At 73.9% G+C, this 41,013-nt stretch carries 31 protein-coding genes (1 of these 31 running past the window's edge); 12 read left to right on the top strand and 19 right to left on the bottom strand.

Annotated elements, in window-relative coordinates; translation table 11 throughout:
- Positions 1–652 precede the first annotated feature (652 nt).
- Together DFQ13_RS28075 and DFQ13_RS28070 are read left to right on the top strand one after the other, a co-directional pair.
- Complete coding sequence (locus DFQ13_RS28075; RefSeq protein ID WP_035280422.1) at positions 653–1,219, top strand: snapalysin family zinc-dependent metalloprotease; 567 nt, start codon at positions 653–655, stop codon at positions 1,217–1,219.
- 213 nt (positions 1,220–1,432) lie between these two features.
- The gene (locus DFQ13_RS28070; protein WP_035280424.1) at positions 1,433–2,146 is read left to right on the top strand and encodes a S1 family peptidase; all 714 of its coding nucleotides are present in this window, start codon (positions 1,433–1,435) and stop codon (positions 2,144–2,146) included.
- Positions 2,147–2,220: 74 nt separating this feature from the next.
- Here the strand turns inward: DFQ13_RS28070 and DFQ13_RS28065 are convergent, their stop codons facing one another.
- The 7 genes from DFQ13_RS28065 to DFQ13_RS28035 form a co-directional block, all read right to left on the bottom strand.
- Positions 2,221–2,898, bottom strand: coding sequence for an HNH endonuclease family protein (locus DFQ13_RS28065; protein WP_052020916.1), 678 nt, complete (start codon positions 2,896–2,898; stop codon positions 2,221–2,223).
- 92 nt (positions 2,899–2,990) lie between these two features.
- Positions 2,991–4,595, bottom strand: a complete 1,605-nt coding sequence (locus DFQ13_RS28060; RefSeq protein WP_110081944.1) for a solute symporter family protein — start codon at positions 4,593–4,595, stop codon at positions 2,991–2,993.
- On the bottom strand, positions 4,592–4,942 hold the full coding sequence (locus DFQ13_RS28055) for a DUF485 domain-containing protein (RefSeq protein WP_035280426.1): 351 nt from the start codon (positions 4,940–4,942) through the stop codon (positions 4,592–4,594). The genes DFQ13_RS28060 and DFQ13_RS28055 overlap by 4 nt, the downstream gene beginning before the upstream one ends.
- A gap of 62 nt (positions 4,943–5,004) precedes the next feature.
- Positions 5,005–6,789 carry a sodium/solute symporter gene (locus DFQ13_RS28050; RefSeq protein ID WP_110081943.1) on the bottom strand — a complete coding sequence of 595 codons (1,785 nt, stop codon included), beginning with the start codon at positions 6,787–6,789 and terminating at the stop codon, positions 5,005–5,007.
- A gap of 34 nt (positions 6,790–6,823) precedes the next feature.
- Positions 6,824–7,174, bottom strand: coding sequence for a hypothetical protein (locus DFQ13_RS28045; protein WP_110081942.1), 351 nt, complete (start codon positions 7,172–7,174; stop codon positions 6,824–6,826).
- Between the two features lie 4 nt (positions 7,175–7,178).
- Positions 7,179–7,958: a LytR/AlgR family response regulator transcription factor gene (locus DFQ13_RS28040; RefSeq protein WP_035280432.1), complete on the bottom strand. Its 780-nt coding sequence runs from the start codon at positions 7,956–7,958 to the stop codon at positions 7,179–7,181.
- Positions 7,958–9,025: a sensor histidine kinase gene (locus DFQ13_RS28035; RefSeq protein ID WP_407643217.1), complete on the bottom strand. Its 1,068-nt coding sequence runs from the start codon at positions 9,023–9,025 to the stop codon at positions 7,958–7,960. Before DFQ13_RS28035 ends, DFQ13_RS28040 begins: the two co-directional genes overlap by 1 nt.
- 220 nt (positions 9,026–9,245) lie before the next feature.
- On the opposite strand from DFQ13_RS28035, the gene DFQ13_RS28030 reads away from it, so the two are divergent.
- Complete coding sequence (locus tag DFQ13_RS28030) at positions 9,246–9,986, top strand: DUF72 domain-containing protein (protein ID WP_110081941.1); 741 nt, start codon at positions 9,246–9,248, stop codon at positions 9,984–9,986.
- Positions 9,987–10,654: 668 nt separating this feature from the next.
- On the opposite strand, the gene DFQ13_RS28025 is transcribed toward DFQ13_RS28030, so the two are convergent.
- Both DFQ13_RS28025 and DFQ13_RS28020 read right to left on the bottom strand, forming a co-directional pair.
- Positions 10,655–10,933 (bottom strand): hypothetical protein, encoded by a 279-nt coding sequence (locus DFQ13_RS28025; protein WP_110081940.1) that lies wholly within the window; start codon positions 10,931–10,933, stop codon positions 10,655–10,657.
- 73 nt (positions 10,934–11,006) lie between these two features.
- On the bottom strand, positions 11,007–12,014 hold the full coding sequence (locus DFQ13_RS28020; RefSeq protein WP_110081939.1) for an AraC family transcriptional regulator: 1,008 nt from the start codon (positions 12,012–12,014) through the stop codon (positions 11,007–11,009).
- Between the two features lie 217 nt (positions 12,015–12,231).
- Between DFQ13_RS28020 and DFQ13_RS28015 the strand changes: the two genes are divergently transcribed.
- The gene (locus tag DFQ13_RS28015; RefSeq protein ID WP_035280369.1) at positions 12,232–12,837 is read left to right on the top strand and encodes a TetR/AcrR family transcriptional regulator; all 606 of its coding nucleotides are present in this window, start codon (positions 12,232–12,234) and stop codon (positions 12,835–12,837) included.
- Here the strand turns inward: DFQ13_RS28015 and DFQ13_RS28010 are convergent.
- Positions 12,815–13,921 (bottom strand): alpha/beta hydrolase, encoded by a 1,107-nt coding sequence (locus DFQ13_RS28010; protein WP_110081938.1) that lies wholly within the window; start codon positions 13,919–13,921, stop codon positions 12,815–12,817. The genes DFQ13_RS28015 and DFQ13_RS28010 overlap by 23 nt on opposite strands.
- Before the next feature lie 265 nt (positions 13,922–14,186).
- On the opposite strand from DFQ13_RS28010, the gene DFQ13_RS28005 reads away from it, so the two are divergent.
- From DFQ13_RS28005 to DFQ13_RS27995, 3 genes are read left to right on the top strand one after another with little or no spacing between them, the layout of a single operon-like run.
- Positions 14,187–15,668, top strand: coding sequence for a flavin-containing monooxygenase (locus DFQ13_RS28005; protein ID WP_110081957.1), 1,482 nt, complete (start codon positions 14,187–14,189; stop codon positions 15,666–15,668).
- Positions 15,656–17,341 (top strand): FAD-dependent oxidoreductase, encoded by a 1,686-nt coding sequence (locus tag DFQ13_RS28000; protein WP_325050958.1) that lies wholly within the window; start codon positions 15,656–15,658, stop codon positions 17,339–17,341. Before DFQ13_RS28005 ends, DFQ13_RS28000 begins: the two co-directional genes overlap by 13 nt.
- Complete coding sequence (locus DFQ13_RS27995; protein WP_110081937.1) at positions 17,338–17,928, top strand: acetoacetate decarboxylase family protein; 591 nt, start codon at positions 17,338–17,340, stop codon at positions 17,926–17,928. The genes DFQ13_RS28000 and DFQ13_RS27995 overlap by 4 nt, the downstream gene beginning before the upstream one ends.
- 479 nt (positions 17,929–18,407) lie before the next feature.
- Here DFQ13_RS27995 and DFQ13_RS27990 read toward each other — a convergent pair whose 3' ends face one another.
- Positions 18,408–20,288 carry an ABC transporter ATP-binding protein gene (locus DFQ13_RS27990; RefSeq protein WP_110081955.1) on the bottom strand — a complete coding sequence of 627 codons (1,881 nt, stop codon included), beginning with the start codon at positions 20,286–20,288 and terminating at the stop codon, positions 18,408–18,410.
- 169 nt (positions 20,289–20,457) lie between these two features.
- Between DFQ13_RS27990 and DFQ13_RS27985 the strand changes: the two genes are divergently transcribed.
- Positions 20,458–21,219, top strand: a complete 762-nt coding sequence (locus DFQ13_RS27985; protein WP_110081936.1) for an EI24 domain-containing protein — start codon at positions 20,458–20,460, stop codon at positions 21,217–21,219.
- Here the strand turns inward: DFQ13_RS27985 and DFQ13_RS27980 are convergent.
- From DFQ13_RS27980 to DFQ13_RS27970, 3 genes are all read right to left on the bottom strand, one after another.
- Positions 21,207–22,031 carry an SAM-dependent methyltransferase gene (locus DFQ13_RS27980; protein WP_035283052.1) on the bottom strand — a complete coding sequence of 275 codons (825 nt, stop codon included), beginning with the start codon at positions 22,029–22,031 and terminating at the stop codon, positions 21,207–21,209. The two genes, DFQ13_RS27985 and DFQ13_RS27980, sit on opposite strands and share 13 nt — an antisense overlap.
- A 181-nt stretch (positions 22,032–22,212) precedes the next feature.
- A complete protein-coding gene (locus DFQ13_RS27975) occupies positions 22,213–23,127 on the bottom strand; it encodes a carbohydrate kinase family protein (RefSeq protein WP_110081935.1) in 915 nt (304 codons plus the stop codon).
- A gap of 413 nt (positions 23,128–23,540) precedes the next feature.
- Positions 23,541–24,791 carry a PucR family transcriptional regulator gene (locus DFQ13_RS27970; RefSeq protein ID WP_146241377.1) on the bottom strand — a complete coding sequence of 417 codons (1,251 nt, stop codon included), beginning with the start codon at positions 24,789–24,791 and terminating at the stop codon, positions 23,541–23,543.
- A gap of 255 nt (positions 24,792–25,046) precedes the next feature.
- On the opposite strand from DFQ13_RS27970, the gene DFQ13_RS27965 reads away from it, so the two are divergent.
- Entirely contained in the window at positions 25,047–25,937 is an 891-nt protein-coding gene (locus DFQ13_RS27965; protein ID WP_110081934.1) for an alpha/beta fold hydrolase, read from the top strand.
- 39 nt (positions 25,938–25,976) lie between these two features.
- Here the strand turns inward: DFQ13_RS27965 and DFQ13_RS27960 are convergent, their stop codons facing one another.
- From DFQ13_RS27960 to DFQ13_RS27945, 4 genes are all read right to left on the bottom strand, one after another.
- Positions 25,977–26,960, bottom strand: a complete 984-nt coding sequence (locus DFQ13_RS27960) for an alpha/beta hydrolase (protein ID WP_181400174.1) — start codon at positions 26,958–26,960, stop codon at positions 25,977–25,979.
- A gap of 32 nt (positions 26,961–26,992) precedes the next feature.
- Complete coding sequence (locus tag DFQ13_RS27955; RefSeq protein WP_110081933.1) at positions 26,993–33,949, bottom strand: type I polyketide synthase; 6,957 nt, start codon at positions 33,947–33,949, stop codon at positions 26,993–26,995.
- Entirely contained in the window at positions 33,946–35,700 is a 1,755-nt protein-coding gene (locus DFQ13_RS27950) for a fatty acyl-AMP ligase (RefSeq protein ID WP_110081932.1), read from the bottom strand. Before DFQ13_RS27950 ends, DFQ13_RS27955 begins: the two co-directional genes overlap by 4 nt.
- Positions 35,701–35,839: 139 nt before the next feature.
- Positions 35,840–37,270, bottom strand: a complete 1,431-nt coding sequence (locus tag DFQ13_RS27945; protein WP_110081931.1) for an MFS transporter — start codon at positions 37,268–37,270, stop codon at positions 35,840–35,842.
- 302 nt (positions 37,271–37,572) lie between these two features.
- On the opposite strand from DFQ13_RS27945, the gene DFQ13_RS27940 reads away from it, so the two are divergent.
- Positions 37,573–38,538: an ABC transporter ATP-binding protein gene (locus DFQ13_RS27940; protein ID WP_110081953.1), complete on the top strand. Its 966-nt coding sequence runs from the start codon at positions 37,573–37,575 to the stop codon at positions 38,536–38,538.
- Positions 38,539–38,585: 47 nt separating this feature from the next.
- Positions 38,586–39,416: an ABC transporter permease gene (locus DFQ13_RS27935; protein ID WP_110081952.1), complete on the top strand. Its 831-nt coding sequence runs from the start codon at positions 38,586–38,588 to the stop codon at positions 39,414–39,416.
- Between the two features lie 36 nt (positions 39,417–39,452).
- On the opposite strand, the gene DFQ13_RS27930 is transcribed toward DFQ13_RS27935, so the two are convergent.
- A complete protein-coding gene (locus tag DFQ13_RS27930) occupies positions 39,453–40,118 on the bottom strand; it encodes a TetR/AcrR family transcriptional regulator (protein WP_110081930.1) in 666 nt (221 codons plus the stop codon).
- A gap of 100 nt (positions 40,119–40,218) precedes the next feature.
- Here DFQ13_RS27930 and DFQ13_RS27925 point away from each other — a divergent pair, with 100 nt between their 5' ends.
- A protein-coding gene (locus DFQ13_RS27925) for an SDR family NAD(P)-dependent oxidoreductase (protein ID WP_110081929.1) crosses the window boundary here: on the top strand, positions 40,219–41,013 show its 5' portion. It continues 120 nt past the right edge of the window; only the first 795 of its 915 coding nucleotides appear in the window; it begins with the start codon at positions 40,219–40,221; its stop codon lies beyond the right edge, outside the window.

Below are 41,013 nucleotides of genomic sequence, written 5' to 3'. Positions count from 1 at the left end.
CATCTCAAAGGAAACCCCTGACAGGGTTTCATGATATTAAGCTCTACTGGCTTAAATCGGCACACTGTTGAGTTCTCAAACAACACACGCACATCCGATTCAACCGACCCTGTTCAGGCGCGGCCTCATCCGAGGCTGGTATTGCAAGCCATGTTTTGTCTCGCGCTTCAAGGTCACCCACTCTACCACCGCTAGGTGGGAGCTTGGTTCGTGACCCCCGGTCAGTGCCCGTTCCGGTTGTTTTCCCGGCCCGTGTCGCTCTGACTTGGATAAAGTTACACGGCGCCAAACCGGGGATCAAATCGGGGGTCCCCCAAAGCCTCCGGTCGGCCCGTTTGGGCGCGGAAACCGTTGTGGCCCAATGGTTCTCCACGCGGCCCATCCGCCCGCGAGCCTGTGCGCACCGCTCCGGCCGCCGAACCCCTCCGACGGCCCCGGACGGCCTGTTTCCGCTGATCAACCGGCATGTACCGACACCTGCCGTTCACTTATGACCCCTGGACACCCTGGGAAAGTCAATGTTTGTGATCGCGGTCACTTCTGCCCCGGAATCGGACTACTCCCCGAGTAGAGGTAGTCACGGTGCGCACTCGCGCCAGGTCGCAGCCGGTCGGCCCGCCCACGAGGTGGGCCGCACACGAGGAGGACCCCCATGTTCAGACGCACGTTCGCCCTGGTGACCACCGCCCTGGCCGTGGGAGCCGGGGTGATCGCCGGAGCCGCCCCCGCCTCGGCGGCCCCCGCGCCCGCCCCCGCCGCGGTCGTCACCCTCACCTACGACGACAGCCTGGCGGCCGAGTTCAAGTCCGCCGTGGCCCAGGGCGCCGCCAACTGGAACGCGTCGGTCACCAACGTCCGCCTCGTCAAGGCGGCCTCCGGCCAGCGGGTCAACATCCGGGTGATCGCCGACAACGGCTGGCCCCGCGCCACCCTCGGTCCGGTCCGCCCCACCGGCTCGGGCACGGTCTGGTTCGGCCGGGAGGCGGTGAACGACGGCTACAACGTCGTCCGGATCATCACCCACGAGTTCGGCCACAGCCTCGGGCTCCCCGACCGCCGCACCGGTCTGTGCTCGGACCTGATGTCCGGCAGCTCGGCCCCGGTCAGTTGCGCCAACGCCCTGCCCAACGCCACCGAGCGCGCCCAGGTCCAGCGCAACTACGCCTCGGCCCTCGTCGCACAGCCCGCGCGGACGACGATCCTGGTCGACGCCGCCTGACTCGGCACCACCCCGACGGCCGCGCCCCGCCCGGGGCGCGGCCGTCGTCGTTCGCGGGTGGTGGGCGCTGTGGATGACTGGGAACGAGTGGTCCTTGCGGGCTCCCGGATTGCGGTGAAATGGTGGAGGGGCGTTCGGCCGGTCGTCCCACCGGTCGGCGCATTCCCGATTCCACCCTGCGCGGTTCCGACCGCAGAATCGAGAACTCCCCTCATGAAGCGTTTGTTGGTCGCTGCCCTCTCGCTGGCCGCGCTGGTCGTCGGCGCCCCCGCCGCGCTGGCCGCCCCCGCTCCGCCGTCCGACCCGGTGCTGACCCCGACGATCATCGGCGGCGGCACCGCCTCCAACGCCCCGTGGGCGGCCCGGCTGTTCTCCAACGGGCAGCAGTCGTGCTCGGCGACGATCATCGCCCCGCGCTACGTGCTCACCGCGAAGCACTGCGTGGCCAGCGGGACGATCAGCTTCCGGATCGGCAGCCTGGACCAGACCAGCGGCGGCACCCTGGCCAACGCGGCCACGATCTACCGCCACTCGGCCTCGGACCTGGCGATCGCCTACCTCGACCGCAGCGTCTCGGCGACCTACGCGCCGCTGGGCACCTCGACCGACGTGCGGGTGGGGCAGAACGTGCAGGTCTACGGCTGGGGTGCCACCTGCACCAACCAGCCGGAGATCAACTGCCAGTCGCGCTACCTGAAGGTGGCCACGGTCAGCGTGCGCAGCACCAACGCCCGGGACGCCTACAACGGCGTCGCGGTGCAGGCGACCCGGGTCAACGGCATCACCGCGGGCGGTGACTCCGGTGGTCCGATGTTCGGCAACGGCCGCCAGGTCGGCGTGGCCTCCACCAGTGACCGCGCCACGGTCACGAACTACACCAACGTGACCACCTACCGCTCGTGGATTCGGTCGATCGCGGGCGTCTGATCCCACAGCTCGCACTGATCCGGTCGCGGGAGCGGGGGTCCGGTTCGCCGGGCCCCCGCTCTTCGTCTTCCCGGTCAGCGCGGGCAGGTGTTGAGCATGGCGTTGAGGGCCGCGATTTCGCGGTCGTCCGCCGTGAGGTGGTACTTGACCTTGACGGTGGTGTAGGCGGTCGCGTACTCGCAGGAGTAGGCGTCGGTGGGGCGCCATTGCGCCGGGTCGCTGTCGCTCTTCTGGCCGTTCGACCTGGCGGAGACGGCGACCAGGTTGGTCATGTCGTTGTAGTAGGCGTTGCGCTGCTCGGCGCTCCAGCCGCGGGCGCCGGAGCGGTTGGCCTCGGCGATGGGGACGATGTGGTCGATCTGGAGGTCGGCGGCGTCCTTGGCCTGGACCCCGTCGTAGCGGCTGGTCCAGCAGGCGGTGGTCGGGCAGGTGGGTCGGCACTGGGAGTCCACGGCCACGCCCTGGCCGTCGCGGGCGAGGACCTGTTCGCGGGTGTTGCACTTGGTCTTGGGGTCGTAGGCCCAGTCGCCCCAGTCGTCGCGGTTGTAGTGGGCGCCGGTGTCCTCGGGCTTGGCCGCGCCGAGTTGCGCCATCAGGGCCGCGCGGTCGCCGGAGGCGGCGGGGGCGGCCGGGGGTGCGGAGGTGGGAGATGCAGGGGCCGCGTCCTCGGTGCCGATGGGCACCTTGCACCCGGCCAGGGTGAGCAGCGCCAGCAGGACCACCGGAATGCATCTATGCACGTTCACCTGCATAGCGTCCCGTGGTCGGGGCGGCCCCGCCGGACAAGCGAACGGGCTTCCGCCGACCGGCGGAAGCCCGTTGCCGCTGCTCGACCAGCGGCGGCCTAGTGCGCCACCGCCTTCTCGGCGCCGACCCCGGTCAGGGCCCGCACCTCCATCTCGGCCTGCTTGCCCGGGTCGCGCTCCTTGGACAGGACCGTGCCCAGCCAGCCGAGCAGGAAGCCCGCCGGGATCGAGATGATGCCCGGGTTCTGCAGCGGGAACCAGTGGAAGTCCACGCTGGTGATCATCGACTTGGCGGTGCCGGAGACCGCCGGGGAGAACACGATGAGCACGATCGAGGAGATCAGCCCGCCGTAGATGCTCCACAGCGCGCCGCGGGTGTTGAACCGCTTCCAGAACAGCGAGTACAGGATCGTCGGCAGGTTCGCCGAGGCCGCCACGGCGAAGGCGAGCGCCACCAGGAAGGCGACGTTCTGCCCGTTGGCGAGGATGCCGCCCGCGATGGCGACCGCGCCGATGACGACCGCGGTGATCCGGGCGACCCGCACCTCCGCGGCCGGGGTGGTCTTGCCGCGGCGGATGACGTTGGCGTAGACGTCGTGGGCGAAGGAGGCCGACGCGGTGATCGTCAGCCCGGCGACCACGGCCAGGATGGTGGCGAAGGCGATGGCGGCGATCAGCCCGAGCAGCACCGGCCCGCCGAGGGCCTGGGCCAGCAGCGGCGCCGCCGAGTTGACCCCGCCGGGTGCCTTGCTGATCGTGTCCGGGCCCACCAGGGCGCCCGCGCCGTAGCCGAGGACCAGGGTGAACAGGTAGAACACGCCGATCAGGCCGATCGCCCAGACCACCGAGCGGCGGGCCTCGCGGGCGGTGGGCACGGTGTAGAAGCGCATCAGCACGTGCGGCAGGCCCGCGGTGCCCAGGACCAGCGCGATGCCCAGGGACAGGAAGTCGAGCTTGCTGGTGCCGGTGGCGCCGTACTGCTTGCCGGGGCTGAGCAGCTTCTCGCCGACCGCGCCCGCCTTGTCGACCGCGCCCTGCAGCAGCGAGGAGAGGTTGAAGCCGTACTTGGCGAGCACCCACAGGGTCATCACCAGGGCGCCCGCGATGAGCAGCGCGGCCTTGATGATCTGCACCCACGTGGTGCCCTTCATGCCGCCGACCAGCACGTACACGATCATGATCACCCCGACGACGGCGATGACCAGTGCCTGGGCGCCGGTGCCGGTGACGCCGAGCAGCAGCGCGACCAGGCCGCCCGCCCCCGCCATCTGCGCCAGCAGGTAGAAGAAGGACACGATGAGCGTGGACGTGGCCGCCGCGGCCCGGACCGGGCGCTGCTTCATCCGGAACGCGAGGACGTCGCCCATGGTGAACTTGCCGGTGTTGCGCAGCAGTTCGGCGACCAGCAGCAGCGCCACCAGCCAGGCGACGAGGAAGCCGATCGAGTAGAGGAAGCCGTCGTAGCCGTTGACCGCGATGGCGCCCGCGATGCCGAGGAACGACGCGGCGGAGAGGTAGTCGCCCGCGATGGCGATGCCGTTCTGCGGGCCGGTGAACGCCCGGCCCGCGGCGTAGTAGTCCGAGGCGGACCTGGTGTTGCGGCTGGCCCGGAACACGACGACCAGGGTGATGACCACGAACGCGGCGAAGATGCCGATGTTGAGCGCGGGGTTGTTGCCCTCCACGCTTTGGGCGAGGGTCATCCGGCACCTCCGGCGGGGGTCGCGCCCTCGATGTCCTCGCGCAGCTTGGTGGCCAGCGGGTCGAGCTTGCGGTTGGCGTAGCGGACGTAGACGCCGGTGATGACGAAGGTGGAGGCGAACTGGAGCAGGCCGAGGATGAGCCCGACGTTGACGTTGCCGAAGACCTTGGTCGCCATGAAGCCGTGGGCGTAGTCGGCGAGCAGCACGTAGACCAGGTACCAGAGCAGGAAGAACCCGGTCATCGGGAACACGAAGACGCGCAGTCGCCTGCGCAGCTCCACGAACTCCGCGCTGGACTGGACCTCCGACCAGTCCCGCTCGTCCGGTGGCCGTTCGGTCGAACTCATGGTGCCTCCTCGCACAGGGTTTCGCGGGAGAGGCTAGGGAGGGACGCACGGACGGTGAACGGTCAGCGGCTCAACCGTCGTGTCACACGACGAACGGCTGACGAGCGGCGGGTGGCCCACGACGAGTGGCCCAGGTCACGTCCGTCAAGCTCTCGTTCGGGTGATGGTGTGCTGGTGGTCCGGCTGCCGCGCTCGACCAGGTGCAGGCGCAGCATGGCCGCGGCGGCCCAGGGCGGCGGCCTGCCCAGCAGCGACACCCCGATCATGGTGGCGAAGGCCAGCGGCACCGCCCACGGCGCGGGCTGGGCGATCAGGATGGCCAGCCACCCGTGCGCGGGCGGTCCGAACAGGGACGCCACGATGCCCCCGGAGGTGGCCAGCAGCCCGGCGGTGACCCCGGCGATGGCGCCCGCGGCGGTGAGCCGCGACCACCACACCCCGAGCACGAGCAGCGGGCAGAAGGTGGCCGCGGCGACGGTGAACCCCCAGGTGACCAGGACGCCGACGTCGATCCGGGCGGACGGCAGGGCGAGCAGCACCACGACCGCGGCGGCGGCCACCACGGTGAACCGCAGCCTGCCCACGCCCCCGGGCACCAGGTCGTGCGAGATGGCCCCGGCGACGACGAGGAGCAGCCCGAGCGAGGTGGCCAGGAACGCGGCGAAGGCGCCCGCGGTGAGCAGCGTGGTGAACACCGCCCCGGTGGTGCCCGCGTCGACCTGCGCGGGCAGCGCGACGACGGCGGTGTCGGTGGCGCCGCTGAGGTGCAGTTGCGGGACGAGCACCGCGCCGAGCAGCCCGTAGACCCCGGGGAAGAGGTAGAAGACGCTGAGCAGCCCGACGGTGATGGCCGCGGTGCGGCGGGCGGCGCGGCCGTCGGGGCTGGTGTGGAAGCGCATGAGCACGTGCGGCAGGCCCATCGTGCCGAGCACCGTGGCGAGCAGGATGGCCCAGGTGGTTAGCAGCGGGTACCCCTCCTCGCCCAGGTGCAGCAGCGGTCGCCGCCAGTCCGCGCCCCCGGGCGCCGCGCCGCCGCGCACCCCCGGCACCGCCGCCCCCTCCGGGAACACCAGGGTCTGCCCGGCGGTGACCCGCAGGTCCCCCGGCGGGAAGGTGCGCGACCCGTCCGGCGTGCCGACGGTGAGGGGTTCGCGGACCTCCAGGGTGACTTCGAGTCCGAAGGAGACAGTGGTGTCGCGGGTGAAGTGGGTGAACTCCACGGGGTGCACCGCGTCGTGGCGCACCTGCGGTCCGACGGAGAGCAGCAGCCAGATCGCCGGGACGATGAACAGCACCAGCTTGAAGCAGAACTGGAACGCCTGCACGTAGGTGGCCGCGCGCATGCCGCCCACGGCGAGGGTCACGCTGACGACGGCGGCGGCGATCACCACCCCCACCCAGTACGGGGTGCCGCTGACGACGCTGAGCACCAACCCCGCGGTGCGGAACTGGGGCACCAGGTAGAGCCCGGCGATGACCAGCACCACCACGGCGCTGAGCACCCGCAGCGGCCGCGACGCCAGCCGCGCCTCGGCGAAGTCCGGCACGGTCACCGCCCCCGACCGGCGCATCGGCGCGGCCACCAGCACCAGCATCGCCACGTACCCGGCGGTGAACCCGACCGGGTACCACAGCGACCCGACGCCGTCCTTGACCACCAGCCCGGCCACCCCGAGGAACGACGCCGCCGACAGGTACTCCCCCGACACCGCGGCCGAGTTCACCAGCGGCGAGACCCGGCGCGAGGCGACCAGGAAGTCCGACGTGGTCCGCATCGCCGCCACCCCGCGCAACCCCACCAGCAGCGTGACGAGCACGACCGGTGCCACGGCGAAGACCGCGATCACCGCACCGCCCGGCGCTGGTCCCGGCGCCCCGGCGTCACGGCCGGTCCTCGACCCGTTCGGCGTGGCGCAGGTGCCAGCGGGCCAGCCCCACCATCGCCGGGAACGGCACCAGGACCAGCGCGGGCCACGCCACCGGGATGCCCAGCAGGCGGACCTCCGCGAGCACCGGCAGCGCGCCCAGCAGCACCGGCAGGCCGAACACCAGCGCGCCCAGCGCCGCCACGGCCACCGCGGCCCGGCGCCGCTGGGCGGCGAACACGCGCAGCGCCCGCTCGGCGTCGGCCGGGTCGAGCGCGGACGGCCGCCACGCGGTGTGCGCGCGGCGGCGGGCGTGGGCGAGGCGGGTCTGCGGGCTGGTCACCGCCACGCGGCGCTGCTGGGTCACCCGCTCAGGCCCGCCTGCCGAGTTCACCCCGGCGGGCGGCGAGCAGCAGGCGCTCGCGCAGCGGGCGGACGCAGCGGCGGCTGACCGGGACGTCGCCGACGTCGGTGTGGGCGAGCATCCCGCCCACGGAGTCGCTGCGCAGCTCGCGGACGGCGTCGAGGGCCAGCAGGTAGCCGCGGTGGACCCGGGAGAAGCCGAAGTCCTCCCAGTACTCCTGCAGGCGGGAGATGGGGATGCGGACCGGGTGGGCGCCGGTGGGGGTGTGCAGGCGGACGTAGTCGCCGTGGGCCTCGGCGAAGCGGACCTCGCCGCGGCGGACGTAGCGGGTGCGGCCCTCGGCCTCGACCGGGAGGGCGGGCATGGTGTCGGGGGTGCTCGGCTCGGTGCGCGGGGCCGGGACGGCGGTGCGGGTGGCGACCATGCGCCCGACCCTGGCCAGGGCGTCGGCCAGGCGCTCGGCGCGGACGGGCTTGAGCAGGTAGTCGACGGCGCCGATGCCGAAGGCGGACACGGCGTGGCCCTCGTGGGCGGTGACGAAGACGATCACCGGGGGTTCGCTGAGCCTGGCCAGCAGCGACGCCAGCTCCAGGCCGCTGAGGCCGGGCATGGAGATGTCGAGGAACACCGCGTCCGGCGGGTCGGCCTGGATGCTGCGCAGCGCGCCCAGCGCGTCGCCCGCCGCGCGGACCTCGGCCACCTCCGGCGCGGCCCGCAGCAGCCTGCACAGCTCGTCGAGCGCGGCCCGCACGTCGTCGACGGCGAGCACCCGCAGCCCGGCACCCATCACGGCATCACCCCCGGGGAGAACATCGGCATCCGCACCAGGACGCGGGTGCCCGCGCCCTCGGCGGTCTCGACCACCAGCCCGTACCACGGGCCGTAGACCTCGCGCAGCCGCCGGTCCACGTTGGCCAGCCCGACGCTGCCCGACGGGCCGCGCCCGGCGAGGACGGCCTCGGCGTGCGCGGGCGCCATCCCCGCGCCGTCGTCCTCGATCGAGATCAGGCAGTCGGCGCCCTCGGCCTCACCGCGCACCTGCACCAACCCGCCGACCCCGCGCGGTTCGACGCCGTGGCGCACGGCGTTCTCCACCAGCGGTTGCAGCACCAGGTACGGGATCGCCACGGCCAGCACCTCGGGGGCGACGCGCACCTGCACCCGCAGCCGGTCACCGAGCACGGCGCGCTGCAGGGCCAGGTAGGTCTCGATGGCGTGGAACTCGTCGGCGACGGTGGTGTACTCGCCGTGCCCGGAGAGGCTGTAGCGGTTGAAGTCGGCGAAGTCGAGGATCAGCTCGTGCGCCCGGTCGGGGTCGGAGTGCACCAGCGAGGAGATGACGGTGAGCGCGTTGTAGACGAAGTGCGGGGAGATCTCCGCGCGCAGCGCCCGCAGCTCCGCCTGCGCGGCCTGCTCGGCGGAGGCCTCCAGCCGCGCCCGCTCCACGGCGGCGGCGACCCAGTCGGCCACCTCGCGGACCGCCCCCACCCGGACCGCACCGGCCACCACCAGCGCCCCGGCGACCTCGTCGTGCACGTGCAGCGGCACCGCGACCAGCGGCGGGCGCCCGGCCCTCGCCTCCCCCTGCCGGGCCGCCTCGACCAGCTCCGACCAGCGGGAACCGTCCGGGGCGCGGCCGGACCAGACCGGTTCGCCGGACAGGTCGGCCAGCCCGACGGCGTCGGCGTCGAGGAGCCTGCGCACGGCCCTGGCCGCCGCCCGCACCCCGGCCCCGGACAGGCCGTCGGCCAGGTCGTCGGCGATGCGGCGGGCCGTGCCGAGCACCGAGGCGGGGTCGGTCCGCACCCACGGCAGCCGCGACCGCGCGGCGGCGCGCTGCTCGGGCACGGTCACGATGGGCTCCCCCGGGGTCGGTTCCGTAGATGTTAAGACCCGAGTGGGGGTGCGAACAGGTGACAATCCGGCACGCTCGGTGCTGCGGCGGCGCGGGTGCCCTTTGTGGATGGTGGTGTTGTGCCAGGTCGCGGGCAATGGCGAGGCAGGTCGGTACCCGATCGGGGCGTGTCGGCCGCTCACCGTTTCGAGTGATCATCAGCGGGGTACGCAGCCGGGGATGGCAGAGATCAGGATCGGCACCTCCGGCTGGACCTACCCCGAGTGGCGCGGCGGCTTCTACCCGTCGACGCTGCGCCGGGGCAAGGAACTCGAACACCTCGCGGCCCGCCTCAACTCGGTTGAGGTGAACGGCACCTTCTACGGCCTGCGCGGCCCGCACGTGTTCCGCTCCTGGCGCGACCGCACCCCGGCGGACTTCGTCCTCGCCGTCAAGGGCCCCAAGGTCGTCACGCACACCCTGCGGCTGCGCGACCCCGGCGAAGCCCTCACCGCCTTCCTGGACTCCGGCGTCGCGGAACTGGGCGACAAGCTCGGGCCGCTGCTGTGGCAACTCCCGCCCACCCTGGCCTTCGACCGCGACACCGTCGCCGCCTTCCTGGACCTGCTGCCCCCGGTGCGGCACGCGATCGAGGCCCGCCACCCCAGCTTCCAGGACGACCGCTACTTCGACCTGCTCCGCGACCACGGGGTGGCCTCGGTGGTGGCCGACTCGGCGGGCCGGTTCCCGCTGCTCACGGAGCTGACGGCCGACTTCGCCTACGCCCGCCTGCATGGCCCGAAGACCCTCTACACCGGCGACTACCCCCCGGAGACCCTGCGCAAGTGGGCGGCGGCCATCCACACCTGGTCGGCCGACCTCGACGTGTACGTCTACCTCGACAACACGATGAGCGGGCACGCCCCGAACAATGCCGTGGAACTGAGCCGCCTGGTCAAGGGCGAACCGGACCCGGTGTGACCGGGGTTGTGTCCCGGTCGCGCTGGGACTTGTCTCAGAGCCTGGGGGTTTGGTGGGGGTGCCGGGTGGGTGGGGGTGCTCGGCCGTGCCTGTGTCCCGCAAAGCCCGGTCGTTTGTCGTGGGTGCCCGGCTGGGTGGATGTGTTTGGCCGGGGCCCCTATGGCGATCATGTGCTCCAGTGTGACCGGGTGGGGCTGAAAAGATGCCCCACCGCCCAGGCAGGCTGTCACATGATCGCCACCCCCGGCCAAACACATCCACCCACCCGGGCATTTTGTGGCCGGGCTGGCGGTTTTCGGGGCGGTCGGCCGGGCAAGCACCTCCACCCACCCGAGCATTCGCTCGCCGGGCCGGCGGTTTGTGGGGTGATCGGCCTGCGTTCAGGACCTCCACCCACCCGGGCAGTTCGCTCGCCGGGCCGGCGGTTCTCGGGGCGGTCGGCTGGCCAAGCACCTCCACCCACCCGGGCCGGGGCGTAGCCGGGCCGCCGGTTGCGGGGGTGGCTGGCTGACCAAGCGCATCCACCCACCCGGGCAGTCGCTCGTCGGGCTGGCGGTTTCGGGGGGCTGGGTGGCAAGCGCATCCACCCATCCGGCGTTTGCTCGCCGGGCGGCGGTTCGGGGTCAGCCTGCTTTCCCGCTTCCCTGCTTCCGGCTTTGCGGCAGGTCCTAGTCGGCGGCGAGTGCCCGGGGGCCGCGGATGGGGGTCAGGCTTCCCACCATGGCGAGCAGGCGGGCGTGTGCGCGGCGGTGCAGCAGCCGTCGGAAGGACTCGGGCAGGTGGGCGTGCGCGGCCAGTTCCCAGGCCGCCTGGAACACCACGGCCTGCACGGTCGGGGGGGCCACCTCCGGGTGGCGCTCGGTCAGCGCGGAGACGGCGGCCTCGGTGATGTCGCGGGCCGCGGAGAACTCGGCCCGTGGGGCGGGGATGTGGTCGGGGCTGGACATCGGTCAATGATCCCTTTTCACGTGTCGCCTTCGGTTTCCGGGACGTGAACAAGGGTACGTCCGATGTGGACTCTCAGCCCGGCCTGCGGTGGGCGCTCGGCGTGTGTCCCGTCCATCGGGTGAACGCGTGGATGAAGCTGGCCGATTCCGCGTAGCCCAACCGGGTGGCGATGTCGGCCACCGGCAGCACCCCGTCGGCGAGCAGTTCCTCGGCGAGGGCGAACCGCACCTCGTCGCGCAGTTCGCGGAACGACGTGCCCGCCTCCGCCAGCCGCCGCCGCAGGGTCCGCTCCCCCACCAGCAGCCGGGCGGCGACCTCGCCCGCGCCGAGCCGGATGCCGCCGACCGCCGCGAGCTGGGCCCGCACCGCCCCGGTCGTCCCGTGCCGCTGCCTGCGCGCCTGCACCAGGACCCGGCAGCGCTCCTCGCAGTCGGCCACGGTCACCGGGTCGGCCTGCGGCAGCGGCCGGTCCAGCTCGGCGGCCGGGAACGCGGCGGAGGTCACCGCGGCCCCGAAGACCGGTTCGACGCCGAACGCGACGCGGTGCGCGGACGGGTCGGCGGGCGCGGGGAACCCGAAGGCCACCTCGGTGAGCGGGAGGCCGCCGGGCAGCAGCTCGCCGGTGACGGTGTGGATGGCGGAGAGGTCGCGCTCCAGGAGGAACCTGGTCGCGTCCTGCGGCAGCGCGGAAGCGTCCAGCTCGAACCGCAGCAGCGCGCCGTCGAGGCGCAGGCGCGGGACGCAGAAGATGAAGCTCAGGTCCAGGTACCGCAGGGTCACGTCGACGGCGGCGCCGAGGGTGGGGCTGCTGAGCACGGCGTAGCCGAGCATCCCGAACGTCGTCACGTGGTAGCGGCGGCCCAACTCCAACCCGGCGTCGGGCAGTCGTGCGGCGAGGGCGCGCACGGCTGCCAGCTCGACCGCCGCGTCCACCCGGGCCGCGGGGTCGGTGAGGACGTCCTCGGGGACCTCGGGCAGGGGGACGTCCCGTTCCCGCGCGAAGGCGGAGACCAGTCGGAGGCCCGCCGTGCCGCGCGGGTAGTCCCAGTGCCGGACGGCGGCCTCGGCGAACACCCGCATACCGGGAGTCTGCCCGGTGGGGGCGGGGGTTGGCCGCGAGGGCCGGGATTCGGTGGGCTTCACCGTGGCTGCGCCTCCGGGGCCGGGGAGTTCGTTGTGGGAGCCCGGGTGGTGGTGTGCTCGGCCGGGGCCCCGGCGAGGTGGTGGGCCGGGAGCGCCCGCGGGGGCGGTTCCCCTACGCTGGGGTTCCAGCGTGACCGATGTGGCCAGGTGGGGGATGCCGCGGAACCGACGCCCGCAGGACCGGGAAGAGAAGCGCGGTGAGATCGTCGCCGCGGCCACGCGGTTGTTCGTGGAGGAGGGCTACGACTCCACGACGGTGGTGCGGATCGGGCGCGAGGCGGGGGTGGCCTCCAACACCGTCTACTGGTACTTCAAGCACAAGGACGAGGTGCTGGTCGCCGTCCTGGACGCGTTGTTCGCGGAATTCCTGGCCGGTGCGGCGCAGCGGTTGGCCGAATCTCCGGTCGAGCAGTTGCTGTGGGCGGTCGGGCAGTTGCGGCGGGTCGACCGGTTGATCACGACGGTGCACGCCAGGGTCGGGGCCTCGGAGGCGTTGCGGGTGTGGCACGACGGGTTCCACGCGCAGGTGGAGGGGATGCTGCGGTGGCACCTGGCCGGGTTGGGCGTGCCGGAGGCCGAGCAGGGCGCGATGACGCGGATCGGGGTGTTCGCGGTCGAGGGGATGCTCACGCACGTGGGCGACGCCGCGGGTGATCGCGCCATCGTCGAGACGTTGGTGCGCAGCGCCCGCGGCATCGCCGCTGTGCCGGGTCCCCACCAGGACCCGGGCGGGTCGACTACCGGTTCGCCGGGGCGGTGAGCCGCGCCGCGAGGAACCGGACCTGGTCCCGCACGGCGCGCTCGAAGAGGTCGTCGACGTAGATGTCGAAGTGGTCGCCGTCGTAGTGGTTGACCTGGATGTGGTCGTGCCGGGCCGCGAGGCGGGCCGTGGTGCGGGCGGGGGCCGCGCGGTCGTCGTCGCACACGCACAACAGGGTCGGCGCGGTGATCTTGCCCATGTCCTTGCCCGGGCGGTACAGCGGCAGCCACAGCGCGAGCCGGGCCGCGATCGCGTTGGCGCTGTCGCTCGCGCCGTCCGGGCCCTTCATGACACCCCAGATCGTGTCGCGGCCGACAGCGGTCTCGGAGGGGCGGAACGGGCGCCCGCCGGTCTCGACCGTCGGGGACAGACCCCTGCCCACCGCGGAGATCCGGGCGGCGACCCCGGCGGTGCGCGGTGAGAGCCGGGACCCCGCGGGCATGAGCTTCGACGCCTCGGCGATCGCGGTCGGGGACACCAGGAAGGCGGGCATCCACCACACCCCGACCACCGGGGCCAGCACCGGCTTCGCGCCGAACAGCGACCCCACCACGTCGAGCACGGCGGCGGCGATGAGCCACAGCACGCTCAACGGGCTGGAGCGGAACCGGGAGAGCAGTGACGCCGGGCCGTCGGTGAACGGGCACTGGGCCACCACCGCCGCCACGGCGCGGTCCTCGCTCGCGATCCGCAGCGCGTGCCCGCCGCCGAACGAGGTCCCCCACACCGCGACCCGCTCCGGGTCGACCCCGGGCAGCGACCGCCCGTAGGACAGCGCCGCCCGCCAGTCGTCGAGCTGGTCGCCGATGTCGAGCAACTGCCGCGGCGCGCCCTCGCTGGCCCCCAGGTACCGGTAGTCGAACACCAGCACCACCCACCCCTGCGCGGCGAACCGCTCGGCGAACGCGTCCAGCCGCCACTCCCGCACCGCCCCCAACCCGTGCGCCATGACCACCAGCGGCCGGGGCCCCTCGCCCGCGGTCGGGGTGTACAGCCACGCCGCGCACCGCACACCGCCGGACTCGAACCACACATCGCGCCGCACCGCCCCGGCGGGGCCGTCCTCCGTCGCCGACGTTCCCATCGCCCACCCTTCCTCACCACACCGCTCTTGACTCACGATCAAGAGATGGACGGCGCGAACGCTAGATCGCTCTTGACTTGCAGTCAAGAGCGGCGCCGCCCCGGTACCCGCCGTCCGGGGCGACGCCGGTCCGCGCGTTGATCGCGTGCCGACGGGGTGGCGGTTCGGGGGCAGGCGTCCTTGACCGGGGGTTTGGCCGGAAATGTCAATCGGGAGGCCGCCGGAGGGCTGGTTCCCGGGGTGGGGCGGTTCTAGCGTCGTGGGCATGACAGAGCTGTCGGTGGTTGTGATCGGGGCGGGCTTCGGGGGCCTGGGGGCCGCCGCCGCGCTCCGGCGGGCGGGGTTCGCGGTGACCGTGCTGGAGCGGGAGTCCCGGCTGGGTGGGGTGTGGCGGGACAACGTGTACCCGGGGGCGGCCTGTGACGTGCCCTCGTCGCTGTACTCGTGGTCGTGGGCGCCGAACCCGGGGTGGCCCCGGCGGTACTCGGGGCAGGCGGACATCCTGCGGTACCTGGAGCGGACCGCCGCCGAGCAGGGGCTGACCGACGTGGTGCGGTTCGGGTGCGACGTGGTGGGGGCGGCGTACCGGGACGGGAAGTGGCGGGTGGAGATCGCCGGTGGGGAGGTCGTCACGGCCGACGTGCTGGTGCCCGCGGTGGGGCAGTTGTCGCGGCCTGCGGTGCCCGACATCCCCGGGGCCGACACCTTCGGGGGGCGGATCTTCCACTCGGCGCGGTGGGACCACTCCGTGGACCTCGCGGGCAAGCGGGTGGCGGTGATCGGAACGGGGGCCAGCGCGGTGCAGTTCGTGCCGCGCATCCAACCGCTGGTGGGGCACCTCGACCTGTTCCAGCGGACACCGCCGTGGGTGGTGCCGAAGCCGGACCGGCGGTACACCGCCGCGCACCACGCCCTGTTCCGGCGGGTGCCCGGGGCGCGGTTGGCCGGGCGGGCGTCGGTGTGGTTGAGCGGGGAGCTGCTGACCACGGCCTTCACCTCGGCCAAGCCGCTGGGCAGGGCCATCGAGGCCGTGGCCCGGCTGCACCTCAGGGCGCGGGTGGCGGACCCGGTGCTGCGGGCCAAGCTCACGCCCGACTACGCGATCGGCTGCAAGCGCCTGCTGTTCTCCAACGACTACCTGCCCGCCCTCACCCGGCCCAACGTCGACGTGGTCACCGACCCGATCACGGGCATCACCCGCGACGGCGTGGTGACCGCCGACGGGCGGGAGCACCCGGCCGACGTGATCGTCTACGGCACCGGTTTCCGGTCCACCGACTTCCTCGCGCCGCTGACCATCACCGGGACCGGCGGGGTGGACCTGCGGGCGACGGCCTGGGCGGGTGGGGCCCGGGCGCACCTGGGGATGACCGTGCCGGGGTTCCCGAACATGTTCCTGGTCTACGGGCCGAACACGAACCTGGGCGGGAACTCGATCATCTTCATGCTGGAGCGCCAGGCCGCCTACCTGGTGCGCACCCTGCGGGCCATGCGCGCGCACGGCGTGGCCGCCGTGGACGTGCGGGCCGAGGTGGCCGAGCGGTCCGACCGGGAGGTGCAGTCGCGGCTGCGGTCGAGCGTGTGGACCGGCTGCGAGAGCTGGTACCGGGAGGACGGCGGGCGGATCACCACGAACTGGCCGGGCCTGGTCGCGGAGTACCGGCGGCGCACCAGGCGGCCCGACCCCGGCGACTTCCACCTGATCGCAGGCGACCACCCGGAGGAGCGGTCCACGTGGACCGCGTAGCGGCGAACCCGGACGTGCCGCACTATGACGTCCTGGTCATCGGATCGGGGTTCGGCGGCAGCGTGTCCGCGCTGCGGCTGACCGAGAAGGGCTACCGGGTCGGCGTGCTGGAGGCGGGGAGGCGGTTCGCGGATGACGAGTTCGCCGAGAACTCCTGGCACGTGCGCGACTACCTGTTCGCCCCGCGCCTGGGCTGCACCGGGATCTTCCGGATGACCCCGCTGCGCGACGTGCTGGTGCTGTCCGGCAGCGGGGTCGGCGGCGGGTCCCTCGGCTACGCGAACACCCTCTACGAGCCGCCCGAGGCGTTCTTCCGCGACCGGCAGTGGGCGCACATCACCGACTGGCGGGCCGAGCTGGCCCCGCACTACGCCCAGGCGAAGCGGATGCTCGGGGTGACCACGAACCCGGCGACCACCGCCGCCGACCGGGTGCTGCGCGAGGTCGCCGACGACCTCGGCGTCGGCCACACCCACACCAGCACCCCGGTGGGCGTGCTGTTCGGCGGCAAACCCGGCGAGGAGGTCCCCGACCCGTTCTTCGGCGGCGCGGGGCCGACCCGGCGCACCTGCACCCACTGCGGGGAGTGCATGACCGGGTGTCGGCACAACGCGAAGAACACGCTGGTCAAGAACTACCTGTACCTGGCGGAGAAGGCGGGCGCGGAGGTCCACCCGCTGACCACGGCGGTCGGCGTGCGCGAGGTCGACGGCGGGTACGCCGTCGACACCCGCCGCACCGGCGGACTGCGGAAGCGGACCTTCACCGCCGACCAGGTGATCTTCTCCGCCGCCGCGCTGGGCACGCAGAAGCTGCTGCACAGGCTGCGCGCGACCACCCTGCCCCGGATCTCCCCGAGGGTCGGCTACCTCAGCCGCACCAACTCCGAGGCGATCCTCGCCGCCAGGGCGCGGGACTCGACCGTGGACTACTCGCGCGGGGTGGCGATCACCTCCTCGATCCACCCGGACCCGGTGACCCACGTCGAACCGGTGCGCTACGGCAAGGGCAGCAACGCGCTGGCGCTGCTGGGCACCGTGCTGGTCGACGGCGGCCGGTCGCGGTGGGCGCGCGGGCTGCGCGAGCTGTGGCGCAGGCGGCGGGACCTGGCCCGCCAGCACGACCCCCGGCACTGGTCGGAGCAGACGATCGTGCTGCTGGTGATGCAGTCGCTGGACAACTCGGTGACGACCTTCCGCCGGTTCGGCAGGCTGAGCAGCCGCCAGGGCGAGGGCGAACCGAACCCGTCGTGGATACCGGCGGGCCACGACGTGGCCCGCCGGGTCGCCGAGAAGATCGACGGCATCGCGGGCGGCACCTGGGCGGACTGGGTCGACATGCCGGTGACCGGCCACTTCATCGGCGGCTGCGCCATCGGCGAGACCCCGCAGACCGGCGTGGTGGACCCGTACCAGCGGCTGCACGGCTACCCCGGGCTGCACGTGGTGGACGGGTCGGCGGTCTCGGCGAACCTGGGGGTGAACCCGTCGCTGACGATCACCGCCCAGGCCGAGCGGGCGATGGCCCTGTGGCCGAACAGGGGCGAGGCCGACCCCCGGCCCGAACCCGGCGCCCCCTACCGGCGGCTGGACCCGGTGGCACCGCGCTCACCGGTCGTCCCCGCCTCGGCACCCGGCGCCCTGATCCCGATCACCCCGAAGGAGCGCAGGTGACCCACCCCCCGGAACCGTGGAAGCTGCGCGGCGACCTGCACCTGTCGGTGTGGTTCCTGCGCGAGCGCGACTGGGAGGTCCCGGAGGGGACCTCGGTGGTCCGCCTCGGGCCGTGGTGCGTGGTCGGCACCGCGTGGGTGGACTACCGCCCCGGCAGCGTGCTCACCTACCGGGAGCTGATGTCGACCCTCCTGGTGCGCAAGGGTTTGCGCCTGTACCCGACCATCACCCACATCTGGGTCGACAGCCCCCGGTCCCGCGACGGCGGGCGGGCGCTGTGGGGAATCCCGAAGGAGCTGGCCGAGTTCACCGTGGACGGTCCGGAGTGGACAGCAACCTCGATCGCCCGGGCCAGGGTGCGCCCGGGGGCGCGCCTGCCCGGCCGGTGGCCGGTGGCCTTCCGGGTCGCGCAGACGCTCGCGGGCAAGCTCAAGCTGAGCCGGGTGCGGTCGACCTCGGGCCTCCGCTTCGCCCGGGTCGACTGGGACGCGGGCGCACCACTGCCCTTCCTCACGGCCCACTCCCCCGCCCTGAGCCTGACCCTCACCGACTTCGACATGACCTTCGGCGAGGCCCGGACCCACTGACACGAACAAGCCCCACCGGCGCAGCAACGAGCCACCCCGCCACCGCCGCCCCGGCTACGGAAATGCCCGGGCGGGCGGAGGTGCTGCTTGCCCAGCCAACCACCCCCGAAACCGCCGGCCCGGCGAGCAACCGCCCGGGCGGGTAGGTGTCCTCAACGCAGGCCGACCACCCCACAAACCGGCGGCCCGACCAAGCAACTGCCCGGGTGGGTGGATGCGCTTGGCCAGCCGACCACCCACCAAACCGCCGGCCCGGCGAGCGAACTGCCCGGGTGGGTGGATGTGTTTGGCCGGGGGTGGCGATCATGTGACAGCCTGCCTGGGCGGTGGGGCATCTTTTCAGCCCCACCTGACGCACTGGAGCACATGATCGCCATAGGGGCCCCGGCCAAACACATCCACCCAGCCGGGCACCACAACGACAAACGACCGGCCTCTAAAACAGAGCACACCCAGGCACACCCACGACAAGCCCGCCGTCAGCGAACCTCGACCGACCCCTCCTCGTCGGCGAACTGCGTCCGGTACAGCTCCTCGTACCGCCCACCCCGGCGCAGCAGCTCCTCGTGCGTACCCCGCTCAACCACCCGACCCGCCTCCACGACCAGGATCTGGTCAGCGGCGCGGATCGTCGACAGCCGGTGCGCGATGACCAGCGCCGTGCGCCCGTCGAGCGCCTCGGCCAACGCCTCCTGCACGGCCGCCTCCGACGTGGAGTCCAGGTGCGCGGTGGCCTCGTCCAGGATGACGACCCGCTGCCGGGCCAGCAGCAGCCTGGCGATGGTCAACCGCTGCCGCTCACCGCCGGAAAGCCGGTAGCCGCGCTCGCCGACGACCGTGTCCAGGGAGTCGGGCAGGCTGGCGACCAGGTCGGCCAGGCGGGAGCGGCGCAGGGCGTCCCACAGCTCGTCCTCGCCCGCCTCCGGGCGGGCCAGCAGCAGGTTGGCCCGGATGGTGTCGTGGAACAGGTGGCCGTCCTGGGTGACCATGCCGAGGGTGGCGCGCACCGAGTCGGCGGTCAGGTCGCGCACGTCGACCCCGGAGAGCCGGACCGCGCCGGAGTCGACGTCGTAGAGCCGGGGAGCGAGCTGGGCGATGGTCGACTTGCCCGCCCCGGACGTCCCGACCAGGGCGACGGTCTGGCCCGCCTCGGCGCGGAAGGACACCCCGTGCAGGACCTCCACCCCGGCCCGGGTGTCGATCGCGGCGACCTCCTCCAGCGACGCCAGCGACACCTTGTCCGCCGACGGGTAGGCGAAGCGCACGTCCTCGAACTCCACCGACACCGGGCCGTCGGGCACCGGGCGGGCGCCGGGCCTGTCGGAGATCAGCGGCGGCAGGTCCAGGACCTCGAAGACCCGCTCGAAGCTGACCAGCGCGCTCATCACCTCGACGCGGGCCCCGGCGAGCGCGGTCAGCGGCGAGTACAGCCGGGTCAGCAGCAGCGCCAGCGACACGATCGACCCGGCGTCGAGCGAGCCCGTCACCGCCAGGTGGCCGCCGAGCCCGTAGACCAGGGCCAGGGCGAGCGCGGAGACCAGGGTCAGCGCGGTGACGAACACCGACTGCACCATCGCCGAGCGCACCCCGATGTCGCGCACCCGCCGGGCCCGCCCGGCGAACTCCCGCGACTCGTCCGCGGGCCTGCCGAACAGCTTGACCAGGGTCGCGCCGGGCGCGGAGAACCGCTCGGTCATCTGGGTCAGCATCGCCGCGTCCAGCGCCGCGGCCTCCCGGCGCAGGTCGGCGACCCGGCGGCCGATGCGGCGGGCGGGGATGACGAACACCGGCAGCAGCACCAGCGCCAGCAGCGTGATCTGCCAGGAGATGCCCAGCATCACGACCAGGGTCAGGGCCAGCGTGACCACGTTGGTGACCACCCCGGACAGGGTGTCGCTGAACGCCCGCTGCGCGCCGAGGACGTCGTTGTTGAGCCTGCTGACCAGGGCACCGGTGCGGGTCCGGGTGAAGAACGCGATCGGCATCCGCTGCACGTGGTCGAACACCCGCGACCGCAGGTCGAGGATCAGCCCCTCCCCGATGCCCGCCGACAACCACCGCGACACCAGGCCCAGCCCGGCCTCGGCGAGCGCGGCCCCGGCGATGAGCAGCGCCAGGACGACGACGACGCCGTCCGGGTCGCCCGCGACGATCGCGTTGACCACCCGGCCCGCCAGCACCGGGGACAGCACCGCCAGACCGGCGAGGACCACCCCCAGGACCAGGAAGGCGAGCAGGCGTTTGCGGCGGGGTTTGGCTATCTCCAGGATGCGTTTGGCGGTGACCCTGGTGGGCATCTTGCCCGCGGGGCCGCCGGTGCGGGCAGCGCTGTAGAGGGCGCTCCAGGCTGTCATCTCCATGCTCATGGGTGTCCTCCTCGGTCGAACAGGTGATCAAGCGGAGGATAGGACCTCCAGTTTGCTTGAAGTCAACTGCGATGGTGGGTGGAGCGTGGGTGAGCCCGTGGTGGCGGGGGGCTTGGGTCGTGAGTGGGCGGGGGGCTTGGTGGGGACGCCCTAGACTGCGCGCGTGATCAGGATTGTGCGGGACTTCGGGACGGGGATCGGGCTGCTGGGGCGGGGGTTCCGGTTGGTGCTCGGCAACGGTGGGCTGTTGGTGCGCGGGGCATTGCCCGCGCTGGTGACCAGCGTGGTCCTCTTCGGCGCCCTGGTCGGGCTGGCGCTGGGCATCGGTGACCTCGTCGCGTGGGCGACGCCGTTTGCCGATGGGTGGGGTGAGACGTGGCGGGGGGTGTTCCGCACCGCGCTGGGGGCCGGGGTGGTGATCGGGGCGGTGGCCCTGATGATGGTGCTGTTCTCGGCGCTCACGCTGATCATCGGCGGACCGTTCTACGAGAGCATCGCCGAGGAGGTCGAGGACCGGGAGCTGGGTGGGGTGCCGCAGGCGCAGCGGATCGGGTGGGGTCGCTCGGCGTGGATCGGGTTGCGCGACGGGCTGCGGTTGGCCGGGTTGGCGATCCTGTTCGCCGTGGCGTTGTTCGTCGCCGGGTTCATCCCGGTGGTGGGGCAGACCGTGGTGCCGGTGGTGGCGGTGTTCGTCGGGGCGTGGTTGTTGGCGGTCGAGATGACGGCCATCCCGTTCGTGCGGCGGGGGCGGAGCCTGCGGGAGCGGCGGCGGGCGCTGGGACGCAGGCGGGCGATGGCGCTGGGGTTCGCCGTGCCCGTCTACCTGCTGTGCCTGGTGCCGCTGCTGGCGCTGGTGGTCTTCCCGGCGGCGATGGCGGGCGGGACCCTGTTGGCCGCCAGGCTCACCGACGGTCAGGACTTGTAGGCGACGACCCCGACGACGGTGTGGTTCATCGGGGCCAGCGGGGAGAACCTGGGGCCGTCGGGCCACCAGTCGTGCAGGGGGACCAGGCCGGGGGGGACTCGGGTCAGGCCCGCCAGGAACCCGTCGATCTGGTCGCGGCCCCGGTGGGCGGTGGCCAGGGGGGTGTCGCGCAGTTCGCGGTCGAGGCGGTGGGCCAGCGCGCTGGGCTCGCCGCCGTCCTCGGGGTCGAAGTGGTGGGTGAGGACCAGGTAGGAGCCGGTGGGCAGCGCGTCCAGCCAGCCGCGCACCACGCCGAGGGCGGTGGCGTCGTCGGTGATGTGGTGGACGACGTCGCACATCATCAGGGCCACCGGGCGGGTCAGGTCCAGGTGGCGGGTGAGCACCGGGCTGGCCAGGGCGGCGGCCGGGTCGGTCAGGTCGGCCTCGGCGACGTGGGTGAGTTCGTTCTCCTCCAGCAGCGCCCGGCCGTGGGCCAGCACGATCGGGTCGTTGTCCACGTAGAACACCTTCGCCTCGGCGTTGGTGCGCTGCACGATCTGGTGGGTGTTGTCCGCCGTCGGCAGGCCCGCGCCCAGGTCGAGGAACTGGTCGACCCGGCGCTGCACGGTCAGCATCCGCAGGACCCGGCCGACCCACTCGCGGTGCTCGCGGGCGACCGCGCGGGCCTCGGGGGCGATCCGCAGCAGCCGTTCGACCAGGTTGCGGTCGGCGGTGTAGTTGTCCCGGCCGCCGAGGAGGGCGTTGGAGAGCCGGGCCTGGTTGGGCGCCTCCAGGTCGAGCCGTGCGCGCATCTGCACGTGCTCGACGCTCATGGGCGCTCCAAAGACTGGGTGACAACGGTTCGTGCTCACCGTAGTACAGACGGTCGCCTGTGTTCCATCATCAGCCGTACGGCGCACCCGTTCAGGGCAGCGATACCCACCGGTTTGCGGCTTGTCACGCTCCGCCACCGGACCGTTCGGTCGCCGGATTCGACCGTCCCGGGGACGTGACTCAGGGCAACAGGGACCGGGCCGCGCCCAACTCCGCGAGGGTCGGGGGGTTGGCGCCCGCGCGGGAGCAGGTGATCGCCGCGACCGCGTTGGCGAAGTCGACCGCGTTCTCCAGTGACCGCCCGGTCACCGACGCGATGGCGGTGTGGTTGCCCGAGAGCAGGCCCGCCCGCGACAGCCAGTGCAGCAGCCCCGCCGTGAACGCGTCGCCCGCGCCCACCGTGTCGACCACCGTCGTCGGGGGGCCGGGGCGGGTGGTGGCGTGGTTGCCGGTGACGGCGTGGGCGCCGTCCGCGCCCAGGGTGACCACGACCAGGGACGGTCCCAGGGCCAGCCAGCGCGCCGCCCGCTCGACCGGGTCCTCGCCGGGGTAGAGCCAGCCCAGGTCCTCCTCGCTGACCTTGACCACGTCGGACAGCGCCACCTGCCGCTCCACCCTGGGTCGTTCCTCGGCGGGGGTGCCGGACAGCGACGGGCGGACGTTCGGGTCGTAGGACACCGTGCGCTCGGTGCGCATGGCGGCTTCGACGACCCGCGCCCCCGGCTCCAGCAGGGTGGCCAGGGAACCCGTGTGCAGGCACTCCGCGCCGTCCAGCGGGGGCAGGGCGGTGATGTCCCAGGTGATGCGGAAGTCGTAGCGGGCCACCCCGGCGGCGTCCGTGGCGGCGAAGGCGACGCTGGTGTCGGAGGTGGGGGCGGGCAGGGGGCGGACGTCGACCCCGGCGTCGGTGAGGTGGGTGCGGACCAGGGTGCCGAACAGGTCGTCGCCCAGGCGGGTGCCCAGGACCGACGCGGTGCCCAGGCGGGTGAGGCCCAGGGCGACGTTGGCGGGGCTGCCGCCGGGGTGGGCGGTGAACGTGCGGCCGTCGGCGGCGGCGATGAGGTCGGCCAGGGCCTCGCCCACAACGGTGATCATCGACTGCTCCCGGCGGCGGTGTCGGAACTGGTGCGGGGCCAGCCTGCCACAGCTCGGGCGGGGTGCGGCGCGGCTGCGCGGCGGGCGGCGGCCCGGTGCCCGCAACCGCGCCCGGGTCCGCCCGGGGCGGTCGGGGCGCGTGCCCGGGAAGTGCCCGGGGAGAACAGGCCCCGGGCGGCCCGGGCGATTTCGCCGAATCCGCCCGCGAGCGCCCAGAACGACCCTGAGCTGCGAACACCCGGAATGGGAATGGCGGACACGGCCGCGGGATGTGTGCCCGATCGGGGCGCGGTTGCCCATTCCCGGTGGGACGGACAGCGCGTTCCCGCTCGGAACCCCGGCGATCGGTGACCGAGTGGGGAGAACTCAGCCCGCGCGGGTCCACCGGGCCCGGCCCGGCCCCGCCGCGGGCCTCAGTTGGCGGTGGTGTCGTCGGGCAGGTGCCAGGCGTGCATGGTGATCTCCATGAGGAACCGCTGCTCGGGGTCGTTGAGGCGGTCGCCGAGCAGTTCCTCGATCTGGTTCATGCGGTAGCGGACGGTCTGCGGGTGCACCGCGAGCCGCGACGCCGTCTCGTTGATGTCGCCTCGGGTGTGCAGCCAGGTCCGCAGGGTGCTGGCGACCCGCTCGCGTTGCTTGTCGGTGAGGTCGGCGAACGCGGCGCGGATGGGCTGCGCCACGTGCGTGACCAGGGACTCGTCGGCGAACATGAGCAGCGTCGAGAGGTTGCGCGAGCACCAGGTGACGGCCACCTCGGGCAGCACGCCGCGGTGCACCAGCGACATCGCCTGCCGGGCCAGCCGCTGCGAGCGGTGCGCGTCGGCCAGCGGCACGGTGGGGCCGACCGCGGCGCGGCGGCCCTGCAGTTGCCCCTCCAGGTTCGGAAGCTGCGCGCGGGGGGCGGGCAGCACCAGGCACGGGTCGCCGCTCTCCAGGTCGACCAGGACGTCGCGGCCCAGGGCGGGGACCGGCAGGTGGTGCTGGTCGGTGCGGTACTCCAGGACGACGACGGCCACCTCGTCGGGGATCTGCCAGTCGGCGGCGGCGGCCAGCTCCACCAGGGACTGGGTGGGGGCGGGCGGGTCGGACAGGATGAGCTTCATGAGCTGGCGGCGCCTGCGCTCGTAGGACCCGCTGGCCTGCGCCTGGGCCTCGGTGTACCCGGCGACGGCGACCACGCACAGGTCGTCGACGTAGGCGAAGATCGCCTCGGCGACGGTGAGCAGCGTGTCGGCCGGGATGCCCAGCTCCTGGCCCGCGACGCTGACGTGCCGCCACACCGCGCGGGCGCCGACCCGGACCGCGGTCTGCAGCGAGTCCATGGTGCGGCCCTCGAGGAACTCCATCCGACCCGCGTAGCGGAAGGCGGCCAGCCAGTCGGAGCGGTCGGCGGTGGGGTCGGCGATGAACTCGAAGCACTGCATGATGGCGGCCTGCACGCTGCCCAGCAGCACCTCGCCGAACTTGCCCTCCACCGGCTGGCGGTAGGCGGGCACGGCCTCCTGGATCGCCTCGACGGCGTCCTGGATGAGCGTCCTGGCCAGCGGGCGCACCCGGTCGGCGATGCCCGGCACGACCGACGCCCAGATCGGGACCGCCGTGACGCCGGGCCCGGGCTTGTCCGATCCGCTGCCGACCGGCCCGCCCCGCTGCGTCACCGCCATCTCGCCCTCCACCCGCGCGATATCGACACCCCCGCACGACTTCGTGTCCATTGGTGTCCTCGAACACTAAAGAGGGGTCAAGGGGCTGTCAATCGTCCACGCAGGCCGGTTGCCGCACCGGTGGACGGGTTTGCGTGCCGGTGGCAAGCCGCGAACGCCCGAACTGTTCATACCTGCACAATTCCGCTCGCCCGTGACAATGCGACCCGAAGCCGTTCTATGCTTTGCCGAAAATCATTCGGGAAAGGTGCTTCGATGGGTATTTCGGCGCGCGAGGCCGTGTTGCACGGCCGCCGGATCGGCTACCTGCACCTGCTCCCGGAGGGCGCCCCGACCGACGACCCGCTGGTGCTGGTGCACGGGTTGGCGGGGACCAGCGCCACCTGGAAGCCGCTGCTGGCCGAACTGGACCGCCGCGGCCGCACCCGCGAGGTGATCGCGGTCGACCTGCCCGGGCACGGCCGCTCGCAGCGCCCGCACGGCGACTACTCGATCGCCGGTTACGCCAACGTCGTCCGGGACCTGCTCGTCGGGCTCGGGCACCGGCACGTGACCCTGGTCGGGCACTCGCTCGGCGGCGGGGTGGCGCTGCAATTCTCCTACCAGTTCCCGCAGATGTGCGGCCGGGTCGTGCTGGTCGACAGCGGCGGGCTGGGCACCGGGGTCAGCCGGGCGATCCGGGCGGCGAACCTGCCGGGCACCGCGATGGCGCTGCCGCTGATCGCCAACCGGCTGACCGTCGCGCTGGCGCGGGCGGTCGTGGGGCGGCGGGTGGAGGCGCGCGAGCTGGTCGAGCACTTCGGCACGCTGGCCTCGCGGGACGCGCGGACCTCGTTCGTGCGCACCGTGCGGGCCTCGGTGGGGCTCGGCGGGCAGCGGGTCTCGGCCACCGAGAAGCTGTACCTGGCCGAGGACCTGCCGTCGCTGGTCATCTGGGGCACCGAGGACCGGGTGATCCCGGTGGGCCACGGGCGCCGCGCCGCCGACCTGATGCCCGGTTCGCGGCTGGTGGAGCTGGAGGGGGCGGGGCACTTCCCGCACGTGGCCCAGCCCGCGTGGTTCGCCGACGTGCTGCTGGGGTTCCTGGACGAGACCACCCCCGCCCGGCTGGACGTGGAGGACCTGGCGCACCACGTGGACGCCTGAGCACCGGTGGGGGTGGGCCGTGCCCACCCCCACCGGGGGCTACAGACCCAGGTTGGCGGTGAGCCAGGGCCAGGCGGTCCGCAGTTCGCGCTTCCAGTAGGGCCAGGTGTGCGTGCCCTGGTAGAAGTGCTCGGTCACCGCGATCCCCTGCGACCGCAGCTTCCACACGAACGACTGCGAGGACGCGAAGGACGCCGGTTCCACCGGGTCGGCCGCGCCGGGGAAGTCCAGGGGGCCGAAGATGCCGTTGCCGCTGGAGACGTAGAGCGCGGTGCCCCGGAGCTTGTCGGTGTGGTCGTACGGGTTGTTGTCCGACCACCGCTGCCGCTGGAAGATCTCGTCGCCCCACAGGTCCAGCGGGTTGTAGCCCTCCATGGCCACGAGCCCTTGCAGGACCAGGGGGACCGTGGGCAGCAGCGTGTTGGGGGCGCCGCTGAAGGAGGCCGCGGCGACGAACATCCCCGGGTGGCGGAAGGCGTAGGCCATCGCGCCGTAGCCGCCGACCGACAGGCCCGCCACCACCCGGCGGGTGCCGCTCTTGTAGCCGCGCTCGACGATCTGGCGGACCTCCTCGGTGTGGAAGCGGTCCCAGTCCTGGCCGTCGCCGCGACCGGAGTTCCACCACTTCGAGTACATGCCCGCCTTGCCGTCCGAGGGCTGCACGACGATCAGGTCCAGGGGCGCGGCGAGCGCGGCGATGTCGCTGTAGGCCGACCAGGACCGGAAGTCGGCGTCCTCGCAGCAGCCGTGCAGCAGCCACAGGGCGGGCCAGGTGCGGGTGGCACCGTCCCAACCGGAGGGCAACAGCAGCCGGACCCAGCCGTCGCCGCGCAGGGCGGGCGAGGCGATGCGCAGGTCGAGCGTGCGCTCGTCGACCCGGACCTCCTCGACGACCCGGGCGCCGTCGTCGGCGGTGACCGCCGCCGCGGCGGCTTGCGGTGCGGGCAGGGTGAGGGGGACGGCGACGGCCGTCGAGGCGAGCAGGGCGAGGGCGAGCAGCCATCGCGTGCGGCGGTGTGCCAAGGGGTTCTCCGGCGGAAGGGGTTGTGCGGGGGTCAGACCCGGACCGGTGCCTCCAGGGCTCGGGCCAGGTGTCGGGCCAGGGTGCGGACCCGGGGTGGGTCGATCATGCTCAGGTGGTCGCCGGGCACCCGGGTGACCCGCAGGTCCGGGCACAGCGCGTCCCAGCCGAGCGCCTCGTCGGTGCGCAGGTAGCGCGGGTCGAGGGTGGCGGTGAGCGGGTGCGGGTCGGTGGCGCGCAGCAGCAGCACCGGACCGGCGTAGGGCCTGGGCCGCCAACGCTCGCCGACCCGGGCGTCCACGTAGGACGTGTACTGGTGGCGCAGCGCGCCCCGGCCCAGGTCGGGCACGGCGGCGAGGCGGTCCATCACCACGTCGACCTGCTCGTCCTCGTCGAGGGCGGCGAGCACCTCGCGCGGCAGGTCCAGCGCCACCCCGTAGGTCCGCTCGACGTGCTCGGCGAACCGGTCGAAGCGGTCCAGCACCAGGTCGGCCGGGTCGGCGCCGGGCAGCGGGAGGACGGTGTCGATGAGCACCAGCCGGTCGACGCGCTCACCCTGCTCGGTGAGCAGGCGGGCGACCTCGTAGGCCAGGCAGCCGCCGAAGGACCAGCCGCCGAGCCGGTAGGGGCCGCTGGGCTGCCGCTCGCGCAGCAGGCTCGCGTAGCGGGCCGCCTTCGACTCCACGGTGGACTCGTCGTCGAGCCGCTCGAAGCCCAGGACCGGGTAGGACGTCGGCAGTTCGGCCACCAGCGGCTGGTAGACCGTGGTCGGGCCGCCCGCCGGGTGGAACAGCGCCAGCGGCGGACTGCCGCCGCCCGCGCGCAGCACGGTGACCGGCCCCGGGGCGCCTTCGAGCTCGTCGCGGACCAGGTCGGCCTGGGCGGCGATGGTGGGGCGGGCGAACAGCGAGGTCACCGGCGGCACCTCGGCCAGCCTGGCGGACAGGGCCGCGTGCACCCTGGCCGCGGCGGCCTCGTCACCGCCGAGGTCGTAGAAGCCGGTGTGCACGCCGGTGGGGGCGCTGCCGAGCGCGTCGGTCCACACCACGGTGAGCCAGCGCTCGGTCGGGTCGCGCGGGGCGACCCCGTGCGGGCCGGGGGCGGCGGCCGCGGCGGGCAGGCCCAGCTCGTCGCCGACGTGTCGGGCGACCTCGGCCAGGCTCGCGCCGCGCAGCAGCAGGGCCACCGGGAGGGCGACGTCGAAGTCCTGCCGCACCGCGGCGCGCAGGCGCGCGGCCATCAGCGAGTCGATGCCGAGGTCGGTCAGCGGGGCGGCGGGGTCGACCGTCGCCGGGTCGGCGCCGGTGAGCCGGGCCAGGCCGACGACCAGGTGCGCCACCAGGGCACCGCGCGAGCCCGGGCCGCGGGTGAGGGCGGGCGCCGGGAGCGCGGCGGGGGCGGCCGAAGCGGTCAACGCGGACAGGTACGGCCTGCGGGCGAGGGCCGGGAACAGCGACAGGGCGCGCGGCACGTCCAGGCGGGCCACCCCGAGCCCGGACCGGTCGTGCGCCAGCGCCCCCGCCAGCGCGGCCATCCCGTGCGCCGGGTCGACCTCGGCGAAGGCCGCGTTCGGGCGGTCGGAGCGGGAACCGTCGTCCCGGGCCCAGGCACCCCAGTCCAGGGTGACCGCGGGCAGGCCGCGGGCGCGCCGGGCCTCGACCAGGGCGTCCAACCAGGCGTTGGCGGTGGCGTAGGCGGCCTGGCCGGGAGCGCCGACCAGACCCGACATGGAGGCGAAGGCCACCCACCAGTCCAATTCGAGCCGCTCGGTGGCCTGGTGCAGCCGCAGCCCACCGAGCACCTTGGGCCGCCACACCCGCGCGATGGCCTCCCGGCTCAACCCGGCCACCGGGTGGTCGGCGAGCACCCCGGCGGCGTGCACCACCCCGCGCAGCGGCACCCCGCCGCGCTGGGCGCGGGCGATCAGGGTCGCGGCGAAACCCGGCTCGGCCAGGTCACCGAGCACCACGTCGACCTCCACGCCACGGGCGCGGGCATCGCGGATGCCCGGCTCGGCCCCCGGGCGGTGCACCCGCCCCGCCAGCACGACACGGGTGGCGCCACCGTCGACCAGCCAGCGGGTGAGCCTGCGGCCGAGTTCCCCGGTACCCCCGGCGACGACGTAGGCACCCGCCCGCACGACCGGGGGGCGGCCATCGGCGGAAGGGGTGGTCGCGGTGGTCAACCGGGCGCGCAGCCGCCTGCCCGAACGCCAGGCCACCTCGTCGTCATCGCGCCCGGCCCGCAACTCGGCGGCCACCGCGGGCGCGCCGGAGGCCAGGTCGACGTCGAGGAGGGTGGCGTGCAACTCGGGGTGCTCGAAGGCGAGCACCCGGACCAGGCCGCGCAGGCACGCCAGGCCCGGCTCCCCCGGCTCGGCACCCGGGACGGTGGCACCGCCCGTGGTGACCACCCACAGCCGGGGCGGGTGGTCGCGCCGGGCGAGCAGGGCGGCGATCGCGGTGACGGTGTGCACCAGGGCCTCGGCGTGACCGGGAGCGCGGTAGCGGGCGGTGGGACCCGCCACCACGACCACACCGGTCGCGGCCTCACGCTCCAGACCCGCGACGGTGACCTCGACGACCTCGTCCTCCTCGGCGAGGACAGCGGCGAGGCCGGGCAGGCCGGGGAGCGCGACATCCCCCTCCGGCACCAACACCCAGCGCCGCCGTGGCACGAGGACCGGATCACCCGCGGCCCGCGCGGCGGAGAAGATCGGATCGCCTGCGGCCTGCACGACCACCTCGGCAGCAGGCACCGGCTCGCCCGCGGTTCGCGCAGCCACCTCGGCAACGCGAACCGGATCACCCGCGATCCGCGCAGCCACCTCGGCGGCGGGGGTCGGGGGGTCCGTGGGTCGGTGGGGGGTGTGGGCGGGGTCGGTGGGTGCAGCGCCGGCGGGGGCGGTGGTCCGGTGGGTGGCGGCGGGGAGTGGGGCCGGGTCCCAGCGGCGTTCGACGGCTGGGCCGCCGCTCCCGGCCCGGTCGGGGGTGGGGGCGCGCACGTCGAGCAGTTCGACCAGGACGGAGCCGTCGGCGGCGAGCAGGCGGACCGTGCCGAGCAGGACACCGGGGGCGGTGACCTCGGCGGTGGCGACGCAGTGGGTGCCCAGGGCCGGGTCGCCGGGGACGCGGGTGCGGGCGACCCCGTCCGGGACGTGGTGGCCCGCGGCGCCGGGGAGGCCCGCGGCGGCCGGGACCAGGGCTTGCAGGCAGGCGTCGGCGAGGGCCGGGTGCAGGGCGAAGCCGTCGTCGCCGCCCGCGGCGGCGGGCAGGTGGACGCGGGCGGTGGCGGTGCCGGGGGTGGCGCGGACGTCGGTGAGGCCGCGGAACGCCGGGCCGCGCTGCTGCCCGGCGGCGATCAAGGCGGCGCGCAGGTCGAACGGTTCGCCCCCGGGCGGGTGGGCCACCGGGGCGGGCGGGGCGGCGGTGTCGGGCAGGACCCGGGCGGTCGCGTGGGTGACCCAGCCGCCGTCGGCGTCGCGGGAGCGCACGGTGAGGCGGCCCGCCCGGTCGAGTTCGGTGGTGAGGACGGTGTGCGGGCCGGGGGTGAGCGGTTCGGTCAGCGCCAGGTCCGCCACCAGCACCCGGGGGCCGAGCGTGGTCCGACCGGCGGCCAGCGCCAGCTCCAGGAACGCGGTGCCGGGCAGCGCGCCCGACCCGTGGGCGCGGTGGTCGGCCAGCCACGGCAGGCGCCGCACCGGCAGCGGCGCCTGCCACACGTGCCTGCCGTCGTCGGGGAGTTCGACGTGCGCGCCGAGCAGCGGGTGCGCCGCGGGGACGGCCGGGGCGCGCTCGGGCACCCAGTGCCTGCGGTGCCGCCAAGCCGGGCCGGGCAGGTCGACCACCGGGCCGAGCGGGTAGCGGGTGCCCAGGGCGGTCGAGTCGCCGTGCACGTGCAGGGTGGCCTGTGCCCGCAGCCACTCGGCCACCGCCGCCCCGCGCCGCAGCGTCGGCACCACCAGCACCGGTTCCGCCCGCCCGTGCGCCTCGAAGCGGTGGGCGGCCACGGTGTCCCCGGGAACCGCCGCGGGCGCAACGGGAACCGCCGCAGAGGCGGGGGAAGCCGCCTCGGGCGTGAAGGAAACCGCCTCGGGCATGACAGGAACCGCTGCAGGGGCGAGGGGAACCGCCCCAGGCGCGAGGGGAGCCACCTCGGGCGTGGAGGGAACCGGTGGCGCCGGGGTGCGTCGGGCGACGGCGAAGTCCGGCAGCACGGGCGGCAGGACTCCGATGCCCGTGGCGCTGGTGCGCGGGTTCGCGGCGTTGTGGGCGGCGGCGGTCTGCTCGACGGCGGTCAGCGCCACCGGGTGCGGGGCGACCTCGACGAAGCGGGTGTGCCCGGCGGTGAGGGCGGCCGAGACCGCCCGGGTGAAGTGGACCGGCTGCCGCAGGTTCGCCGCCCAGTAGTCGACGGTGCCCAGGGTCGGGGTCCCCGCGTCGCCTGCCACGCTGGAGTGGAAGGGGATCTCGGGTGGGCGGGGGGTCAGGCCGGTCAGGGCGGCGCGGAAAGCGGGCAGCGCCGGGTCGATGGCCGCGGAGTGGGCGGCGGCGCGCACCCGCAGGGGTCGGGCGAAGCCGCCGCCGGAGTCGACGTGGGCCACCAGGCGGGCGACCTGCGCGGCCGGGCCGCTGACCGTGCACAGGCGGGGCGCGGCGTGCACCGCGATGCCGACACCGGGGTGATCCGGTGCCAGCGCGGCGAACTCGGCGTCGGACAGCTCCAGCGCGGCCATGGCGCCCGTGCCCGTCGCGTCCAGCTCCGCCAGGACCGCGGTCCGGGCGGTGACCACGCGCAGGCCCTGCTCGGCGTCCAGGACGCCCGCGACCACGGCGGCGCTCACCTCGCCGACGGAGTGGCCCAGGACCGCGGCGGGCAGCACGCCGTGGGCCCGCCACAGGCCCGCCAGGGCGAGCTGCATCCCGTACAGCGCCGGGGCCTGCACGGTGAACGGGGCGGCGGCCGGGTCCCGCAGCGCCGCGCGCAGGGAGAAGCCCGCCGCCGCGAACAGCGGTTCCAGCCGGTCGACCTCGGCGAGGAAGGCGGGTTCGGCGGCCAGCAGTTCCCGGCCCATGCCCGGCCAGTGCGAGCCGAAGCCGGAGAACACGAAGACGGGGCCGGTGTCCGGCGCCGCCGCGGTCGGGACCCGGCCCTGCACCGCCGCGGCCGAGGACGCGCCGGAGGCCACCGCGCGCAGCGCCTCCGCCAGTTCCTCGCGGCCGGTGGCGACCACGGCGGCGCGGACGGGCAGGTGTTCGCGGCGGGCGGTGAGGGTGGCGGCGACGTCGGCGAGGGGGACCCGGGCGCCGTCGGTGGTCTCCAGCCAGTCGACCAGGTCGGCGGCGCGGTCGCGCAGGGTGGCGTGGGTGCGGGCGGACAGGGCGAAGACCTCGGGGCGGGGGGCCACCGGGTCCGGTTCGCGGGCCGCGGGCCACTCCTCGAGCACCACGTGGGCGTTGCTGCCGCCGAAGCCGAAGGCCGACACGCCCGCGCTGGCGGAGCCGGAGTAGCGCGGCCACGGGGTCGTCTCGGCGGTGACCCGCAGGCCGAGGGCGTCGAAGTCGATCAGCGGGTTGGGGGTGCGGTAGTGCAGCGTCGGCGGGATGCGGCCGTGGGTGAACGACAGCACGACCTTGATCAGGCCGACCACCCCGGCCGCGCCCTCCAGGTGCCCCAGGTTGGTCTTGACCGAGCCGACGAGCAGCGGCCGGTCGCGGCCGCGGCCCGCGCCGAGGACCGCGCCGAGCGCGCCCGCCTCGATCGGGTCGCCCAGCGGGGTGCCGGTGCCGTGCGCCTCCACGTAGTCCACTGTGGAGGGATCGATGTCGGCGGCGGGGTAGACCCCGGCCAGCAGGGCCGCCTGCGCCTCCGGGTTGGGGGCCATCATGCCGTTGGAGCGGCCGTCGGAGTTGGTGGCGGTGCCGCGCACGACCGCGAGCACCCGGTCGCCGCGGGCGCGGGCGTCGGCGAGGCGGCGCAGCACGACGACCCCGCAGCCCTCGCCGCGGCCGATGCCGTCGGCCGCGGCGTCGAAGGCCTTGCAGCGGCCGTCGGCGGCCAGCACGCCGGAGCGGGCGAAGGTGCCGGTGACCGCCGGGGTGAGCATGACGTTGACCCCGCCGACCAGGGCCAGGTCGGTTTCGCCGCGGCGCAGGGCGCCGACCGCGTGGTGCACGGCCACCAGCGACGACGAGCAGGCGGTGTCGACGACCATCGACGGGCCGCGCAGGTCCAGCAGGTACGACAGCCGGTTGGCCACCGCGCTGGCCGCCGCGCCGGTGCCCGACCACGGTTCCACCGCCTCCGGGTCGGCCAGGCTGAACAGCCCGTACTCCGAAGCGGACACTCCCATGTAGACACCGGTGCGGGTGCCGCGCAGCGAACCGGGGGCGATGCCCGCGTGCTCGAGCGCCGCCCACGCCACCTCCAGGGTGATGCGCTGCTGCGGGTCCATCACGTCGGCCTCGCGCGGGGTGATGCCGAAGAACTCCGCGTCGAACCCGGCGACGTCGTCGAGGAAGCCGCCGGTGGTCGGCAGCAGCCGCAGCACGTGCGGCGGGGCGTTCCAGCGGCCCGGCGGGCGCGGGCCGATGGCGTCGGCGCCGCGGTCGAGCAGGTCCCAGAACGCCGCCGGGGAGTCGATGCCGCCGGGCAGCCTGCACCCCACGCCCACCACCGCGATCGGTTCCTCGGGCGAGGGCGGCGGCGGGGGCGCGGCGGGGATGGCGCCCGCGGGCAGGACGGGGCGGGCGCCGGTGACCGCGGCCGCGAGCGCGGCGACGGTCGGGTGGCGGTAGCCGAACGTGGGCGGCAGCGACCGGCCGGTGCGCCTGCCCAGGTCGCCGACCAGGCCGACCAGGTCGCGGGAGGACAGCCCGTACTCCAGCAGCGGTCGCTGCGGGTCGATCGCGGCGCGCGGCAGCGCGGCCGCCTCCGCCACCCGGTCGAGCAGCCAACCGACGAGGTCCTGCGCCCCGTCGGGCACCGTCATGACGGACCGGTCTCGGCCAGCGAGTCGGCCAGGTAGCGCTCGCGGCAGGCGATCCGCGACAGCTTGCCGCTGGAGGTGCGCGGCAGGCTGTCCGGCGCCACGATCTGCACCTCGCGCAGGGTCAGCGCGTGCCGGTCGGCGACCGCGGCGCGCACCGCGGCGGCCACCGCGGAGTGGTCGAGCCCGTGCGCGGGCACGGTCTTGGCGCGCTCGGCCAGCACCACCGCGCGCTCGCCGTCGGCGCCGGAGACCGCGAAGGCCACCACGTTGCGCGGGCGGATCGCCTGGTGCGCGGCCTCGACGGTGCGCTCGACGTCGTGCGGGTAGTGGTTGCGGCCGTCGACGACGATGAGGTCCTTGATCCGGCCGGTGATGTAGAGCTCGCCGTCGTACCAGACGCCGAGGTCGCCGGTGGCCAGCCACGGACCGCCCGGGGCGCCCGCGCCGTCGACGGAGTTGCGGAAGACCCGCGCGGACTCCTCCGGCCGGTTCCAGTAGCCGCTGCCCACGTTCGGGCCCGCCACCCACACCTCGCCGACCCGGCCGGGGGCGCTGGGCACCCGGGTGGTCGGGTCCACCACGAGCACGCCCTGCTCGATCGGCTGCCCGCAGGACACCAGCCGCACCACGTCGGCGGCGTCGTCGTCGACGGTGACCGCGCGGCCCTCGGCCAGCGCCACCCGGTCGAAGCGGTGGTCGACGGCGGGTCTGCCCGGTCTGCTGGCGGAGACGAACACGGTCGCCTCGGCCAGCCCGTAGGACGGGCGGTGCACCTCCGGGCGCAGCCCGCACGGGCCGAAGGCGGTGTGGAAGCGCTCGATCACCGCGGCCTGCACCGGTTCGCTGCCGTCGATCAGCGCGGTCACGGTGTCCAGCCGCAGCCGGGACTTCTCCCAGTCCGACACCTTGGCCGCGGCGTAGGCGTAGGCGAAGCTGGGGGCGGCGCTGATCGCGCCCGGGTTCACCGACAGCGCGCGCAGCCACCGCTCGGGGCGCTCGACGAAGGCCAGCGGGTCCATCAGCACCGTGCGCACGCCCGCCACCAGCGGGGCGGCCACCGACAGCACCAGGCCCATGTCGTGGAACAGCGGCAGCCAGCTCACGGTGACCGAGTCCTGGCGCATCCCGTAGGCCCGGTTGGCCTGCCGGGCGTTGGCCACGACGTTGCCGTGGGTGATCATCACCCCGCGCGGGTCGCCGGTGGAGCCGGAGGTGTACTGCAGGTAGGCCAGGTCGCCCGGCGCCAGCGGGACCGGCTCGAAGTGCGCGGCGATCGCCGAGGGCAGGGTGTCGACGGAGATGACCTGGGCGACCGGGAGCCGGTGGGTCTCCACGAACGCGGTGACCGACGGCGCGGCGTCCTGGGTGGTGAGCACGGTGGAGGAGGCGCAGTCGCGCAGCACCGCGGCGAGCCGGTCGCCGTGCCCCGGCATGTCCGGGGTGAACAGCGGGACCGCGGCGGCACCGGCGCGCAGCGCGCCGAGGAAGGCCACCACGTAGTCCGGCGTCTGTCCGATGAGGACGGCCACCGGGGCGCCCTTGCGCACCCGGCGCTGCAACCAGGCCGCGACCGCGCCGACCCTGGCGTCGAGTTCGCGCCAGGTCCAGGTCGACTGGGCGCCGCCGCTGTGCGAGCGGAAGTCGAGGTAGCTCAGCGCCACCTCGTCGGGGTTGCGCGCCGCCCAGGCGCCCAGCAGACCGGGTAGGTCCTCCGCGGCGGGCAGGCCGCCGTCCTTGATCGCGGAACTCATCTGCACAGTCCTCACCAGGGGGCCACGTCGACACCGGACGAGAAAACGTGAGTCTCCTTTTCCGCCGGTGGGTGGAAAAGGCGTTCCGATCACGGTAATGCCGATGTTACTGGTGAGTCAACATAGAAATGTGATGCGGCTATCGCAACGAGGACTGGTGCGGGGCGCTCCTGTCAGGGACCTGCGCGGAGCCGGAATTCGTTTTGTGCCTGGGCGACAAGTACGGGGTCAGCTTCGGCGAGAGCAGCACCGCCACCACCTGCAGCGCGGCGGCGGCGAGCAGGGTCCGGGTGTACCCGTCGGCGAGCGCCTCCCCGTCGGCCACTCCCCCGCCCATCAGCGCCGCGGTCAGCGCCACGCCCAACGCGCCCGCGAACTCCCTGGCCGCGCTGAGCACACCGGAGGCCACCCCGGCCACCCGGTCCTCGACGACGTCGAGGGCGGTCGTGGTCAGCGGGACGGTGAACGCCGAGCCGAAGCCGATCAGGACCAACCCCGGCAGCCGCGGCAGCACCGCGGGCGAGCCGTTGACCACGGCCACCAGCACCAACCCCAGCGCCACCACCAGCATCCCGCCGCCGACCGTGCGCGACGGGCCGAACCTGGCCAGCACCCTGGGCACGAACGGGGCGGTGAACACCAGCGCGAAGGCGACCGCCACCAGCGGCAGCGCCGCGGTGGCCGGGTCCAGGCCGAGCCAGCGCTGGTGCACCAGCGGCGTCACCACGGTCACGCCGGTGACCCCCAGGCCCCACAGCGACTGGATGATCAGCGCGGTGCGGAACACCGGGTTGGCGATGAGCTGCCTGGGCAGCACCGGCCGCGCCGAGCGCCGGTCGCGCATGGCGAACGCCACCGCGGCCAGGGCGGCGGCCAGGGCCAGTGGCGCGGCCCACCCCGGGGCGTCGGCGATCACCAGCAGCGCGCCGGTGACCGCGAGCATCGCCGCGGCGACCAGCGCGGTGGACAGCGGGTCGGCGCCCTCGGCCACCGACCGCGGCCCCGGCGGCGGCACGATCAACCAGCTGAACAGCAGGAACGGCAGGAAGCCCCAGAACACCCAGCTCCAGTGCACGGTGGCGGCGATGAACCCGCCCAGCGCCGGGCCCAGTGCCAGCGCCGAGGCCAGCGCCACCGTCCAGGTGGCCGCCGCCTTGGGCCGGTCGTCGGGGGCGAGCCGGGTGCGCACCAGGCTCAGCGTGGCCGGGACCAGCACCGCCGCCGCCAGCCCCTGCACCACCCGGCCGGCCAGCAGCAGCTCGAACGAGCGCGCGCTGCCCGCCAGCAGCGTGCCCACGGTGAAGGCGAACAGGCCCAGCCGCAGCATGGCCCGCTCGCCGTAGCGGTCGACCACCGGACCGGCGGCGAGCAGCAGACCGGCGAAGGGCAGCATGTAGGCGACGGTGATGCCCTGGGTGGCCGCGGTGCCCAGTCCCATCTCCACCGCGACCGACGGAGCGGCCGCGGAGACGACCGAGTTGTCCGCCGAGCTCAGGAACGCCACCGAGGCGATGGTCGTGAGCACCCGGCCGCGGTCGCTGATCCAGACCGAAGCAGGCGCGCGGTGCATGTCAACGGCTCCGGGCGGACGCGGCCCGCGCCGCGACCGCCGGGGGCGGGAGCGCGCGGCGTCGGAGAGACATGACGGGAACGTTAACGTCGGGACATTATCGATGTCGACGGGGTGGTGCGTTCTTCGTGACAAAGGAGCACTCCGCGCACCGATGTTGTCACCACCGTCCAGAAACCCACCCGGTGGATTCCTGTCACCATCGGACAAATCACGGTTCGAATCCCACCGGACACCGCCGATCGGGCGCACCCCCCGGTATGGTCGCCCACGTCCGGTCCCGCAGCGCGAAGGACTCGCCCATGCCACGGCCCCGCATCGAGGTCATCGGTCTCGGCAAGTCCTACGGCCCGATCAACGCCCTCAACGACGTCACCCTCCAGGTCGACCCGGGGGTGGTGCTCGGCGTGCTCGGCCACAACGGGGCGGGCAAGACCACCCTGATCGACATCCTGGCCACCCGGTCCACCCCCACCAGGGGCACCGCCAGGGTGTGCGGCTGGGACGTGCGGCGCTCGGGGCACCAGGTGCGCAGGCACATCGGGATGACCAGCCAGTTCACCGCGCTGGACGAGACCATGACCGGCCGGGCCAACCTGGTCCTGCTCGCCCGGCTCCTCGGCGCCTCCCGCGCCCAGGCCCACGCCCGCGCCGACGAGCTGCTGACCACCTTCGACCTCACCGAGGCCGCCGACCGCAGGATGGCCACCTTCTCCGGCGGGATGCGCCGCCGCCTCGACCTGGCCGCGAGCCTGCTGGGCGCCCCGGACGTGCTGTTCCTCGACGAGCCGACCACCGGCCTGGACCCGGTGAGCCGCACCGGCCTGTGGGTGATGGTGGAGGCGCTGGCCGCCCGGGGCACCACGGTCGTGCTCACCACGCAGTACCTGGAGGAGGCCGACCGGTTGGCCAAGGACATCGTCGTGCTGGCCGGGGGCCACGTCGTCGCCTCCGGCACCCCCGCCAGCCTCAAGGCGGGCATCGGGCAGCGCACGGTCTCGGCCACCTTCGCCGACGCCAGGGCCACCCACCACGCGGTCGGCACGCTGCAGCGCGCCGGGATGCAGCCGCTGGCGGACCCGGCGCAGTGCGCGGTGCAGGTCCCGCTGGCCGCCGCCGGGGAGATCGCCGTCCTGGTCCGCGCCCTGGACGCGGCGGGCGTCCCGATCCTCGACCTGACGGTCACCGAACCCACCCTCGACGACGTGTACGTGGCCCTGCACCGGTCCGCGCAGGAGAAGGCGGCGCGGATGGGGTGGTCGGCGTGAGCAAGCACGCCGCCCCGCGCGGGCGCGGCTCGGCTTCCGAGCAGACGGTGCGGCTGTCCGCCGTGGACATCGCCGCCGGGCGCCGCAGGCAGCAGGGCGGCTGGTCCCCCAGTTCGCTGTGGACGCAGATCTCGGTCCTCACCGGACGCTCCCTGGGCTCCGCGTTCAGCGACTACCGGCTGGTGTTCTTCGGCCTGCTGCAACCGATCGTGATGCTGCTGCTGTTCAGCCAGGTGTTCAGCGGGATCGGCCAACTGCCCGGGGTCACGCAGTACTCCGGCTACATCAACTTCCTCATGCCCGCCACCCTGGTCAACATCGCCATGACCACCGCCATGAGCTCCGGCGTGGGCCTGCTGACCGAGATCTACACCGGGTTCATCGGCCGCCTGCGCGCCATGCCCATCACCCTCGGCGCCGTCCTCGTCGCCCGCACCCTGTCGGACTCGGTGCGGCTGGTCGTGCAGTTGGTCGTGTCCGTGCTGGCGGCGGTGGTCTTCCTGGAGTTCCGCCCGGGCGGCGTCCTCGGCATCACCTCCGCGCTGCTGCTGACCGTCGCGGTCGGCTGGGGGTTGAGCTGGATCTTCATCGCCATCGCCACCTGGCAGTCCAAGCCGGAGACCATGCAGGCGGTGTCGTTCATCGTCATGTTCCCGCTGATGTTCGGCTCCAGCGCCTACATGCCGGTCGAGGCCATGCCCGGCTGGATTCGCGTCCTGTCGACGATCAACCCCATCACCTACGCCATCGACGCCACGCGCGCGCTGTCACTGGGGATGCCGGTGGGGTCGGCGGTGTGGGCGGCCCTGGGCCTCGCGGTCGGCACCGCCGCCCTGGGCGGCTGGCTCGCCTCCCGCAACTTCCGCCGCGCCCGCTGACCGCGCGGCGGCACGCGACGGCGTCCGGCCGCCGGCTCAGGAGCGCGGCAGCACGCCCACGAGCGACGTGGTGATCGCGAGCCGCAGGGCCGGCCGCAGTTCGACGCGGTGGACCGCCAGTGCGGGCTCGGACTCGTAGACGGCGAGCAGGCTCGGCGGCGGTGAGGTGTAGGCGGACAGCGCGCCCGCCACCAGCAGGGCGGTCAGGCAGAACTGCTCGGCGTGGTCGCCGACCTCGGGCAGGCACCGCCGGACGAGGCGGGCCATCACCGCGAGGTTGTCCAGCGAGGCCCGCTTGTGCCTGCGGACCGCCTCGACCGAGACGTTGTGCTCGAGCACTCCGCCCTGCGCGCCGTAGAGGTCGCAGAGCGCCGTGTGCGCGGCGAGCGACCGGCTGAGCACGTCGGCCACCTGTTCCGCCCGCCGCACCGCGGGCAGGTCCGGGTCGACACCGCGGACCAGCTCCTGCTCCAGTTCGGCCAGCCAGCTCGCCGTCCGGTCGTCCATCAGGTCGAGCAGCACCGCCTCGCGGGACTCGAAGTAGCGCAGCACCGCCGTCTTGGCCAGGCCGACCCGCCTGCTCAGCTCGTTCAGGGTCACCGCGGCCACCGGCATCTCGTCGAGCATCGCCGAGGTCGTCTCCAGGATCGCCCGGCGCCGGACCTCGCGCTGCTCCTCGGTGCGCGCCCGCTGGAACGTCATGGGTCGAGCATAGCTTGCGTACCGCCGGTACCTTGACAGCGTACCGGCGGTACATTACCGTTCCGGCCATAAGTTACCGACGGTACATTAGGAGCTCGCAATGAAGTGGACCGAGCAGCAGATCCCGCGCCAGGACGGCCGGGTGGCCGTGATCACCGGTGCCAACACCGGATTGGGCTTCCAGACCGCCCGGCGGCTCGCCGAGCACGGAGCAGCGGTGGTGCTGGCCGTGCGCGACATCGAAAAGGGCAGGTCGGCCGCCGCCAGGATCAACGGCGACGTCTCCGTGCGGGAGCTGGACCTGACCTCGTTGGAATCGGTGCGCGCCGCCGCGGCGGACCTGCGCGCCACCCACCTGCGGATCGACCTGCTGATCAACAACGCCGGCGTGATGCACACCCCGAAGCAGACCACCAGCGACGGCTTCGAACTCCAGTTCGGCACCAACCACCTCGGCCACTTCGCGCTCACCGGGCTGCTGCTCGACCTGCTGCTGCCCGTGCCGGGCTCCCGGGTGGTCACGGTCAGCAGCACCGGCCACCGCATCCGCGCCGCCATCCACTTCGACGACCTGCAGTGGGAGCGCTCCTACAGCCGGACGGCCGCCTACGGCCAGTCGAAGCTCGCCAACCTGATGTTCACCTACGAGCTGCAACGCAGGCTCGCCACGCACGGCACCACCGCCGCGGTGGCCGCACACCCCGGTCTCTCCGACACCGACCTGGCCCGCAACACCCCGCCGGTCGCCCGCCGGTTGATCACCTGGCTCGCTCCGGCGATCACCCAGCCCGCCGCGGCGGGCGCGCTCCCCACCCTGCGGGCCGCCACCGACCCGTCCGTCCTCGGCGGGCAGTACTACGGACCCGACGGTCTGGCCGAGCAGCGCGGCCACCCG

Origin of the sequence: Actinokineospora spheciospongiae (assembly GCF_003182415.1) — a bacterium.
Classification (GTDB): domain Bacteria; phylum Actinomycetota; class Actinomycetes; order Mycobacteriales; family Pseudonocardiaceae; genus Actinokineospora; species Actinokineospora spheciospongiae.
The sequence above is the reverse complement of the archived record's forward strand: the minus strand, read 5'-3'. Positions and strand labels throughout refer to the sequence as shown.

Coding starts and splice junctions, on each gene's coding strand:
- DFQ13_RS28040 (WP_035280432.1), bottom strand. CDS start 7,958: ATGGGTGCCGGGCTGCGGGTGCTCGCCGTCGACGACGTGCGGGCCGCG.
- DFQ13_RS28075 (WP_035280422.1), top strand. CDS start 653: ATGTTCAGACGCACGTTCGCCCTGGTGACCACCGCCCTGGCCGTGGGA.
- DFQ13_RS27955 (WP_110081933.1), bottom strand. CDS start 33,949: ATGACGGTGCCCGACGGGGCGCAGGACCTCGTCGGTTGGCTGCTCGAC.
- DFQ13_RS28025 (WP_110081940.1), bottom strand. CDS start 10,933: ATGTCCAGCCCCGACCACATCCCCGCCCCACGGGCCGAGTTCTCCGCG.
- DFQ13_RS28010 (WP_110081938.1), bottom strand. CDS start 13,921: ATGGGAACGTCGGCGACGGAGGACGGCCCCGCCGGGGCGGTGCGGCGC.
- DFQ13_RS28060 (WP_110081944.1), bottom strand. CDS start 4,595: ATGACCCTCGCCCAAAGCGTGGAGGGCAACAACCCCGCGCTCAACATC.
- DFQ13_RS27980 (WP_035283052.1), bottom strand. CDS start 22,031: ATGAGCGTCGAGCACGTGCAGATGCGCGCACGGCTCGACCTGGAGGCG.
- DFQ13_RS27930 (WP_110081930.1), bottom strand. CDS start 40,118: ATGACGTTCCAGCGGGCGCGCACCGAGGAGCAGCGCGAGGTCCGGCGC.
- DFQ13_RS27970 (WP_146241377.1), bottom strand. CDS start 24,791: ATGGCGGTGACGCAGCGGGGCGGGCCGGTCGGCAGCGGATCGGACAAG.
- DFQ13_RS27940 (WP_110081953.1), top strand. CDS start 37,573: ATGCCACGGCCCCGCATCGAGGTCATCGGTCTCGGCAAGTCCTACGGC.
- DFQ13_RS28005 (WP_110081957.1), top strand. CDS start 14,187: ATGACAGAGCTGTCGGTGGTTGTGATCGGGGCGGGCTTCGGGGGCCTG.
- DFQ13_RS28070 (WP_035280424.1), top strand. CDS start 1,433: ATGAAGCGTTTGTTGGTCGCTGCCCTCTCGCTGGCCGCGCTGGTCGTC.
- DFQ13_RS28065 (WP_052020916.1), bottom strand. CDS start 2,898: ATGCAGGTGAACGTGCATAGATGCATTCCGGTGGTCCTGCTGGCGCTG.
- DFQ13_RS27945 (WP_110081931.1), bottom strand. CDS start 37,270: ATGCACCGCGCGCCTGCTTCGGTCTGGATCAGCGACCGCGGCCGGGTG.
- DFQ13_RS28020 (WP_110081939.1), bottom strand. CDS start 12,014: ATGCGGGTGTTCGCCGAGGCCGCCGTCCGGCACTGGGACTACCCGCGC.
- DFQ13_RS27965 (WP_110081934.1), top strand. CDS start 25,047: ATGGGTATTTCGGCGCGCGAGGCCGTGTTGCACGGCCGCCGGATCGGC.
- DFQ13_RS27975 (WP_110081935.1), bottom strand. CDS start 23,127: ATGATCACCGTTGTGGGCGAGGCCCTGGCCGACCTCATCGCCGCCGCC.
- DFQ13_RS28030 (WP_110081941.1), top strand. CDS start 9,246: ATGGCAGAGATCAGGATCGGCACCTCCGGCTGGACCTACCCCGAGTGG.
- DFQ13_RS28015 (WP_035280369.1), top strand. CDS start 12,232: ATGCCGCGGAACCGACGCCCGCAGGACCGGGAAGAGAAGCGCGGTGAG.
- DFQ13_RS28055 (WP_035280426.1), bottom strand. CDS start 4,942: ATGAGTTCGACCGAACGGCCACCGGACGAGCGGGACTGGTCGGAGGTC.
- DFQ13_RS27990 (WP_110081955.1), bottom strand. CDS start 20,288: ATGGAGATGACAGCCTGGAGCGCCCTCTACAGCGCTGCCCGCACCGGC.
- DFQ13_RS27950 (WP_110081932.1), bottom strand. CDS start 35,700: ATGAGTTCCGCGATCAAGGACGGCGGCCTGCCCGCCGCGGAGGACCTA.